The sequence below is a fragment of the Halomonas terrestris genome (assembly GCF_049166755.1).
In the GTDB taxonomy this organism is placed as follows: Bacteria; Pseudomonadota; Gammaproteobacteria; order Pseudomonadales; family Halomonadaceae; genus Halomonas.
Genome location: NZ_JBMHFZ010000025.1, coordinates 1 through 56,498, shown reverse-complemented (window position 1 = coordinate 56,498; position 56,498 = coordinate 1). Strand labels below are relative to the sequence as shown.

The following is a 56,498-nucleotide window of genomic DNA, read 5'->3' as shown; positions in this document are numbered from 1 at the left end:
TCTTTGCCGTGGAGCGTCCCGACGACCACCCGCTGAAACCGGAAGGCTATGTACCGCTGCACGGCTTCTGGCATTCGCGGGGCTACCGGCGCCACCCGGAGCTTGCCACCACCTTCCGCTGGAAGGACGTCGGCGAACCCGACGAGACCGACAAGCCGATGGTGTTCTGGCTCAAGTCGCTGGACTGACCCAGCTTTTGCCGCCACCCCGGCTTGGCCGTACAATGCGGGGTCATTGCGGCCGACTCGCGGCCCATCCCGTTTGACGAGACCGAGGAACCGCCGGACCCATGCGCGCCACCCAACTGTTGATCGCCACCCTCAAGGAAACGCCCGCCGACGCCGAGATCGTCAGCCACCAGCTGATGCTGCGCGCCGGCATGATCCGCCGCCTCACCTCCGGCCTCTACACCTGGCTGCCGATGGGCCTGAAGACCCTGCGCAAGGTGGAGCGCATCGTGCGCGAGGAGATGGACCGCGCCGGGGCCCAGGAAGTGCTGATGCCGGCGGTGCAGCCCGCCGAGCTGTGGCAGGAGTCCGGCCGCTGGGAGCAGTACGGGCCGGAGCTCCTGCGCCTCAAGGATCGCCACGACCGCGACTACTGCGTCGGCCCCACCCATGAGGAGGTGATCACCGACCTGATGCGCCGCGAGCTGTCGAGCTACAAGCAGCTTCCGGCCAACTTCTACCAGATCCAGACCAAGTTCCGCGACGAGATCCGTCCGCGTTTCGGGGTGATGCGCTCCCGCGAGTTCATCATGAAGGACGCCTACTCCTTCCACCTGGACCAGGCCTCCCTGCAGGAGACCTACCAGGCGATGTACGACGCCTACACCCGCATCTTCACCCGCCTCGGCCTGGACTTCCGCCCGGTGCTGGCCGACACCGGCGCCATCGGTGGTACCGATTCCCACGAGTTCCATGTGCTGGCCGACTCCGGCGAGGACGCCATCGTCTTCTCCACCGAGTCCGACTACGCCGCCAATATCGAGAAGGCCGAGGCGCTGCCCGCCCCGCTGGGCACCGTGCCCGAGCGCGCCGCGCCGAGCGAGGCGCTGCGCCTGGTCGACACCCCGAACGCCCGCACCATCGCCGCCCTGGTGGAGCAGCACGGCCTGCCCATCGAGAAGACCATCAAGACCCTGATGGTGCACGGCGCCGAGGGCGGCCTGATCGCCCTGCTGGTACGTGGCGACCATGAGCTCAACGAGATCAAGGCCGAGAACCTGCCCGAGATCGCCACGCCGCTGACCATGGCGAGCGAGGAGGAGATCCGCGCCGCGGTAGGGGCCGGCCCCGGTTCCCTGGGGCCGGTGAACCTCGACATGCCGATCGTCATCGACCGCAGCGTGGCACTGATGAGCGACTTCGGCGCCGGCGCCAATGTCGACGGCAAGCACTACTTCGGCATCAACTGGGAGCGCGACGTGGCGTTGCCGAAGGTCGCCGATATCCGCAACGTGGTGGAAGGCGATCCCTCGCCGGACGGCAAGGGCGTGCTCGCCATCAAGCGCGGCATCGAGGTGGGCCACGTCTTCCAGCTGGGACGCAAGTACAGCGAGGCGATGAACGCCACCGTGCTGGACGACAGCGGCCGCGCCGCGCATCCCTGGATGGGCTGCTATGGTATTGGTGTGACACGGGTCGTGGCCGCCGCCATCGAACAGAATCACGACGATGCCGGCATCATCTGGCCTGATGCCATCGCACCCTTCCATATCGCGCTCGTGCCGATGAACGCCCACAAGTCCCAGCGGGTGCGCGAGGAGTCCGAGCGGCTCTATCAGGCACTCACCGCCGCCGGCCTCGAGGTACTGCTCGACGACCGCGACCTGCGCCCCGGCGTCAAGTTCGCCGACCATGAGCTGATGGGGATTCCTCACCGCCTGGTGGTCGGGGACCGTGGCCTGGACAAGGGTGAACTCGAATACAAGGGACGCCGTGACAGTGACGCCACCATGGTACCGGCAGAGCAGATCCTCGACTTCCTGGGTGACCGCGTCGGCCGCTAGGCGACCGATGGCCACCGCCCTGCTGGCGGTGGCCGGCCTGCCATTCGCCCTCGCCGACGAGGGCGACTCCCTCCAGGAGGCCGCGCAGGCGTACCCGGCCGTGGAGCAGCGCCAGCTGGTGCAGGCCCTGCCGGAGATCCCGGCCTCCCTGCGCACCACCCTGGTGGCCTCGCTGGAGGATCCCCGCTCCCCGGCCGATATCTGGGCCGGGCGCCAGTGGCTGAACGACATGGAGCCACGCCTGGCGCGTTACGTGAAGGACCCGTCACGGCGCAGCGAGCTGTTGCGCCGCATCTACCACGAGGCACGCCTGGCCGGCCTGCCCCCGGAACTGGTCCTGGCGGTGATCCAGGTGGAGAGCGCCTTCCAGGCGGAAGCCGTCTCCTCCGCCGGTGCCGTGGGACTGATGCAGATCATGCCGTTCTGGATCCGCGAGCTCGGCCTGCCCGCCGACGACCTCAAGGACCCGTGGCGGAACCTGCGCTACGGCTGCACCATCCTTGCCCACTACCTGGCCGTGGAAGGCGGCGACCTGACCCGGGCGCTGGCGCGCTACAACGGCAGCCTGGGGAAGACCTGGTATCCCGAACGGGTGATGCGTGCCTGGCAGCGTCACTGGCGACAGCCGGGTGACGGTGGCGCGAGGGCCGCGGCGCAGCGCTGATATCGACAGAGGCGAACCCAAGGATGCCCGACGCCATGGACAAGGTAACGAGGCAGGACGACCCGGCTGCCAGCATCGCCCGGGCGCTGAGCCGCACCGAACGCGACTACCGTCGCCTGCGCGTGGGGCTTGCCGCCCTGCTGGTCCTGGCCGTGGCGGTGATGCTGGCCATCCTGCTGTGGGCGGCCCGCGAGCAGAACCTCCAGCATGCCCGCCACACCCAGGCGCAGATCGAGAACCAGCTCGAACAGATCCGTCGCCGGCTGGTCGGCCAGGTACTCGACTACGCGGTCTGGGACCTCAGCCACCTGGCCATTCACGCCGAGGATGGACCGGACCAGGAGTGGCTCGAACTGGAGATGGGGGCCAACCTGCACGACAACCTGGGCATCGACCTGGCCCTGCTGGTGACGGCCGACCAGCAGGTGCTCTACGAGGTCCATCGCGGCGAGCCGCGCCCGCTCGGGGCCGGCCACGACTCCCTGCTCGCCCCGGGGGCGGCCGCCACGGCATCCGGCTATGCCCTCTGGCAGGAACGACCGGTGCTGTTCGCCTCCGCCCCGGTGCTGCCGGAAAGCGACCAGCACGCCCGGGCTGCGCAGCCCCATCGGCTGCTGTTCGCCTTCGAGGTCGGCAACGGCCTCACCCGGATGCTGCGCGAGGCGACCAGCCTGCCCGACCTGCACCTGACCGACGCCCCCGGGCGACCCGGCCGCCTGCCGCTGCGCGCCCCTGACGGCGAACCCCTGGCCTGGCTCGAATGGACACCCTCCGCGCCCGGCAGCGTGATGCTGCGCCAGTCGCTCCCCTGGCTGCTGCTCACCCTGCTGGCGCTGGGCACCTTCTCGGCGCTGCTGTTCCGGCGCCTGCGCTCCCAGGCCAGGGCCAGCCTGGCCACCGTCGACGAGCTGCGCCGGACCCAGGCACGGCTGGCCGCCCAGCAGCGCGCCTGGCATGAACTGCGTGACCTGCACCTGCACGATGCCGACGAGGAGGAGTTCCTCATGGCCCTTCTCGAGCGCAGTTCGCAGTTGCTCGACATCTCCCGGGTCAGCCTCTGGCTGCTGGAGGACGGCAGCGACCACCTGGTCTGCCATGCCAGCCGGGTCCCGGACATCATCGATGACGGCCTGCGCGGCCCGGGGCTGGAGTCCTACCTGGCGCAGCTGCGCCAGGCGACGGTGCTGGTGGCCGATGATGCCCGCTCGGACCCGCGCCTTGCCGGCCTGCGGGACTACCTGCAGCAGCATCACATCGTCTCGATGCTCGACATCGGCCTGTTCGTGGCCGGGGAACTGCGCGGCGTGCTGTGCTGCGAATCCACCCGGCCGCGGCGCTGGCACACCGACGAGATCAATGCCCTGGCCAGCTTCTCCGGGCTGCTCTGCCAGTTCACCGAGTCGCTGCGGCGACGCGAAGTCGAGCAGACCCTGCATCGCCAGCTGCATTACGACGATGTCACGGGGCTGCCGACCCTGCGCGGACTCGAGGAGCATGTCGAGGCGTTGCGTCATCAGGGCGCCTTCCAGGTGGGCATCCTCCACGTGAAGGGCCTCAACCAGATCAACGACAGCCTGGGCCAGGCCTTCGGTGATGCCGCCCTGCACGAGGTCGGCGAGCGGCTGCGGCGGCGGCTGGGCACCCCGGAGCTGCAGGGGCTGACGGCACGCCTCCCCGCCAACCGGCTATGCCTGCTGCTGCCCGGCGAGGATCGCGAAAGCCTGAGTGCCTGCCTGATCGACCTGCTGGAGGAGCTCGAGGCCCACCCCTGGCTCAACGAGCGTTCCCCCGCCTCACTGCACTTCTCGCTGGGCCTGGCGGGCTATCCACAGGACTCACGGAACCTCGACCGCCTGCTGCAGCGGGCCGAACTGGCCCTCGAGCGGGCCCGCGGCGAGGCCAGCCACCGGCTGGCCTTCTACGATGACGCCCTCGGCGAGTGGCAACGCCGCCAGAGCCGACTCGAACGGGAGCTGCGCGATGCCCTCTCGCGAGGCGAGTTTCGCCTCCACTTCCAGCCCCAGTTCGACGGCGGCGGCCGCATGCACGGGGCCGAGGCCCTGCTGCGCTGGATGCACCCCGAGCGTGGACTGCTCGCCCCCGGAGACTTCATCGCCGAGGCCGAGCACAGCGGGCTGATCCAGCCGATCGGTGACTGGGTGCTCGAGCAGGTCATGGACCTGCTGGCCGGACCGTTGCGGGATACCGAGCTGGTGCTGGCGGTCAACGTCTCGGTGCAGCAACTGCGCGATGCGGGCTTCACCCCGCGGGTGGAGGCCCTGTTGCAGGCTCGGGGCCTGGCCCCGCAGCGGCTGGTCCTGGAGGTGGTGGAGTCATTGCTGGTCACCCCCGGCATCATGCCCCGCCTCGCGGCGCTGCGCGCCCTGGGGCTGTCCATCGCGCTGGACGATTTCGGCACCGGCTACTCCTCGCTGCGCTACCTGCAGGAGCTCGAGGTGGACGAGATCAAGCTCGACAAGGTCTTCCTCGACCCGCTCAAGTCACGGCCGGACGCGCCCCTGGCCCGTTCGATCATCGCCCTGGCGCGGGCCCTGGACCTGCGCCTAGTGGCCGAGGGAGTCGAGACCGCCGGGCAGGTCGACTTCCTGGGCCGCCAGGGGGTGACACTGATGCAGGGCTATCACCTGGCACGCCCCGAGCCGAGGGATGCCTTCCTGCGCAGGGTGGAGGGGCATCTCGGCGCCTGAAGCCGGTCTCGCGCTCGGCGGGCACCCACGAAAAAAAGCCGACCCAAGCGGGTCGGCGACTGGGGGGTCGAACCCCCCTCCCCTGACGACTCTGTGAGCGGCTGGCTCAGTGCTTCTTCTTGCGATGGTCGCGAATGATGAATGCGATCCAGCCACCCAGGAAGGCGATCATCATCGCGACGGTGACCAGGCCGAAGATTACGGCGTCATCCCAGTACATGGTGCTGTCCTCCCGTCTCGATGTGTTGAGAGGACTGTAGTCCGTCGGGAGCGGGGAGTTTCTGACCTGAATCAAGTTTGGCGCCGGGCGGGACGGCGGCGGGGGGATTCCATTGATCCAGGTCAGTTTTACAGGACCTTGCGATCCTCCACGGCACCGTGATCGGTACCCGGCGGCAGCGGGTGTCCCTTGGCCAGCTCGGCCCGGGTGGCGTCACGCACGCTCAGCACCTCGAGGCGATAGTGCAGGGTGTGACCGGCCAGGGGGTGGTTGCTGTCGATCAGCACGGTGTCGTCGCGGACCTCGACCACGGTGACGACCTGCGGACCATCGTCACCCGGGGTCTGGAAACGCATGCCCGGGGCCAGGTCATCCACCGGGAAGGCCGTGCGCACCACCTCGCGGACCAGTGCCTCGTTACGCAGGCCATAGGCCTCCACCGGCATCAGGGTGACGCTGAGTTCGGCCCCCGCTTCCTGACCGTCCAGGGCACGCTCCAGGCCGGCCACGATGTTGTGGTGCCCGTGGAGGTACTCCAGTGGCGTCTGCCGCGCACGGGAGTCATCGAGGACATTGCCGTCGGTATCACTGAGGACGTAGTGCAGGGTCACGACCCGCTGGGGGGCGATCGTCATGGGAGGTTCTCCTGTCGAAGGGGATGGCACGCGGTTCAGGTGCGGCGCAACCGGGAGACCGGCATCTCGAGGCGCTGCTGCTTGTGCAGCATGTCGAGCAGCACGATGGCGCGCTCGTCGCCCTTGTGACTGGCGAAGACAGCCTGGAGGTCCTTGAAGGGCCCCTCGGTGATCTCCACCACATCACCGGCGCGGAAGTAGAGGTTGACCGTGGCATCCTGGCGATCGGTGCCGTGCTGGCGCAGGGTCTCGACCAGGGCATCGTCCACCGCCAGCGGCATGTCGCCGAAGCCGACCAGCCTGAGCACGCCGCGGGTGGAACGGATCGGCCGCCAGTTGCTGACCAGGCGATCGAGGCGAATGAAGAGGTAATGGGGAAAGAGCGGTTCGATGATCCACTCGAGCTTGCCGCGACGACGCTTCTGTACCTCGAGCACCGGGTGGAAGACCTCGTAGCCCTGATTGCCGAGATGCGCCGCGGCACGGAAGGATTCACCGCCCTTGCACTGGATCACATACCAGCGGGGCACGGCGTCATCGCCCTGTTCCAGAATCGTGTCGTCTTCGCTCATGGGACTCCTGATCTGGTATCACTGCCGGGGCTCTGCAACAATCGATCCCCACGGGAAGCGGCCCGGCCGCCGATTCTCCATTCTAACATCGTTGGTGGCGAGCCGTGTGCTCCCCCTTCGTCCGAGGTTCGCAAGGAGTGCACCCCGTCATGCCCACCCCCACTGCCCGCCGCAGCTGGCGCGCCGCCCTGGCCATCTACCTGCGCGCCCCGGTCATCACCATGCTGTTCCTGGGCTTTTCCGCCGGTCTGCCATTCCTGCTGGTGTTCTCCACCCTGTCGGCCTGGCTGCGCAGCGATGGCGTCGAGGTGGCGGCCATCGGCTTCTTCTCCTGGATCGGCATCCTCTACTCGATCAAGTTCTTCTGGGCACCGGTGGTCGACCGCCTCGCCCTGCCGGGCCTGACGCGCATCTTCGGCCAGCGCCGCGGCTGGATGCTGCTCGCCCAGGCGATGATCGCCAGCGGGCTGATCGGGCTGGCCAGCCTCGACCCGGTGGGCAACCTGGGACTGGTCGCGACCCTCGCCCTGCTGGTGGCCTTCGGTTCGGCGACCCAGGACATCGCCATCGATGCCTTCCGCATCGAGTCGGCCCCCGAGGACATCCAGGCGGCCATGGCCTCGACCTACATCATCGGCTACCGGGGAGGGCTGCTGGCCGCCGGGGCCGGCGCCCTCTACGTGGCGGCGGCCCTGTCCTGGGAGGCCGCCTACCTGACCATGGCCGCCCTGGTGGGGGTCGGGGTGATCACCGTGCTGCTGCGCCCGGAGCCCCCGCGCCTGTCGCTCAACACCCAGCTGATCCATGAGCCCAAGGTGCGGGCCTTCCTGCGGGCCAGCCGCGGCAAGCCACGCCACCTGCGCCGCCTGGGGGCCTGGCTGATCGGGGCCGTGGTCTGCCCCTTCACCGACTTCATCGGCCGCCATCGGCTCAAGGCGCTGTGGCTGCTGGTGTTCATCGCGGTGTTCCGCATCAGCGACCTGGCCATGGCCTCCATGGCCAACCCGCTCTACATCGACCTGGGCTTCTCGCTGGCCACCATTGCCAATGTCACCAACGTCTTCGGCATCGCCATGAGCATCAGCGGCGGGATTCTCGGGGGCCTGCTGGTGGCGCGCTACGGCATCGGGCCGATCCTGGTGCTGGGGGCGGCGGCGGCGACCCTGACCAACCTGCTGTTCGCCGCCCTGGCGCTGGCCGGCCAGAGCCTGCCGATGCTGGTGATGGCGATCATCGGCGACAACCTGGCCAACGGCCTGGCCAGCGCGGTCTTCATCGCCTTCCTCTCCAGCCTGACGTCGCGGGCCTACACGGCGACCCAGTATGCGCTCTTCTCGTCGCTGATGACCCTGCCCGGAAAATTCCTCAGCGGCTTCGGAGGGATCGTGGTCGCCAGCGAGGGCTACGCCACCTTCTTCGTGGTGGCGACGGCGCTCGGCCTGCCGGCCATCGCCCTGGCGATCTGGATCAGCCGCGACCGCGAGCTGGTGCCGGCCCCCGTGACCCGCTCGGCCTGACTGCCGGGCCGGGGCGCCTCAGCCGGGCAGCTGCCCGCGCAGCCACTCCAGCGCACCGGGAGTGGCCCGCCACTGGTCGCGCATCAGGGTGCGGTACTGCCAGGCCTCGGCCCGGGAACCGGGCTCGGCGATGCCGTCGCCGCCGACGTTCACCGGCCGCGGGTTGTCGGCACACAGCATCGCCAGGGCGTGGGGGTTGTGACGCCGGGCCGCCGCCAGCGCCTCCAGGGCATCATCGCGGCGCTCCAGGCGGTAGAGTGCCAGCACGCGCCCCATCATCAGCCCCAGCAGCGGGGCAGGCTCCGCGGCCTGCTCGGCGACTGCCCGCTCGCTCAGCTCGAGGGCCTCGCGATCGCGCCCCTCGCGCAGCAACTGGTCGAGCACCAGCTCACGCAGCCCCAGGCCGTCCTGGTCGTCCAGCGCCAGCAGTCGCTCGGCGAGCTCGCGGGAACGCTGCCGCGCCCCGCGCTCCATGCCCACCACCAGCGCCAGCCCGGTACGCAGCAGCACGGCGTTGTCGGCATCGTCCCAGGCCAGGGTGCCGGTGCCCGCGGCCTGGACCTGCTCGAGCCAGCGCTCGAGGCGGTCGGCCAGCGGGGTGAAGAGGCTCGGCGCCATCCACGGCAGGCTGCCGAAGCGACTGGTCAGGGCCAGCGCGAGGGCCTGGACCACCCGGGGCGCATCCAGCCACTCCGGGTGGGAGCAGAGCTCGCCGAGCCAGTCCGCGGCATGGGGCCAGGGATCGTCGTCGAATCCCATGGGCGCATCGCCCACCACCTGCACCCGGAAGTGTTTCTGCCAGGCTGCGAACAGGGTGTCCTCCCGAGCACTGGTGTGGTACTCCAGGCGGCCTTCGTCGGCGAGCCGGACATCCAGGCATGGCGCCGTCGGCAACGCCTCGAGCAGCGCCTGCAGCGAGGCCAGCGGCCCGGCCAGGTCCTCCTCGGCATTGAGCAGCTGCTCGGCCAGGGTGGCCCCGGGATTGTCGGCCAGATCGGCCAGGAACTGCAGCTGGTCGGCGTCCAGGTCACCCTGGCGGGCCAGGCGGCGGAACCAGAAACGGGCCCGCTCGGAGGCCTCGCGCTCGTGGCCCTCGTGGAGCAGCAGCATGGCCTCGATGTAGGCCAGGGTCGGGGAGTCGGGCAGCGCCTGCTGGGCGCGCACGAAGGCGGCCCGGGCACTGTCCAGGTCGTCGTTGTCCAGGTGCATCAGGCAGAGTCGCTCCAGCGCCACGCCGCGCAGGAACAGCGGCCCGCGGTCGAGGACCTCATCGAGCAGCGCGGTGCGCTTGCGGTGGAAGCCGCGCTCCTGGTAGAGGTCGATGAGGATCTCGAAGGCCGGCTCGGCCTGTTCGGGCAGGCGGGACCAGTCGGCGCGCTCGAACAGCGATTCCAGTATCTGCTGGGCACGGCCACGCTGGCCACTCTCGGCGGCGATCAGCCCGGCCTCGAGCAGCGCCTGGGCCGGCGCCCGGCCACTCTCCAGCGCCGCCTTGAGGGTGTCGCCCTTCCAGTCGCGCAGCGAGAGCATCCACATCAGGTGCTCGGGCACATGCCCGGGCAGCGCCACGGCACCGCAACAGTGCTTGGTCTTGCGGCCGGAGTCGCACCAGCAGGGCTCGTTGCGGCCCGGACGTGCGAGCGGCTCGCAGGCGAAGTCGAGGCGTTCCAGCGGCGTCTGCGACCAGAGCTCCGGGGCCAGCGCCTGGGCCTGGGCCAGGTTGCCGCCCAGCAGGCCGACGCCCTCCTCCCGGGCCCAGGCCATCAGCGTCGGATAGCGTTCGTCCTCGCGAATGGTCACCAGGGCGCCCGAGGCAAAGCCCAGCAGTTGTTCCACCCATGCTGCCAGCATCGCAGTCTCCGCACCAGAAAACGGCACAGTCTAACAGTCCGGCGGCGTTCTGGGCAGGCACTCAGCGCTGCGCCCAGGCCAGCAGCGGCCGGGTGCGGGCGTGCATGTCGAGGCGTGCGCCGAGCCGTACCAGGTTCCAGTAGTGGCCGTTGAGGGTACGCGACAGCAGCAGGGTGTCCGCGGGTGGCTGCAGCCGGTCCATGGCCGCCCAGACCCTGGGGCTGAGGTCGCGCAGCCGGCGATGGACCCGGACATCGGAGAAGTCCTGCTCGCCCGGACGGAACAGGGGGGAGACCGCCTCGGCGGCCTCACGGTAGAGCGCCAGCGGCGCCCCCTGGCCCTGGCGTCCGCCCAGCGACAGCAGCGCCTCGTCCATGGCCATGGGGTCGCCCGCCAGCGTGGCCTCCAGCAGCCGCATCATCGCCTTGAGCCGCGCCTCCGGCACCGGGATTATCGCCCCCAGGTCGTAGATCACCAGGCGCCCCTGGTCGTCGGCGGCGAAATTGCCGGCGTGGGGGTCGGCGTGCAGCTCCCCGAAGGTGAACAGCTCCTCGGTGAGCCAGTCGGCCAGCGTCGTTGCCAGGCGCTGGCGCTCCTCGCCACCGGCCCCCTCCAGCTCGCGCAGCGGCGTGCCGGCCACGTAGCGCATGGCCAGCACCCTGGGCCCCGACAACCCGGGCAGCGGTTCGGGTATCACCAGGGTGTCGAGATGGGCATAGCGGGCCCGATAGCGGGCCAGCGCCTCGGCCTCGGCGTGATAGTCCAGCTCGCCGCGCAGGCTGGCGGCCAGCTCCTCGAACAGGGCATCGAGTCGGGTCTGGGACACCTTGAGCCAGCGTCCCAGCGCCATCAGCCGGCGCACCTGCACCAGGTCGCTCTCGAGCACCTCGGCGAGCCCCGGATACTGGACCTTCAGCACCAGCGTCTCGCCGTCGTGGGTCACCGCGCGGTGCACCTGGCCCATGGAGGCGCTGGCGAAGGGGCGCGCCTCGATCTCGCGGAAGCGGATGTCGAGGTCGCCATACTGCTCGACCAGGGTGCGACGAATGCTCTCCCAGGGCATCGGCTCGGCCTGGCGTTGCAGGCGCGCCAGCTCGTCGGCCAGGTCAGGGGGCAGCAGGTCGTCCCACTGGGCCATGATCTGGGCCAGCTTCATGGCCGGCCCCTTGAGCTCGGAGAGCCCTTCGAAGAGGGCCTCGCCCAGGGCCCGCCAGTCGGCCTGCCCCCCCAGGCGGGTGCGCAGCAGGGCGCCACCGGTTCGTGCTCCCAATCCCAGCAGGCGCCGGGTACGGCCGCGTTCGCGCATGACATGGCTCCAGAGAATATTCGATACAGGAATTGTACAGGAACTGATTCATGTTACATCTGGCGAGGGACATGGCAGACTGTAAGAATGTCCATATCATGAACCGGTGGAAACCAGGATGCGACTGATCATCGCCGAGAAACCCAGCCTGGCCAGGGCCATCGCCGAAGCCCTGCCCGGCCGCCCGGCCCGCGAGGACGGCGCCCTCGTCGTCGGCGACACCACGGTGACCTGGTGCCTGGGCCACCTGCTCGAACAGGCCCCGCCGGATGCCTATGACCCCGCCCTGAAGCAGTGGCGACTCGACCACCTGCCCATCCTGCCGGCAGAGTGGAAACTGATGCCTCGCCCCAGGGCCCGCGGCCAGCTGGCGGTGATCCGCCGGCTCCTCAAGTCCGCTCGCGAGGTGGTCCACGCCGGCGACCCCGACCGCGAGGGCCAGCTGCTGGTGCAGGAGGTGATCGAGCACCTGGGCTGGAGAGGCGAGGTGTCGCGGCTGCTGGTCAGCGACCTCAACCGCCCGGCGGTGCAGCGGGCACTCTCGCGGCTGGAGGACAACGCCCGCTACCAGCCACTCTATCGCGCCGCGGAGTCCCGGGCCCGGGCCGACTGGCTCTACGGCATCAACCTGACCCGCGCCTGGACCCTCACCGGCCGGCAGGCGGGTCACGACGGCGTGCTCTCGGTGGGCCGGGTGCAGACCCCGGTGCTGGGCCTGGTGGTGCGCCGCGACGCCGAGATCCGCGATTTCGCGCCCAGGCCCTTCTTCGTGCTGTGGGTGGACCTGGAGGTCGAGGGCGGCCAGCTGCGCGCCTGGTGGCAGCCCGGCGAGACGCACCCGCTGGACGACCAGGGGCGGCTGCTCGTCCGGGAGCCCGCCGCCGACCTGGCCGAGCGACTGCCCGGCGCCGGGGGCCGCCTGGTCCGCCTCGAGAGCCGCGACAAGCGTCAGGCGCCTCCCCTGCCCTACTCGCTCTCGGCGCTGCAGGTGGACGCCGCCCGACGCTTCGGGCTCTCCGCCAAGGCGGTGCTGGACATCTGCCAGCGCCTCTACGAGCGCCACAAGCTGATCACCTACCCGCGCTCGGACTGCCGCTACCTGCCCGAGGAGCATTTCGCCTCGGCACGGGCCACCCTGGAGGGCGCCTGCCGCCAGGACGACACCCTGCGTGACTGGCTGGCCGGGGCGGACTTCTCGCGGCGTTCCCGCGCCTGGAACGACAAGCAGGTCGGCGCCCACCACGCCCTGGCCCCCACCGGCAAGCCCGCCGACACCTCGCGCCTCGAGAAGGCCGAGGCCGACGTCTTCCGGCTGATCGCCCGCAACGTGCTGGCCCAGTTCTATCCGCCGCTCGCCACCCGCGAGGTCAAGGCGGAGTTCGCCGTCGCCGGCGAGGCCTTCCGGGCCCGCGGCCAGGAGATCCTCGCGCCGGGCTGGAAGCCGCTGTTCACCACCCGGGAGGAGGCCCCGCCGCTCCCGCCGCTCACCGAGGGCGAGCCCTGCCGGGTCCGCGAGGCCGGCGTGGAGGATCGCGAGACCCGCCCGCCGGAGCCCTTCACCGACGCCAGCCTGATCAAGGCGATGATGAACATCGGCCGCCATGTCGAGGACCCGGCGGTGCGCCGTACCCTGCGCGAGCACGACGGGCTGGGCACGGAGGCGACGCGAGCCGGCATCATCGAGACCCTGGTGGAGCGTGGCTACCTGGTGCGCCGGGCCAAGGCCCTGCGCGCCACACGGCTGGGCAGCGCGCTGATCGCCTCGCTGCCCGACGCCGTCGGCCGGCCCGAACGCACGGCCCTCTGGGAGCAGCGCCTGGCCGCCATCGCCGAGGCCGGCGACGACCCGGCGCCCTTCCTGGCCTCCCTGGTGGAGGACCTGCGCGGCCTGCTGACGTCCGCCGATGCCGGTGGCCTGCGTCAGGCGCTGGCCACCGCCCGCGGCGAGGAGCCGGCTGCCGCCGGACGCGCCCCGGCCCGACGGCGAGGCAATGCCTCCCGACGCCGCCGCGGGTCGGGCGCCAGCCGCTCGGGCCGCAGCAGGAGCAGCTCATGAGCGGACGGGACAGCCACTGGATCGTCGGCCCCGGCGCCCTGGGGCGGCTGATCGCCCTTCGCCTGGCGGCCCGGACGACGGGGGGCGTGGAGGTCACCCTGCTGGGGCGTCGCCGACTGCCGGCCACCCAGACCCTGGTGACCCCCGAGGGGGAGCGCCTGACCCGCACGCTGCGGGTCACCACGACCGACAACCCGCCGTCACGCGCCCCCGACGCGGTGCATCTCACCACCAAGGCCCATGCCGCCGAGGCGGCCCACGCGGCCCTCGCCGCTCGCCTGCCCCCGGGCACGCCCCTGGTACTGTGGCAGAACGGGTTCGACTGCCAGCCGCGGCTCACCGAACGCCACGCCGGCCCGGTGCTCTGTGCCACCACCACCGAGGGGGCCTTCGTGGCGGGCGAGGAGCGGGTCGTCCATGCCGGACACGGCCAGACCCTGGTCGGTGCCCTCGCCGGCGGGCACCGCGACCTGGCCGGCGGCCTCGCCCGACGGCTCGACGAGGCGGGGCTTCCCGCCCGGGCGGTGGACGACATCCGCGACCGGCTGTGGCAGAAGCTCGCCGTCAACGCCGCCATCAACCCCCTGGTGGCCCGTTTCCGCATCCGCAACGGCCAGCTGCGTGACCGCCCCTTCCGGCCCATGGTGGAAGCGGTGATCGCCGAGGTGGCGACGATCCTGGCCGCCGAGGGCGTCGCCCCGCCCCGGGGCGAGGGGCTCGACGGCTGGCGGACCCTGGTGTGGGCGGTCGTGGCCGGCACGGCGAACAACCGCGCCTCCATGCTGCAGGACGTGCTGGCCGGGCGCCCCACCGAGCGCGATGCCATCCTCGGCCCCTTGCTGGCGGCGGCGCGGCGCCACGACATCGCCGCCCCCCGCCTGGCCGGACTCGAGGCCGGCCTCGGCCCGGCCAGGCCCGCCGGGCGGCCCTGACCTTCTGCCTGGCGGGTGGGGGATTACCCTGCTAGCCTGTAACGATGTACGCAACGAGCAAGTGGACGCCAGCCGCCACGCCGCTCAGGGTCAGGGATCATGAAACCGGTCATCCCACTTGCCATCGCCTTGGCAACCAGTCTGACACTGCTTTCGTCACCGCTGCTCGCGGATGGCGAGCCCCCCTCCTTCGCCGGCAAGGCAACCGACCTAATGCATCTCGACAACGGGGTGGTGGTCGAAGGGCGAGACCTCGAGACGCCGGACGGCTATACCTCCGGGTTCCGCCTGACTGCCGGCTTCTCGCCCCTGCGGCTGCCCAGGCTCGACCTGGGGGCCGAGTTCACCTACCGCGAGAGCGACGAGGTCCCGGCTCGCCTCGGCAACCAGCCGCTGATCCTCAACACCACCAGCCTGGGTGGCAGCCTGGTGGCCGGCGTGCGCCTCGGGCAGCTGGGCCTCTACGCCAAGTCGGGCTTCGCCGAGTGGGAGGGCGATCCGGTGAGCCGTCCCGACCCCTACGCCTTGGCCACCGCCGGTACCGCCCGCGTCCAGGGCTTCGGCGCCCGCCTGCAGCTGAACCGCCTGGTCAGCCGGCTGGAGTTCGAGGAGATCGACGCCCCGAGCATGGCACACCTCAACCTGGTCACCGCCTCGTTCCACTACCCCTTCTGAGCGCATCGCCGCCCTGGCATCGCCCCGGCCAATGGCCGGGGCGAGGCGGACCTCAACCGGTGTTGCGCAGCCCGGCGGCAATGCCGGCCATGGTCACCATCAGCGCCCGCGAGAGGTCGGCACTGATGGCCCCGTCAGCGTCGCGGTTGCGCTGCAGCAGTTCGGCCTGCAGGCCGTGCAGGGGGTCGATGTAGGGATTGCGGACCTCGATGGCCTGGCGGATCAAGGGCGTGTTCTCCAGCAGCTCCTGCTGGTCGAGGACCTGGAGCAGCACCTCGTGCAGCCGGGAGAAACGCCCCCTCAGCTTCTCGCCCAGCGCCTTGAGCGCCGGCTCGTCGACCAGGCGGTTCTCGTAGTAGGCGGCGATGCTCACGTCGGCCTTGGCCAGCAGCATCTCCAGCATGTCCAGGTAGGTGCCGAAGAAGGGCCACTGGTCGCGCATCTCCCTGAGCACCTCCAGGCCGCCCTCCTCCTCCAGGCGTCGGGCGAAGGCCTCGCCACTGCCGAGCCAGGCCGGCAGCATCAGGCGCGTCTGGGTCCAGGCGAAGATCCAGGGGATCGCCCGCAAGGTCTCCACGCCACCATCCTGGCGGCGCTTGGTGGGGCGCGAGCCGAGCGGCAGCCGACCGAGCGCCCCTTCCGGGGTCACCGCCCGGAAGTAGGGCACGAAGTCGGGATCCTCGCGCACCACCCCCACGTAGGCCCCATGGGCGATCTCGGCCAGGCGATCCATCTCCTCGCGCCACTCGGGACGCGGCGCCGGTGGCGGCAGCAGGGTCGCCTCGAGCACCGCACAGGCGTAGATCTCCATGGAGCGCAGGGCGATATCCGGCTGGCCGAACTTGAAGCGGATCATCTCGCCCTGCTCGGTCACCCTCAGGCTGCCATTCACCGAGCCCGGCGGCTGGGAGAGGATGGCCGCATGGGCGGGGCCGCCGCCCCGCCCCACCGTGCCCCCCCGGCCATGGAACAGCGTCAGGTCGACGCCATGGCGCTCGCACACCTCGACGAGGGCCTCCTGGGCGCGGTACTGGGCCCAGGCGGCCGCGAGCTGGCCGGCGTCCTTGGCGGAGTCGGAGTAGCCGATCATCACTTCCTGGCCATCGCCGACCAGGGCACGGTAGCCGGGCAGCGCCAGCAGCCGGTCGATCACCTCGCCGGCATGGTTGAGGTCGTCGAGGGTCTCGAACAGCGGCGCGATGGGCAGGCGCACGTCGCCGCCCACCTCCTTCATCAGCAGCGCGACGGTGAGCACGTCCGACGGCTGGGCCGCCATGGAGATGATGTAGGTGCCCAGGGCCTCCGGCAGTTCGGCCGCCACCACCCGGAAGGTGTCGATCACCTCGCGGGACTCGGTGGAGCACTCCCAGCGACGCGGGATCAGCGGCCGCCGGGAGGCGAGCTCCTCGAGCAGGAACTCCTGGCGCTGCTGTTCGCTCCACTCCCGGTAGTGGCCGAGCCCCAGGCAGTCGGTGAGCTCCTCCATGACCTGGGCGTGACGGCTCGCCTCCTGGCGCAGGTCGAGCTTGGTCAGGGTGACGCCGAACACGGCGACCCGCCTCAGGGTATCGAGCAGCGCCCCGTTGGCGATGGTGTCCAGGCCCACGTCACACAGCGAGCGGTAGCAGGTCAGCAGCGGGGCATAGAGCTGGTCGCGGTTCTCGATGACCGGACCGCCCTCGTAGCTGCGCCCGTCGAGCTCCGCCTTGGCCCAGTCGCGCGTGGACTCGACGCGGGCCAGCAGCCGCTTGAGCAGCTCCCGGTACGGCTCGGCCACATCGCCCACCTCGGCCTTGAGCGCGCTGTTGGCCTTCCACATGGAGAGTTCGGCCTTGAGCTGATCCAGGTCACGCAGGTAGAGGTCGGCGGCCATCCAGCGACCCAGCAGCAGCACCTCCCGGGTGACCCGGGCGGTGACGTTGGGGTTGCCGTCGCGATCGCCGCCCATCCAGGAGGCAAAGCGAATCGGCGCGGCATCCAGCGGCAGCCGCTCGCCGGCGGTCTCCAGCAGCAGGTTGTCCAGGTCGCGATGGAAGTCGGGTACCGCCTGCCACAGGGAGTTCTCGATCACCGCGAACCCCCATTTCGCCTCGTCCACCGGGGTGGGCCGCTCGTGGCGGATCTCGTCGGTGTGCCAGGCCTGGCCGATCAGCTCCTCCAGCCGGCCCTGGGCACGCACGCCGCGCTCGGGGTAGTCGGTGGAGGACTCGATGGCGGTGAGGCAATCGTCGATGGCATCGTACTTCTGGATCAGGGTACGGCGGATGACCTCGGTGGGGTGGGCCGTGAGCACCAGCTCGACCCGCATGCCGGCGAGGTTCTCCACCAGCTTGCGGGGCGAGCTGCCGGACCGGCGGGCGCGCTCGAGCAGCTCGCTGAGCACCGGCTGGGAGCCGGGCTTGTAGTCCTCGACGCGACGGAAGCGCGCCCGATAATGCTGCTCGGCGATGTTGGCCAGGTTGAGGAACTGATTGAAGGCGCGGGTCACCGGCAGCAGGTCGCGGTCGGGCAGTCGGCGCAGGTACTCGATCAGTTCGCGGCGGCTCTGCTGGTCCCCCTGCCGTCCGCGCTTGGCGAAGCCGCGGATGGTCTCGATCTTGTCGACGAACCCCGAGCCGAGGTCATCGGCGATGGTGCGGCCCAGGCTGTCGCCCAGGATGCGGACATTGTCACGCAGCGATTCGTGCAGGTCGTGGCTCATGACCGGCGTCCTCCGGGATTGTCGTTGTCGGTAACGGGTTCTGGGTGTTCGGGATCGGCCTCCTGCCGCTTGGCGGCCAGCCAGTGGTGCTCCATGGCCTCGAGGCCCGCCTCGCGCAGGGGGATCCCCTCGGCGCCCAGGGCGGCCTCCACATGACGGAAGCGACGCTCGAACTTGGCATTGGTGGCGCGCAGGCACTGCTCCGGGTCCGCCTTGAGGGTGCGCGCCAGGTTGGTCACGGCGAATAGCAGGTCGCCGACCTCCTCGACGGCGTGGTCGCGGTTCCCCGCGACCAGGGCCTCCTCCACCTCGTCGAGCTCCTCGCGGATCTTGGCGATGACGCCGCGGGCATCGGGCCAGTCGAAGCCGACCCGTGCCGCACGCCTGGAGAGCTTGGCCGCCCGGGACAGCGCCGGCAGGGTGCGCGGCACGTCGTCGAGCACCGAGTGCGGCCGGTCGGCCTGTGCGGAGCGCTCGGCGCGCTCCTCCGCCTTCAGGGCCTCCCAGCGACTGTTCACCAGGCGCGTCTGGACCTGCTCGGCAGTGACGCCGGGCGGGCGACGGGAGGCCAGGGTGCCGTCGGGAAACACGTGGGGGTGACGGCCCAGCATCTTGTCGGTGAGCGTGTGCACCACGTCGTGGAAGTCGAATCGCCCCTCCTCGGCGCCGAACTGGCTGTAGTAGACCACCTGGAAGAGCAGGTCGCCGAGTTCGCCGGGCAGTTCGTCGAAGGCACGCCGCTCGATGGCGTCGGCCACCTCGTAGGCCTCCTCCAGGGTATGGGGCACGATGGAGTCCCAGTCCTGGGCCAGGTCCCAGGGGCAGCCCTGGTCGCGATCGCGCAGCACCGCCATCAATGTCAGCAGGTCGCCGAGGTCGTAACGGGCCACGCTCATGTCGACTTCCCCTTGCGCTTGCCTGGCCTGCCCCGCTGGCTGCTGCTGCGCAGCCGCCGTACCTCGATGACGTTGGGCAGCTGCTGGATACGCGAGAAGAGCCGCCCCAGGGTCTCCAGCCCGTCGACTTCGACGGTGATCACCATGCGGGCGATACCATCGTCGGTGTCGGTGAGGGTGTTGACCGAGAGCACGTTGACCTTGTCGTTGCTGAGCACCCCGGTCACGTCGCGCAGCAGGCCCGAACGGTCCCAGGCCTGGATCTCGATCTCCACCGGGTACTGGGTGCGGGCCCGTTCGCCCCACTCGACCTCGATGATGCGCTGCGGCTCGTCCATGCGCAGCTGCAGGATGTTGGGGCAGTCCTGGCGGTGCACGGTGACGCCGCGCCCCTGGGTGATGAAGCCGACGATGGCCTCGCCCGGCACGGGATGGCAGCAGTTGGCCATGCTGGTCTTGAGGTTGCCGACCCCGAGCACGGTGATGTCGGAACCACTCCCCTTGCCGCCGGCCTTGCGCGGCTTGGCCAGCAGGCGGTCCAGCTGCTCCTGGTCGTCGCTCTCGCCGAACAGCTGCTGGGCCTGGTGGAGCACCTGGCCGATGCGCAGGTCGCCGGCCCCCAGGGCCGCATACATGTCGTCCGGGCTGGTGTAGTTGACCTGGCGAGCCAGGGTCTCGAGGTCCATGCCCTCGATGTCGAGGCGCTTCATCTCGCGCTCGAAGAGCGCACGCCCCTCCTCGAGGTTCTGGTCGCGGGCCTGGTGCTTGAACCAGGCCTGGATCTTGGCCCGTGCCCGGGAGGTGCGTACATAGCCGAGGCTGGGATTCAGCCAGTCGCGGCTCGGCCCTCCCTTGCTGGCGGTGAGGATCTCCACCTGCTGGCCGGTCCTGAGCTTGTAGGTGAGCGGCACGATACGGCCGTTGACCTTGGCGCCACGGCAGCGATGGCCCACCTCGGTGTGCACCCGATAGGCGAAGTCGATGGGGGTGGCGACGCGCGGCAGGTCGATGACATGCCCGTCCGGCGTGAAGACGTAGATACGGTCCGGGGCCACGTCGCTGGAGAGCCCCTCGCGCAGGTCGCCGAAGTCGCCGACCTCCTCCTGCCACTCGAGCACCTGACGAAGCCAGGCGATCTTCTCCTCGTAGCTGGAGCTCTTCCCCTTGGTGTCATGCCCCTTGTAGCGCCAGTGGGCGCAGACGCCGAGTTCGGCCTCGTCGTGCATGGCGAAGGTGCGGATCTGGATCTCCAGCACCTTGTTCTCGGGCCCCATCACCGCGGTGTGCAGCGACTGGTAGCCGTTCTTCTTGGGATTGGCGATGTAGTCGTCGAACTCGTTGGGCACATGGTGCCAGCGCGAGTGCACCAGCCCCAGCACGGTGTAGCAGTCGGCCACCTCGGGCACCAGGATGCGTACCGCGCGGATGTCGTGGACCTGGGAGAAGTCGATGCGCTTGCGCTTCATCTTGCGCCAGATCGAGTAGATGTGCTTGGCCCGGCCGTCGACGTCGTAGCGCCTGATGCCCTGGGCCTGGAGCATCCCCTTGAGGGTCTCCACCACGTCATGGATGTAGCGGTCCCGGTCGAGGCGCTTCTCGGCCAGCTGCCGGGCGATCGCCTTGTAGTCGTCCTCGTGCAGGTAGCGGAAGGAGAGGTCCTCCAGCTCCCACTTGAGCTGGCCGATCCCCAGCCGGTGGGCCAGGGGGGCATAGATGTCGAACACCTCCCGGGCGACCCGCTGGCGCTTCTCCCGGGGGGCGTCCTTCACCTGGCGCAGGGCACAGGTGCGTTCGGCGATCTTGATCAGGGCGACCCGCACGTCGTCGATCATGGTGACCAGCATCTTGCGCAGGTTGTCCTGCTGGTCGTGCTGGCTCATGCCGTGGCTGGGCAGCTGGGAGGTGCTGATCGCCGCCATCTGCAGCACCCCGCCGATCAGCGAGGCGACCTCATCGCCCAGCCGCTTGCCGACCGACTCGAGCTCGATCAGCCCCTCGCGCACGGCGCGGTAGAGTACCGCCGCCTCGAGCGCGGCCTGGTCGAGCCGCAGCTCCCCGAGGATATCGGCCATCTCCAGGCCCATGCGGAAGCTGGAGCCGTCTGCCAGCCAGGTGCGGTGGGGACGGTCGGACTCCATCTCCAGCCGCTGGGCCAGCAGGCAGGCTTCGCGCATCTCCGCGGCATCGCGCAGCTTGACGTCCTCCTGCAGGCGCTCGACCCACTGGTCGACGTCGACCCGCCCGGTTGCACTCAGCGGCTGGTCTTCACGGACTTTAACCATCGGGTGTTGCTCCTAGCGGCTGCCGCTCTGTCCGCGGGTGCTCGAACAGCAGCATGGATTCCAGGTGTGAGGTATGGGCGAACATGTCGGCCACCGCGACGCGGGCCGGTCGATAACCGCCATGCACGAGCCATGCCGCATCCCGTGCCAGGGTCGCCGGGTCACAGGAAATGTAGAGGACACGCGGAACCGGCCGCTCGGCGAGGGCCCGGCAGGCGAGTTCGGCACCATCGCGGGGGGGGTCCAGCACCACCACCTCGGGCCGGCCCTCGGCCAGCAGCGCGGCGACGGCTCCGGCCCGTCCCAGGTCGGCCTGGCGGGCCTCCATCTCGAGCCCGTTGCGCTGCGCGTTCGCGGCCAGCCGCGCGACCATCGCGGGGTTGCCCTCCACCGCCGTGACGCTGGCCCCGCGGGAGGCCAGCGGCAGGCTGAAGTTGCCGACACCGGCGAAGAGGTCGAGCAGTGACCGGCCATCGATATCCCCCAGCCAGGCCTGGGCGGTCTCGATCATCCGCCGGTTGACCTCGGCATTGGCCTGGAGGAAATCGCCGGGGGCGAAGCCCAGCACGAGCTCGCCCTCGACGGCCGGCACGGTGCAGCTCAGCGCCGGTTCGGGGGTCAGCCACTCGAGCGTGGGGGCCTCGCGTCCCAGCAGCCGTGCCAGATGCAGCGCGTTGTCGGCGGCGAAGTCCCGCCAGCGCTCGGCATCGGCGGCGTGGTCCCGCAGCTGGCGAACCACCAGGGTCACGCCCTGGTCGCTCTCGAGCAGTTCCAGGTGCCCCACCTGGCGCGGCGCCTCCAGGGATGCCACCAGATCGTGCAGCGGCAGCAGTAGGCCACCGAGCGACGGCACCAGAACGGTGCAGGCGTCGATGTCCACCAGGCGGTGGCTGTGGCGGGCACGGAACCCGAGATGCACGTCACCCGCGGCATCGACCTTGACCCCCAGCCGGGCACGGCGACGATACCCCTCGCCGGCCCCGGCCAGCAGTTCCGGCTCTCCGGCCACCTCGACACCCTGGCGGCCCAGCAGGTCGAGCAGCACCGCCACCTTGTGGCGACGCTGGGCATCCAGGGCGAGGTGCTGGAAATCGCAACCGCCGCAGCGGCCGAAGTAATCGCAGGGCGGCGTGACCCGCTCGGGCGAGGGGGTGACGAGCTCACGCACATGCGCCTCGTCGAAACGCCTGCGGGCACGATGTACGGCCACCTCGACCCGTTCGCCGGCGAGCGCCCCCTCGACGAACAGGGTCTTGCCGTCCAGGGTATGCGCCACGCCCCGGCCGTCATGGGCCAGCCGTTCGATGGTCACCGGCTCGTCAGCATCCCCGGGAGACACCCCGGAGGAGGCCTGAGGCGCCTGACGCCCCTGCAGGCCGGACACGCCGGAGCGGACCCGCGAGGGACGCCGCTTGCCCAGTCCCGCCATTTCAGAGCTCCGGGGCGAACAGGCCGGTGGAGAGGTAGCGATCTCCCCGGTCGCAGACGATGAACACGATCACGGCATTCTCGACCTCGGCGGCGACGCGCAGTGCGCCGGCCAGGGCGCCCCCCGAGGAGACACCGGCGAAGATGCCCTCCTCGCGGGCCAGGCGGCGCATGTGCTCCTCGGCCTCGTGCTGGCCGATGTCGAGCACCCGGTCGACCCGGCTGGCATCGAAGATGCTCGGCAGATACGCTTCCGGCCAGCGCCGGATGCCGGCGATGCTGGCGCCGTCCTCCGGCTGCAGGCCGATGATCTGCACGTCGGGGTTGCGCTCCTTGAGGTACTTCGACACCCCCATGATGGTGCCGGTGGTCCCCATGGAGCTGACGAAGTGAGTGATGGTGCCGCCGGTCTGTTCCCAGATCTCCGGGCCGGTTCCACGATAGTGGGCCAGCGGGTTGTCCGGGTTGGCGAACTGGTTCAGCGGCTTGCCCTCCCCGCGGGAGACCATGGCCTCGGCGAGGTCGCGGGCCTCTTCCATGCCGCCCTCCTTGCTGACGGTGATCAGGCTGGCACCGAACGCCGCCATGGCCTGCTTGCGCTCCTCGGAAGCACTCTCGGGCATGATCAGCACCATCCGGTAGCCCTTGATGGCGGCGGCCATGGCCAGGGCGATGCCGGTGTTGCCGGAGGTCGCCTCGACCAGGGTGTCCCCGGGGCGGATCTCGCCGCGCGCCTCGGCCTGCTCGACCATGCTGAGCGCCGGGCGATCCTTCACCGAACCGGCCGGATTGTTGCCCTCGAGCTTGGCCAGCAGGGTGTTGTTGCGTCCGGCTCCGATACGCTTCAGGCGGACCAGCGGCGTATGGCCGACGACGTCCTCGATGGTAGGGAAATTCATGCAACCTTCCTTGTGGAAACGCCTTTTCGCTATTATATCCGCGCCGCGCCGGAGTGGACAGGCATCCTCGCCCGCTGTGTCATACTGTCCCGGAATCAATGCCGAAGAGCCCACCGATGACGCTCAGGAACCGACTGCTCGCCCTGCTGCTGGGACTGCCGCTGCTGCTGCTCACGCTCCTCGCCGGCATCCTCCTCCACATGGAGTCCGAGCACCACCGGCAGGCGCTGCAGGAGCGTCTCCTCACCGCCGTCGACCTGCTCGGCCCGGAGCTGAGCGCCGCCCTGGCCGAGGGTGATCGCGCCGCCCTGGAGACCCTGGCGGGACGCCTTCTCGAACTGGAGGAAGTCCGGGCGGTGGGCATTCGCGGGGCCGAGGGGGCGACCCGGCTCGAGCTCGGGCGGTTGCGGGAGGCGTCCCTGCCTGCGGAGGCGACCGACACCCGGCTGGATACCGACGGGCGACTGTGGCGACTGCAGGCCCCCCTGGCGGCCCACCCGGCGGCAGCGGCCTGGCTGGAAGTCGACATCGATGCCATCTCCCTGGTGCTGGATCACTACCGGCGCCTGGCCAGCGCCGGGGTGGGCCTGCTGGTGACCGGGCTGCTGCTGTGGTTGCTCGCCTTTACCACCGGCCGTCACCTCACCACCCCGGTACAGGCCGCCGACCGGGCCCTGGCGCGGCTAGCCCGGGACGACAGGCCCCCGCCCCTGAGCGTCTCGGGTCCACCGGAGCTGGCCGGGCTGGTCGAGCGGGTCAATGCCCTGTCCGAGCACCTCGACCGGGCGCGGGACGAGGCCAGGCTGCAGATCGAGCAGACCACCGCCGAGCTGCAGGAGTCGATGGAGACCATCGAGGTCCAGAACATCGAGCTCGACATGGCCCACCGCCGGGCCCTGGAGGCGAACCGCATCAAGTCGGAATTCCTCGCCAACATGAGCCACGAGATACGCACCCCGCTCAACGGCATCATCGGCTTCTGTCGCCTGCTGGGGCGTTCGCGACTCGAGCCGCGCCAGCGCGAGTGGCTCGACCATGTTCATCGCGCCTGCGACAACCTGCTGATGCTGGTCAACGACGTGCTCGACTTCTCCAAGATCGAGGCCGGCCGGCTGGAACTCGAGCATGTGGCCCTGGACATGGTGGCACTGGTGGACGATGTGCTCGCCCTGCAGGCCCCCCATGCCCATCAGAAGGACCTGCAGCTGCTGGGGCTGGTCTATGACGATGTCCCCGCCACCCTGACCGGCGACCCGCTGCGCATCCGCCAGGTGCTGACCAACCTGGTCAACAACGCCATCAAGTTCACCGAACGGGGCGAGGTGATCGTCAGGGTCATGGTGGAACAGGCCGAGCCGGGGCGGGTGACCCTGCGCATCAGCGTCAGCGACACCGGCATCGGCCTCTCCCCCGAGAGCTGCCAACGGCTGTTCCAGGCCTTCCGCCAGGCCAATCCCAGTCACTCCCGCGAGTTCGGTGGCACCGGCCTGGGCCTGACCATCTGTCGCCAGCTGGTCGAGCAGATGGGGGGCGAGATCGGTGTCGAGAGCGAACCCGGCGTGGGCTCGACCTTCGCCTTCACCCTGCCGCTGGAGGGCGACGAGGCGTGCGAGCGTCCCCCGGAACTCCTGCTGGCGGGACAAACCGTACTGCTGGACGAACCACACCCCGCCACCTGGCGGGCGCTGCGCCACTTGCTCGGTCGCTGGGGCGCGCGGGTGATCGATGGCAGGCAGGCGCCACCCGACGAGTGCTCGCCTGCCCTGCTGGTGGCGGGCATTCCCGACCAGGCCCTCGACGCCGCCGGGGTGGCGACCTGGCAAGGCCGGCTCGACGCCCTCGCCTGCCCTGCCCTGCTGCTGGTCAACACCAGTCCACTGGACCTGCCGATGCTGACGCTGTCCCACGGCGGGGAGATACTGAGCAAGCCGTTCTCCAGGGCCGCCCTGGTGGAGGCCGTGCAGCGCCAGCTGGGCGGGGAGCTGCCGTCCGGCCTGCCCGCCGTCACGGAGGAAGCCGGGACGACCACGCGGCGACTGCTGGCGGTGGATGACACCGAGTCCAACCGCCTGCTGCTGCGGGAGCTGATCCAGCGGCCGGGCCTCGTGGTGGACCTCGCCGCGAGTGGCGAGGAGGCCCTGGCCATGGCCCAGGAGCGCTGCTACGACCTGGTCCTGATGGACATCCGGATGCCGGGCATGGACGGGGTCGAGACCACCCGGGCGATGCGCCGGCTGCGAGGGGCCTGGAGCCACCTGCCCATCGTCGCGGTCACCGCCCATGTGCTGGAGGAGGAGCGCCGCCGCCTGCTCGCCGGCGGGCTCGACGATGTGCTGATCAAGCCGCTGGATGGCCACGCGCTGGCCGAGCTGCTGCAGCGCCACCTCGACCTGCCGGCGCTGCCGGCCGCGGAAACCGCCGGCACTCCCGTCGAGCCGTCCGGCGATGATGGCGAGCTGGCGGTGGTCGACCTGGCCCTGGGGACACGCCTGGCCGGGGGACGCGAGACACTGGCGAGGGAGCTGCTGGCCCGCCTGGCGGCCTCGCTGCCGGAGAGCGAGGCGGCGATCCGTGATGCCCTGGAGCGGGAGGACGACGAGGCGCTGCTGGATGCCATTCACGCCCTCAACGGCGCCTGCCGCTACTGTGGCGCACCACGCCTGGCCCTGCTCGCCGAGACCCTGGAGACGCGCCTTCGCTCACGCGGCCGCGAGGGTGTCACCCCGCTGCTCGATGACCTCTTCGCCGCCATGGCGGGGCTGCGCGACTGGCAGGCGACTCAGCCCTCGAGCACCACGAAGGCCACCGCCAGTTCCTCCTCGTCGGTCAACGACAGGTGAATGGCCCGCACCCCGGCGACCCCGGCCAGCTCGTGGGCCTTGCCGCCGAGCACCAGCGAGGGTCGCCCCAGGGCGTCGTTGACCACCTGGATCTCGGTCCAGCGCATGCCACGCCGCAGCCCGGTGCCCAACGCCTTGACGAAGGCCTCCTTGGCGGCGAAGCGCTTGGCCAGGAAGGCCGCCTGCTGGCCATGGCCGTGAAAACGCTCGAGCTCGGTCTCGCCCAGCAGGCGCAGGGCGAAGCGCATGCCGTGGCGTGCCATGGCATGCTCGAAGCGCGCCACCCGCGCGATATCGGTGCCGACTCCGATGATCATCGGCAACAGCCGCCAGCCTCGCCATGTCCGGCGTGGTCATGGTCGTCGATGGCCGCCAGCAGGCCGGCTTCCTGGCCAGCGATCACCAGGCGCTTCATCTCGGCCACCGCCTCCTTGAGGCCGACGAACAGGGCCCGGGCGATGATCGCATGGCCGATGTTGAGCTCGTGGAGACCGGGGAGCGCCGCGATGGCCTCGACATTGTGGTAGTTCAGGCCATGACCCGCGTTGACCGTGAGCCCCAGCTCCAGCGCCATCTCGACGGCGGCGGCGAGGCGGGCATGCTCATGGCGGGCCGCCTCGCCGGAGGCCTCGGCGTAGGCGCCGGTGTGCAGCTCGATCACCGGCGCCCCGGCCTCCGCCGCGGCCTCGAGCTGCTCGGGCACGGGGTCGATGAACAGCGACACCTCGCAGCCGGCCTCGGCCAGGCGCTGGCAGGCCGCGGCGACGGCCTCGAAGCCACCGACCACGTCCAGCCCGCCCTCGGTGGTCAGCTCCTCGCGCTTCTCCGGCACCAGGCAGACGTGGGCCGGGCGCACCGCCTCGGCCAGGCGAATCATCTCCTCGGTGACCGCCATCTCCAGGTTCATGCGGGTGTTGAGCACCTCGGCGAGCAGCCGGACGTCGCGCTCCTGGATATGGCGGCGATCCTCGCGCAGGTGCACGGTGATGCCGTCGGCGCCGGCTTCCTCGGCGAGCAGCGCGGCCTGGACGGGATCGGGGTAGCGGGTGCCCCGCGCCTGGCGCAGGGTGGCGATATGGTCGATGTTGACGCCGAGCAGGATACGGGGGGGGTGCATAGGGGTCTCCTCGAATAAGCCGTAAGCTGGAAGCCAAGCCCTGATGCTGCCACCCGCTCCACCAATGGCAAGGGCTTTTTCATGCTGCTTCAAGCTTACAGCTTATCGCTCCCGGCGAAGCCGGGTCTCGGCAAGCTGGCGCATCAGCTCCCGGGAGCGCAGCGGGCGCGTGCCGAGCAGCGGGGCCAGTGCCGCCCGGGTCACCGCCTTGGCCGGCCCGCCGAGCCCTGGCTCACCCCAGTCGCCGGCCTCCAGCAGGCGCAGGGTGCGGCCATCGATGCCCGGCTCTCCGGGAATGAAGGCGCGCGAGGCGGCATCGAAGCGGTAACGGCGCTGGGGGTCCAGGCTGCGGCCATCGGGTTCACTGAAGCGTGGCGCGGCGTCCAGGGCCTCGAGCAGGGCGACTTCCAGGCGGCGCAGCGCCGCGGCGCGCCCGTCCGGCCGCGGCAGCGCCTCGAGCAGCGCCGTGTAGAAGGCGAACACCTCGGCCCCCGGAAACTCCACCGGCAGGGTGCGGGTCAGCAGTTCGTTGGCGTAGAGGCCGCAGAGCAACCCCTCCCCGGCCAGCAGGGCCGCGGCGCCGTGGCCCTCCATCAGGCGCAGCCGCTTGAGCTCGCCGTTGCCGGTCCAGGTGACGAGCAGCGGCGCGAAGGGCTGCAGCCGTCCCCGCGACCGGCTGCCGGGACGCTGGACCCCCTGGGCCACGGCTCGCACCCGACCGTGCCCGAGGGTCAGCAGCTCGACCAGCGCGCTGGTCTCGCGATAGGGGCGCTTGTGCAGAAGGAATGCCGGCTCTGGCTGCATGGCCTTTCCGTGAGGTTCGATGCAGGAAGCGCCGAGGTTCCCCTATGGGGTCAGTCCCCGGCGGTGTCGATACCGCAGGCAAGATGCACCAGGGCAGTGATGGCGACCCGGCTGGGGTCCGACCCCATAGGCGCCGCCACCCCCGGGGGACACGTCGTACTCAGTCCAGGTTATAGCCCAGGCTCTTCAGTGCCCGCTCGTCGTCGGACCAGCCACGCTTCACCTTGACCCAGAGGTTGAGCATCACCTTGGCGCCCAGCGCCCGCTCCATGTCGAGGCGGGCCTCGCGGCCGATGCTCTTGATGCGCTCGCCGTTCTCGCCGATGAGGATCTTCTTCTGCCCCTGCCGCTCCACCAGGATCAAGGCGCTGATGTGCACCACCCGGCCCTCGTCGCGGAACTCCTCGATCTCCACGGTCATCTGGTAGGGCAACTCGTCACCGAGCTGGCGCATCACCTTCTCGCGTACCAGTTCGGCGGCCAGGAAGCGCTGGCTCTTGTCGGTGATCTGGTCCTCGGGGAAGTAGTGGAGGCTCTCCGGGAGGTGCCTGGCCACCTCGGCCTCCAGCTCCGGCACGTTGGTACCGTGCTTGGCGGAGATCGGCACGATGGCGGCGAAATCGCGCCGGGCACCGACCTCCTCCAGCCAGGGCAGCAGGCTGGTCTTGTCCTGCAGCCGGTCGACCTTGTTGACCGCCAGGATCACCGGCGCCTTCACGTGCTCGAGGCGCTGGAGCACCACCTGGTCCTCGTCGGACCAGCGGGTGCGGTCGATGATGAAGACCACGCAGTCGACGTCGCGCAGGGCCTGGGTCGCCGCCTGGTTCATGAAGCGGTTGATCGCCTTGTTGCGATCCTTCGCCATGATGTGGATGCCGGGCGTATCGACGTAGATGAACTGGGCCTCGCCCTCGGTCTTGATGCCCATCACCTGGTGGCGGGTGGTCTGGGGGCGCCGCGAGGTGATCGAGATCTTCTGGCCGAGGATCCGGTTCATCAGGGTCGACTTGCCGACGTTGGGCCGGCCGACGATGGCCACGAAGCCGCAGGTCCGGGTCATGGGCGCGCTCCCCTGGGTTCGAGCCGAACCAGGGCCTGTTCGGCGGCTTGCTGCTCGGCATGGCGGCGGCTGGGGCCGACCCCGGTGGTGTGCTCGTCGAGCATCTCGATATGGCACTCGACGGTGAAGGTCTGGGCATGGGCCTCGCCCTCCACCGAGACCACCTCGTAGCGCGGCAACGGCGACTGCCGCGACTGCAGGAACTCCTGCAGCCGGGTCTTGGGATCCTTCTGGGTGTCCTGCAGGCTGATGGCTTCGAGCCGTTCGGCATACCAGGAGAGGACCCGGGCCCGGGCGACATCCATGCCGGCGTCGAGGTAGATGGCGCCGATCACCGCCTCCACGGCATCGGCGAGGATCGACTCGCGGCGGTGGCCGCCGCTCTTCATCTCGCCGGAGCCCAGGCGGAGATACTCGCCGAAGCCCATTTCCCGGGCCAGCTCGGCCAGGGTCTGGCCCTTGACCAGCCTGGCGCGCAGGCGCGACAGCTGGCCTTCCCTGGCTTCGGGAAAGCGCTTGAAGAGCGCCTCGGCGATGACGAAGTTGACGATCGAATCGCCGAGAAACTCGAGGCGTTCGTTGTTCTGGCCGCCGAAGCTGCGGTGCGTCATGGCCAGCTCCATCAGGTCGGCGTCGCCGAAGGAGTGGCCGAGGCGTCGGCTGAGGGCGTTGAGGGAGTTGCTCACGAAGCTCCTGAATGATCGATGTCGGGGCTGAAGGGTTGTGGAAACGGGTCAGGGCCGCACGACCGTCGCGCTCGGACGACCGGGTCTAGTGGATGCGTCGCATGCTGGTGAAACTGGGTAGTCCCCCGTCCCAGTGCATCCACACGGCGAAGGCACGGCCGACGATGTTCTCCTCCGGCACGAAGCCCCAGTAGCGGCTGTCGTTGGAGTGATCCCGATTGTCGCCCATGGTGAAGTAGTGGCCCTCGGGAACCACCAGCTCGCGTACCTGTGGGCCCGGGTCTCGAGGATTATTGTAGATACGGTGGGCCAACTCGCCCAGGCGCTCCTCGAGCAGCAGTTCCCCCGGCGCCCCGGGCCCCGCCTCCGACAGCAGCCGCTTGGTCACCGGCTCGCCATTGACGAAGAGCTGCTTGCCCTCGTAGCGGATGCGGTCGCCGGGCAGGCCGACGACACGCTTGATGAAGTTGACAGAGGGCTCGCTGGGGAAGCGGAACACCATGACGTCCCCGCGCTCGGGCTCGTTGAACTCGACGATACGGGTATGCACCACCGGCAGCCGCAGGCCGTAGGTGAACTTGTTGACCAGGATGAAGTCGCCCACTTCCAGGGTCGGGCGCATCGACCCCGAGGGAATCTGGAAGGGCTCGACCACGAAGCTGCGCAGCACCAGCACCACCAGCAGCACCGGGAAGAAGGAGCGGGAATAGTCGACCGGCCAGGGCTCCTTGAGCGCCTTCTCGCGGGCATGTTCGTCGAGGCCCTCGGTAGTGCCCGCCTCGACGGTCACCAGCCGCTGGCGACGCGCGGGGCGCCACCAGACCAGATCCAGCAGCCAGATCAGGCCGGTGACGGCGACCGCCACCACCAGCAGAAGAGAGAAGTCCATGCGGTCATCCGTTCCTAGTCGTTAACCTTGAGCACGGCGAGGAAGGCATCCTGGGGAATCTCGACCCTGCCGACCTGTTTCATGCGTTTCTTGCCCGCCTTCTGCTTCTCGAGCAGCTTCTTCTTGCGGGTCACGTCGCCACCGTAGCACTTGGCGGTGACGTTCTTGCGCAGCGCCTTGACGGTGGAGCGCGCCACCACCTGGCCGCCGATGGCGGCCTGGATGGCCACGTCGAACATCTGGCGCGGAATCAGTTCCTTCATCTTCTCGACCAGGATCCGCCCGCGACCATGGGCATGGTCGCGGTGGATGATCACCGCCAGGGCATCGACCTTGTCGCCGTTGATCAGCACGTCCAGGCGGACCAGCTTGGCCGCCTGGAAGCGCTCGAAGTTGTACTCGAGCGAGGCATAGCCCTTGGAGATGGACTTCAGGCGGTCGAAGAAGTCCATCACCACCTCGCTCATCGGCAGCTCGTAGGTCAGCTGGATCTGGCTGCCCAGGAACTGCATGTCGAGCTGGGTGCCACGGCGCTGCTCGCACTCGGTGATGACATTGCCGACGAACTCCTGGGGCACCAGGATGCTGGCCCGCACGATGGGCTCGCGCATCTCCTCCACGTCGGCCATGTCGGGCAGCTTGGAGGGGTTGGCGACGTACATCTCCTCACCGTTCTTCATGGCCAGCTCGTAGACCACGGTGGGGGCGGTGGTGAGCAGGTCCAGGTCGTACTCGCGCTCGAGGCGCTCCTGGATGATCTCCATGTGCAGGGTGCCGAGGAAGCCGACACGAAAGCCGAAGCCCAGCGCATCGGAGTTCTCCGGCTCGTACTCCAGGGAGGCATCGTTGAGCGCCAGCTTCTCCAGGGCGTCGCGGAAGTCCTCGTAGTCGTCGGCACTGACCGGGAACATCCCGGCATAGACCTGCGGCTTGACCTTCTGGAAGCCGGGCAGACGCGGCACGTCGGGGGTCTTCGTGTGGGTGATGGTATCCCCCACCGGGGCGCCCTGGATCTCCTTGATCCCGGCGACGATGAACCCCACCTCGCCGGCGCGCAGCACGCCGGTCTCGCGGCGCAGCGGGGTGAAGATGCCCACCTCGTTGGCCTGCCAGTCCCGCCCGGTGGACTTGATGCGGATCTTCTCGCCCTTCTTCAGGGTGCCGTCGAAGATCCTCACCAGGGAGACCACCCCCAGGTAGTTGTCGAACCAGGAGTCGATGATCAATGCCTGCAGCGGCGCCTGCGGATCCCCCTTGGGCGGCGGGATGTCGCGTACCAGGCGCTCGAGCAGTGCATCGATGCCCAGGCCGCTCTTGGCCGAGACCTGGCAGGCATCGGTGGCGTCGAGGCCGATGATCTCCTCGATCTCGTGGGAGACCTTGTCGGGGTCGGCCTGGGGCAGGTCCATCTTGTTGAGCACCGGCAGCACCTCGAGGCCCTGCTCGATGGCGGTGTAGCAGTTGGCCACCGACTGGGCCTCGACGCCCTGACCCGCATCCACCACCAGCAGCGCGCCCTCACAGGCATACAGCGAGCGGGAGACCTCGTAGGAGAAGTCCACGTGCCCCGGGGTGTCGATGAAGTTGAGCTGGTAGGTGTTGCCGTCCCGGGCGTGGTAGTCGAGCGTTACCGACTGGGCCTTGATGGTGATGCCGCGCTCGCGCTCGAGGTCCATGGAGTCGAGCACCTGCTCCTTGAGCTCGCGCTCGCTCAGGCCGCCGCAGGTCTGGATCAGGCGGTCGGCCAGGGTCGATTTGCCGTGGTCGATATGCGCGATGATCGAGAAGTTGCGGATGTGCTTGAGCTTGTCGGAGGGGGTGTCTTGGGACATCGAGTCGCTTCTGTCTGGTTGGTGTCGGGCCACGTCCAGGCGTCGTGACGCCGGCATGCGGGCATGGGAATGGGCGCTATTGTAGCGGGATGCGCCGGGCAGTAACAGCAACCCGACGGACTGGCCGTCGGGTTGCAGTTTCCGGGGGAATCCGGCCGACGGGGTGTTCAGCCGTCGGCGAGGCGCAGGGCGACGAACAGCGAACGCCCGTCACGGTAGAGGCGCACCGGCACGGCGCGATCCGAGGGCAGTGCCGCCACCACCTCGACCAGCTGCTCGGGGCTCTGCACCGGCTGGTGGTCGAGACTGACCAGCACGTCTCCCGGACGGATCCCGGCGGCGGCGGCGGCACCGCTCGGGTCGAGCTCACGGACCCGCACACCGCCCTCGATGCCGAGGCGCTCGCGCTCCTCGGCATCGAGTTCGCCAACGGCCAGCCCCAGCCGGGCCTGGCGGTCGCTCTGCTCGGCACGGGTCACCTCACGGCCCTCGGCGTCGGGCCAGTCACCCACGGTCACCGTCTCGCGACGCTGCTCGCCGTCGCGCAGCAGCATCAGCTCGACCTCGCTGCCGGGGTTCGTACGGCCGATCAGGCGCGGCAGGGTGCTGGAGCGATCGACCTCGTCGCCGTCGACCTCGAGGATGATGTCGCCGGCCTGCAGGCCGCCACGAGCCGCCGGGCCCTGGGGATCGAGGTCGGCGATCAGTGCGCCGCTGGGACTGTCCATGCCGAAGGACTCGGCCAGGTCCCGGGAGACCGGCTGGATCATCACGCCGAGCCAGCCGCGGCTGACACGGCCGTCGTCACGCAGCTGGTCGGCCACCTCCATGGCCACGTTGATGGGAATGGCGAAGGAGAGCCCCATGAAACCGCCGCTGCGGGTGAAGATCTGGGAGTTGATCCCCACCACCTCGCCGTCGAGGTTGAACAGCGGCCCGCCGGAGTTGCCCGGGTTGATGGCCACGTCGGTCTGGATGAAGGGGACGTAGGCATCCCGCGGCAGGGTACGGTTGATGGCACTGATGATGCCGGCCGTCACCGAGGAGTCGAAACCGAACGGCGAGCCGATCGCGGCCACCCACTCCCCGACCCGCAGGGTGTCGGAGTCACCCAGGGACAGGGCCGGCAGGTCATCGGCGTCCACCCTGAGCAGGGCCACGTCGGTGCGTTCGTCGGCACCGATGAGCTCGGCCTGCAGCTCGCGACGATCGTTGAGCCGCACCAGGATCTCGTCGGCCTCCTGAACCACGTGGGCATTGGTCAGGATGTAGCCGTCCTCGCTGATGATGAAGCCGGAGCCCAGCGACTGGCGCTCCTCGGGGCGCCCCTGGCCGCCGCCGCCCGGGGGCTCAGGAAAGCGATCGCCGAAGAAGTGGCGGAAGATCTCGGGAATCTCCTGGCCACCGAACCCCTGGAAGGGATCACGCCCCTGCACCACGCGCGTGGTCGAGATGTTGACCACGCCCGGCGCGGCCTCTTCCACCAGTTCGGTGAAGTCCGGCAGCTCACGGGCGATGGCCGACTGCCAGGCCAGCAGGGTCGCGGCCAGCAGCATCCACAGGGAGAGAGGTCGAATCATGTGCTTCATGGAGTGCTCCTGTGAACGTCAAGAGGAAGTGTCGTGTGATCGGCGGTTGTGGCTCAGGCCAGCAGCCAGGGGCCACAGGGTTCGCCATGTCGACCAGAATGGCGGCACGGGGCCGCGAAACCAAGGCGCGGGCTCGCCTTCATGGCGCCTCCCCGGCCGCATCGGTGTCGGAAATCACCGGCGACACGGCGCCCGTCGCACTGCGCCACTCCAGGGTGTCGGCCACACGCAGCAGCACCCGGGGCGGCAGTTCGCCCATCGCCACCACCTGCATGGGGCGGCCACCCAGCTCGCGATGACGCACGGCGGCATGGGAGACACCGAGGCGATGCATCCCCGGCGCCAGCAGGTCGGCACCCTCGATGGGCTCGATGAACAGGCTGAGGGTGGAGAGGCCGTCGCTGTAGAGGCGGTGGGTGACCTCGTCCCCGTGCCGGGAACTGCGGGTATCCACCGGCTGGGGCACGAAGCCCTCGGGCAGCCAGCCCGGGTGCCAGGGATCGGTGGGCGCTTGCCGACGCCGGTCGAGGACCACATGGCCCTCATGGAGGCGCGGCGGGTCGATCTGGGTGAACTGAAAGGTCTCGACCACCCGGCCCGCCTCGTCCAGCAGGACCTGCTTGAGCGGCAGGGCCGTGGCCGTGTCGAGCCACAGGCGATGACCGAAGCGGAAGCTGTCGAGGGGCTCGATGTCCAGGCGCAGGGTCCGGCGGCTGGCGATTCGCTCCTCGCCGCCCAGCTGCAGTCGATAGAGGCCCTCGAGATGGGCGGCGATCCCGTCTGGGGACGCCGGCACCTCGCTGCCCTCCTCGGCCCAGCTCAGGCGACCGATGCGCCCCCTGCGCTCGAAGACGACCGGCGGGCCATCGAGGAAGCTGGCCACCTCGCGTTCGACGCCGTCCTCGACATGGTGGGAGAGGGCCAGGGTCCTGACACCGTCATACCCGATCCGCACGGCACGGGCCTGGAACTCGTAGCAGTGACTGGCCCAGAGGCTGCGCTCGAACCACTCCAGGGCGGTCTCCGGCGCGGCCTGGCCCGCCAGCTCGCGGCAGTCGAAGCGATCGCCGGGCCCGGTGTCGGCCGCGCGGGCCTGGGCGCCGACCGCCAGCGACAGGCCGGCCGCGACGAGCAGCGACACCACCAGGCGGCGGTGCACCAGCCTCTCGTGCATCAACCCCCCCCCGGCATCAGCGAGTGCCCAGCGATTCGCTGCCCGAGGCGCGCAGCAGCGGCATCCAGGCGTCACCGCTGCGATAGGCGGACCCCTCGGCATGGCGGTCCAGGTAGGACTGCAGCAGGCGCGCCTGCTCCTCGTCGGACCTCAGCGACTGGCGTGGGCTGGGCGCCATGAACATGGGTGACTCGGCGCCCGCACCGACGGTCATCAGGCCCCGGCCGTCGCCGGAGGGTCCCGTGGGGGCCTGGAACAGCGGCAGGTCGACCAGCGACGGCCGCGCCGAGCTGCCGGTGCCGCCCTCGCTCGTCGCCAGCGAGGCCGGTGCCGGCTGGCTGCCGGCAGCCAGGTCGGGTTCACCGCCGGTACCGCTGCCCTGGTAGAACTGTGCACCGGTGATCACCATCAACGAGACCGCCGCGGCGATGCCGGCGCTGCGAGCGAATGGAAGGGAGCGACGAGCGGCCGGCACCGCGGCCTCGGGCAGGGGCACCTGCTCGTCCCGGAGCCGCGCCATGACGCCGGCGGAAAGGTCGGTGGAGACATCGACACCCGGTTCGCGCCGCATCAGGCTGCGCATCAGATGGTAGCGTCGCCAGGCCTCGGCAGCGTCCGGAGAGTCGTCCAACGACTTCAATACCCGACGCAACTCGAGCTCATCACCTTCGTTGTCCATCAGGGCAGAAAGCGATTCCCGTGCGTTCTGACTCATTCTTCACACCCTCGCACTCGCAAGGCGCCCCGCCTTGCGTCCATTGACAGCCTGGAAGGTCGGCATTCGCGGTCACAGCCCGGGAGTGCCGACATGTTAGGACCCGCCGGTAGCGGGTCGGTCACTGCTTCTGACGCCGCAGGCGCCGGACAGTTCAGCAAATCGTCAAAAACCTTGATAATCCGCCTCATTCGGGCATCGGTTCACGGTTGCGCGAGGTGGTGACCAGGGGCTGGATATGCTGGTCCACCGCCTCTCGCGCCCGGAAGATCCGAGACCGCACCGTGCCCACCGGACACTGCATGATGTGGGCGATGTCCTCGTAGGAGAGTCCATCGAGCTCGCGCAGGGTGATGGCGGTGCGCAGGTCATCGGGCAGGTTCTCGATCGCCTCGAAAACCGCGGCCTCCAGCTGGTCCCGGGCGATCGCCGCCTCCGGGGACTCGATGTCGGCCAGGCGACCGCTGTGGTCGACGATCTCGGCATCCACGATGTCGAGATCACTGCCCGGCGGACGACGCCCCTTGGAGACCAGGTAGTTCTTGGCGGTGTTGATGGCGATCCGGTACATCCAGGTATAGAAGGCGCTCTCGGCGCGGAACTTGCCGAGCGCCCGGTAGGCCTTGATGAAGGCCTCCTGGGCGACGTCCTGGACCTCGGCATGGTCGTGCACGTAGCGCCCGATCAGCCCGATGATCTTGTGCTGGTACTTCCTCACCAGCAGGTCGAAGGCGCGGGTATCCCCCTTCTGGGCGCGCTCGACGAGCTGCTGGTCGGTCTCCCGGGTCCCCATTCACGCCCTCCCCGGCCGAAGTGTGCAAGAGAGGGTGCCGATGAGGCGCCACGGACGGACTGGTAAAGCATGCATAGTGTCAACCTGGAGCCCTGGGGCAGCTGGGAGTTGAAGGCCGGAGCCGAAGTGGCACAAGTGTTCCCGTTTCTCGCGCTTCCATCAAGCCGAATGCCGCGCCGGCGATGCCCGCGCTGGGACAGGCCGGACCGCCGACGGTTCCCTGGACGATTGATTTTTGCCATGCCCGCGGGCGATAGTAGAGACCACTATTATTCGCCATCAGCGCAGACACGACACAGGTAGCACAATGTCAGAGCAGCAGGTCAACAACCTCAACGTCCTCGCCCAGGACGTCCTGATCACCCCCGAGGCCCTGAAGAGGGAGATCCCCCTCACCGAGGCCGCCGAACGCACGGTGATCGAGGGTCGCGAGACGATCCAGCGCATCCTCGACGGTGACGACCCGCGCCTGCTGGTGGTGGTCGGCCCCTGCTCCATCCACGACGTCGACGCGGCCCTGGACTATGCACGCCGCCTGCGTCGGCTGGCCGATGAGGTGCAGGATAGCCTCTACATCGTGATGCGCGTCTACTTCGAGAAGCCACGCACCACCGTGGGCTGGAAGGGGCTGATCAACGACCCGCATCTCAACGACTCCTTCGAGATCGAGGAGGGCCTGCACATCGCCCGCCGCCTGCTGGTGGAGCTGGCCGAGATGGGCCTGCCGCTGGCCACCGAGGCCCTGGACCCGATCTCGCCCCAGTACCTCCAGGACTGCATCAGCTGGTCGGCCATCGGGGCCCGTACCACCGAGTCCCAGACCCATCGCGAGATGGCCTCGGGCCTCTCCTGCCCGGTGGGTTTCAAGAACGGCACCGACGGCAGCCTGGATGTCGCCGTCAACGCCCTGCAGTCGGTGGCGCACCCGCACAACTTCCTCGGCATCGACCAGGCCGGCCAGGTGGCGATCATCCGCACCCGCGGCAACGCCTATGGCCACGTGGTACTGCGCGGCGGCAACGGCAAGCCCAACTACGACAGTGTCAGCGTGGCACTGGCCGAGCAGGAGCTCAAGCAGGCCGGGGTCAAGCCCAACATCATGATCGACTGCTCCCACGCCAACTCCAACAAGGACCCGGCACTGCAGCCGCTGGTGCTGGAGAACGTCACCAACCAGATCCTCGAGGGCAACCGCTCGATCATCGGCCTGATGGTGGAATCCAACATCGGCTGGGGCAACCAGAAGATCCCCGAGAACCGCAGCCAGCTCCAGTACGGGGTCTCCATCACCGATGCCTGCATCGACTGGGACACCACCGTCGAGTCCTTCAAGAGGATGAACGACAAGCTGACCCCGGTACTGACTCGCCGCACGGCGGCCTGAGCAGGCACCGCACGGCAGTCGGACACGACAGGCCCGCCGAGCTTCGCCGGCGGGCCTGTCGCGTCCACGCTCAGGTATCCTGGCGGACGCCGTCGATCTCGCGCACGAAGGGCGGCAGCGCGTCCAGCAGCGCCCGGCCGTAACGACGGGTCAGCACCCGACGATCGAGCAGGGTGATGCGGCCGCTGTCGGCCTCCTTGCGGATCAGCCGGCCACAGGCCTGGACCAGCTTGATCGAGGCATCCGGCACGCTGATGCGCATGAAGGGGTTGCCGCCACGGCTCTCGATCCACTCGGCCAGGGTCGCCCCCACCGGGTCATCGGGGACGGAGAACGGCAACCGGGTGATCACCACATGGGTCAGGTAGTCGCCGGGCAGGTCGATCCCCTCGGCGAAGCTCGCCAGGCCGAAGATGATGCTGCCCTCGCCGGCATCGACCCGCGCCCGGTGACGGCTGATCAGCTCGCGCTTGGGAAGGCGGTCCTGGGCCAGCACCCGCTCGCGGCGTGGCGACGACAGCGCCTTCTCCACGCCGCGCAGCTGGGCCCGTGACGAGAACAGCATCAGCACCGCCTCGTGCTCGCCGAGCCCCTCCACGAAATCGACGATGGCCCGCTCGTGGCCTTCGCGGTCGGCCGGGTCGACCGCCTCGCGGGGCACGCTGAGCACCGCCCGGGAGTAGTCGAAGGGGCTCGGCAGGCGCTGGTAGCGGTAGCGGTTGGCGAGCCCCGCGCGCTCCTGCAGGCGCTCGAAGCGACCCAGGGCCGTCAGTGTCGCCGAGGTCACCACGGCACCGAAGCTGCTGCCCCAGAGGGTACGGGCCAGGGTGTGGGCGGCCGAGACCGGGCTCGCCGAGAAGGTCAGTTCCGGCTCCCCGCCGAAGCGCTCGAGGGTCAGCCAGCGTGCCCGGGGCGGCTCCCCGGGGTCGTCCTGCTCGCCGAAGGCCAGCCACAGGGCGTGGGCCTCCAGCGCACGACCGTGCAGCAGCGCCACCAGCGGCAGCCAGGCCTCGGCCTGCTCGCGGGGCAGCCCGGTGTGCTTGTCCGGATCGAGGCTCTCGCGCAGGATGTCGCTCATGCTCTCCAGGGTGCGCGAGAGCTCGGCGAAGATCACCACCAGGGCGGCGGCGAGTTCGCGCAGCGCCTCCGGTGCCCGCCCCATCTCGAAGCGGTGGTGGCGGCTCTCCTCGCCGTCGACGAGCCCCTGGGGACGCTCGGCCAGCTGGTGGCCCAGGGCGAAGGCCTCGCCGAGCCTCGGCTCCAGGGCGTCGATGGCCTGGGGCAGCCCGGCCAGCAACCGCGCCAGGGTCGGCTGCACCGCCAGGGCGGTGTTGAGCTCGGCAAGCGACTTCTTGAGGGTGCGCAGCCAGCGCAGCGCCCCGCCCACGGCGAAGCGGTGGGTGAAGTGCTGCAGCGCCTTGTCGGGCAGGTGGTGCCCCTCGTCGAACACGTAGATGCAGTCACCGGGAGCCGGCAACACCACCCCGCCACCGAGGGCGAGATCGGCCAGGACCAGGTCGTGGTTGGCGACGATGACGTCGGCACTGTCGAGATGCCGGCGAGAACGGAAGAAGGCGCAGGCCCCGAAGTGACCGCAGCGACGGTTGGTGCACTGGCGATGGTCGACCGTGAGACGCCGCCAGTGGCTGTCCTCGATGGCCTCGGGCCAGCTGTCGCGGTCGCCGGCCCAGCGGCCATTGCCGTAGGCCTCGCCCAGCGACTGCGCCAGGGCCTGGAAGGCGTCGCCGCCGCTGGCCAGCGACTGCTCGAAGAGCGACAGGGTGGGATTCTCCTCGCCACCGTCGAGGGCCTGGTCGAGGCGCGCCACGCAGATGTAGCGCCCTCGCCCCTTGGCCAGGGCGAAGTCGAAATCGAGGCCGCTGTGGGCCTTGAGGGCCGGCAGGTCCTGGTGGAGGACCTGCTCCTGCAGCGCCACCGTGGCGGTGGCGATCACCAGCCGCTTGCCGCGGGCCTTGGCCACCGGCAGCGCGGCCAGCAGGTAGGCCAGGGTCTTGCCGGTGCCGGTGCCGGCCTCGAGCACGCAGACGTGCTCGTCGCTGGTCCGCCGGCCGGCCTCGTCGCGCTCGATGCCCGCCAGGGTACGGGCGATCTCGGCGATCATCAGCCGCTGGCCGTAGCGCGGCGTGAGGTCGAGCCCCTCGAGCACGCGGCGGTAGGCGGCCTGGATCTCGCCCTTCAGGACCTCATCGAGCATGCTGGCGCGTCCATCGCATAGGAGCTGGCTCTGTCAGCCGCCGGGCATTCGCTGTCGGCATTTCTTTGCCACCTCGGTGTCGGGGCTGTCCCGGCGGCAGGCCTCCGCGAGGGCGCTGTGAACCCGTCCCTGGGCGCTACTTTTTCCTTCCCTGGAAAAAGGCCCTCGCTGCGACCGGACCCGGCACCCCTCGACGATGGCAAACCGCAATAGTCCCGAGCGTTTCAGGGGTATTCTTGCAGCTTAAAGCTTACCGCTCATCAAGCTTACCGCTCATCGCTGCCGTTAAAGCAGCCCTTCCGGCGGATGCTCGCAGGGCAGCTTGGCATTGATGAAGCGCTCGATCTCGGGCAACGAGAAGGCATCCTCCTCGCCCACGAAGCTGATCGACACCCCCTTGGCGCCGGCGCGACCGGTGCGGCCGATGCGGTGGACATAGTCCTCCGGGTCTTCCGGCAGGGTATAGTTGATCACGTGGCTGACATCCTCGATATGGATGCCGCGGCCGGCCACGTCGGTGGCCACCAGCACCTGGATCTCGCCCTCGCGGAACTGCTCGAGGGTTCGGATGCGCTGGTTCTGGGGCACGTCACCGGAGAGCATGGCGGCATTGATGCCGGCCTGCTTCAACAGTTCGTCGAGGCGGCGCACCAGGTCGCGGCGGTTGCCGAACACCATCACCCGGTCGAAGCTCTCCTGCTGCAGCAGCTTGACCAGCAGGCGCTGCTTGTCGTCGTCACTGACCAGGTAGACGCGCTGGTCGATGTCGGCGGCGTTCTCCACCGTGACCTCGATCTCCACATGGGTGGGCTCATGGGTCCACTGGCTCGCCAGGTTGAGGATGTCCTCGGTGAAGGTGGCCGAGAAGAGGAAGGTCTGGCGCTCCTCCTTCTTCGGCGTATGGCGGATGATGCGCTTGACGTCGGGAATGAAGCCCATGGAGAGCATGCGGTCGGCTTCATCGAGCACCAGCACCTCGACCTGGGTCAGGTCGACGTCGCGCTTCTGGTGGAAGTCGAGCAGGCGACCCGGGGTGGCCACCAGGATGTCGAGCTTCCTGCCCAGCCCCTCGCGCTGCTTCTGGTAGTCCATGCCACCGACGACGCTGGCCACGTTGAGATCGGTGAAGCGCGCCAGTGCCTTGGCGTCCTTCTCGATCTGCAGGGCCAGCTCCCGGGTCGGGGCCACGATCAGGGCACGCGGCGCCCCCGGCTTCTGGCCGTCGGGCGCCTCCTCCTCGAGGAAGTAGGCCAGTATCGAGATCAGGAAGGCAGCGGTCTTGCCGGTCCCGGTCTGTGCCTTGCCGACCACATCGCCCCCCAGCAGGGTATGGGTCAGGGCCTCGGCCTGAATCGGCGTGCAGTACTCGAAGCCCAGGGCGTGGATGGCGCGCATCAGCGGCAGCGGCAGGTCGAAGTCGTGGAAGCGCCACTTGCCCGCCACCGCCGGTACCTGGAACTGGCGCAGGTCCCAGCTCGACGACTGGCGACGCCGCGGCTTGCGACGACGGCGCTTGGGCTTGCGATCCTGGGCCGGTGATGTGATCTGTTCCGACTCGCTCATAGGCTTGCTGTCTAGTCCGTTTCAGTGGATAGGGTGCATGACACGATCCGGTATTGTACCAGCCTACGCCGCCGAGGGCCCGTTTCGCGCAAGGACGGTACAAGGATCGCTGTCGAAGCGCGAGGCACGGCTGGTAGAATGGACCGGCACACGCAAGGAGTCATGCGTCATGACACGCCGCAAGAAGACACGCTCGCTGGCCGACAAGGTGCAGATCCGCACCGGCAAGCGCAAGGATTTCAAGAAGTGGCGCCACGAGAATCCCGACCAGGTGACCTCGTCGACCCGCTATACCCAGAAGAAGCGCCAGCAGCGCAAGCTGCAGGCGGCCCGCAAGCTCGCCCGGCAGGAGGCCGGCGAGGCCATCACCATCCATCCCGATCGGGAGCAGGGTGAGGACGACGGACCGGAGAGCAGCGACTGATGCATCTCGTCTCCTTCAACATCAACGGTATCCGCGCACGCCTGCACCAGCTCGAGGCACTGGTCGACAAGCACCGACCGGCGGTGATCGGCCTGCAGGAGACCAAGGTCCAGGACAGCGAATTCCCCGTCGAGGCGGTGGAGTCCCTGGGCTACCGGGTCGACTTCCACGGCCAGAAGGGCCACTACGGCGTGGCGACGATGGTCGACACCGCCCAGTGCGGGGAGCCGGACGCGGTGCTCCATGGCTTCCCCGACGACGGCGAGGAGGCCCAGCGGCGCATGATCGGCGTGCGCCTGCGGTTGGCCGATGGCGAGCCGCTGACGGTGTGGAACGGCTACTTTCCCCAGGGCGAGAACGTCGAGCATCCGGTGAAGTTTCCCCACAAGCGGCAGTTCTATGCCCAGCTCAGGCGCCTGCTGGCCGATGACCACCGCCCCGACGAGCGTCTGGTGGTGATGGGCGACTTCAACATCTCGCCCCAGGACATCGACATCGGCATCGGCGAGGCCAACCGCAAGCGCTGGCTGCGCGACGGCAAGACCAGCTTCCAGCCTGAGGAGCGCGAATGGCTCGAGGGCATCAAGGCCTGGGGCCTGACCGACAGCTACCGGGTACGCCACCCCGGGGTCGACGACCGCTTCAGCTGGTTCGACTATCGCTCGCGGGGCTTCGAGCGCGACCCCAGGCGCGGCCTGCGCATCGACCATATCCTGGTCACTGCCCCGCTCGCCGAACGGGTGGTGGATGCCGGCATCGACTACGACCTGCGCGGCATGGAGAGGCCCTCCGACCACGCCCCGGTATGGACCGAGCTCGACCTCTGAGCCGCGCCACTCGAGGCGGCAGTGGCATGGCGATTGGCCCGGCCCGGGCGAGCCCCCTATAGTGGGTGTCCAGCCCGCCACCCCAGGGATCGCCACCATGCCGGACTCGCCCCGTCTCGAGCGCCTCGACGCCTTCCGCCTCTCGCCCCTTCCCGACATCCACTTCGGCCGCCAGGCCATCGACCGCCTGCCGGCGCTGGTCGCCCGGCACGGCAGGCGCATCCTGCTGGTCACCGGCAGGCGCTCCTTCGTCGACTCCCCCCGCTGGCCGGACCTCCAGTCGGCACTGGCCGAGCAGGGCATTGGCTGGCAGCACGTCAGTATCGGCGGAGAACCCTCGCCACAGCAGGTGGATGACATCGTGGCGGCGCATCGCGGCGCGGGTGTCGAGGTCGTGGTGGCGATCGGGGGCGGTAGCGCCCTGGATGCCGGCAAGGCCGTGGCCGGGCTGCTGCGCACCGGCACCTCGGTCATGGACCATCTCGAGGGGGTGGGCCGGGGCCAGCCCTACCCCGGGCCCGCGGTGCCGCTGATCGCCGTGCCCACCACGGCCGGCACCGGCAGCGAAGCCACCCGCAACGCCGTGCTCAGCGTGCAGGGGCCGGACGGCTTCAAGAAATCCTTCCGCGACGAGCGGCTGGTGCCCAGGGTCGCCCTGGTCGACCCGGACCTGCTGGCCGGCTGCCCCGGGGACCAGATCGCCGCGAACGGCATGGACGCCTTCACCCAGCTGCTGGAGTCCCATGTCTCCGTCAACGCCAGTCCGCCCACCGATGCGCTGGCCTGGTCCGGCATGCAGGCCTTCCGCCGGGGTTTCTGGACCGCCCTGGAAGCCGATCCCCGCCGAGCCGAGGAGGGCTATCCGGGGCTCGCCTACGCCTCGCTGATGTCCGGCATCACCCTGGCGCAGGCGGGCCTGGGATCGGTACACGGCCTCGCGTCGCCGCTGGGCGCCTTCTTTCCGATCCCCCACGGCGTGGTGTGCGGCACCCTGCTGGCCGAGGCCACCGCGCTGAACATCTCGGCACTGCGTGAACGCGCGGAAGCCCCCGAGGCCCTGGCGAAGTATGCTCGCGTCGGCCGCCTGCTCGACGTCTCGCCCGACCTGGACGACCACGATGCCTGCGACGCCCTGGTGGCGACCCTGCGCGACTGGACCCGCCGCCTGGCGATGCCGCGCCTGGGCGAGTTCGGCATGACCGACGGCGACCTGGCACGGGTGGTGGCCGGCGCGCGAGGAGGCAGCATGAAGACCAACCCTCTGGTACTCAGCGACGCGGAGCTGACGTCCCTGCTCGCTCGCCGGCTGTGATCGACCCTGCCCGACCGGGGACCCGACACAGGGTCACTGGCGCCGCGACGCCTCGATCCGACGCGACTCGCCCCAGGCCCGGGCGAGCTGCTCCAGCCGACGCCGATCCTCGCCGGCATCGCTCTCCTGCGCCACCCGCTTCCAGGCTGCCAGTGCCCGCTGGCGGTCCCGTGCCGCCTCCCAGGCCTGGGCCAGCAGCCGCCGATGCGCCGGGGTGTCGGGCAGCTCGCCACCCTCCAGCGCCTCGGCCAACCGCTCGGCGGCCCGCGCCGGGGTGCCCCCGGCCAGGTGCAGCCTGATCAACCGCAGCAGGTCCTCCTCCCCCGCCAGCACACCCCGGCGCCAGCCGGCCTCCCAGATGGCGGCGGCGCGCCCGGGCTCGCCGAGTCGCTGGGCCAGGGCCGCGGCCCGACGCCATGACGCCGCCGAATCGCCCTCCTCGAGATTCGCCTCGAGCAGGGCCAGGGCCTCACCCGTCCTGCCGGCCCGCTGGTAGACGATGCCGGCGAGCTCACGCCGCCCGGCCCCGGCGCTGTCGGCATCACGCAGGGCCAGCCCCACCCGCTCGGCGGCGGCATCCCAGCGCCCGAGTTCGGCCAGCCAGCGCACCAGGCGCCACTGCTCGTCGGAGTCGTCGCCATGCGGCGCCAGCCACTCGCCGAGCAACTCCACGGCGCGCTCGGTCTGCCCCGCCGCACGGCGCAGCGCGGCCTCGTCGTGCAGACGCGCCGCCCGCCAGTCGCCGGGGGCCGCCTGGATGCCTCGGGCCGCGTTCAGCAGGTCGGCCGCGGTTGCCGGCCGCTCCCGGCGCGCTTCCGCGCCGGCCGCCAATTGCAGGTAGAGAGCACGCGCCCAGCGGTCGGCAGCATTGCCACCCTCGAGCCGCATCGCCTGGGCCAGGGCGCGCTCGCTCACGGCGTCGAGTTCGCCCCGCTCGAGGCGCTGCTGCAGGGCCTCGAGGTCGGCGATGAATGCACCGGGCAGCGACGGTGCGGCCCCTGCCGGCGCGACATTCAGCAGCCAGGCGATGGCACACAGGAAAGCGAGTCGTTTTGCCCACATGACGCTTACCTCAACTGGCTCTCATCTCAACTGGAATTCCAGGCGCTGGCGGGCGCGCCGCAGCCCCTCGGCCGACTCGAAGCGCCAGCGGGCCACCGCCTGGCGGGCGGCATCGTCGAAGACATGGCGCGGGCGGGAGTCGGTGACGCGAATCGTCGAGGCGTCGACGCGCCCGTCGGGACGAATCACGAACTCGAGTTCGACATGCCCCTCCAGGCCACGACGCTGGGCCCGGGCCGGATACTCCGGCGGCACCCGACTGGTGGGCGCGATCCGGCCCACGTCCACCGGCGCCTGGTTCACGGGTTCAGCGCTCGCCTCGGCAGACGCCTCAGTCGCGGCCGACCGGGATTCGGGGGCGGGCTCCGGCGAGGGGGCGGGGTCGGGCTGCGGCTGGGGGTCGGGCGCCGGCAGCGTCTCGGTCAACTCCGGCAGGGACGTGTCGAGCTCCAGCGGCGCGAACGCCTCCGGCGGCAGTTCGGGCTCGGGAAGCGCGATGGGGCTCTCCATGGGAGGCGCAGGCTCCGGCCGGGGCGGCGGCGGTGCCGCCTCGGGCGGAGCGGCGGCTTCCGGAGATGGTTCGGTGACCTCTTCCTCCACCGGCTCGGGGGCTTCGATGGTGCTCAGGGGCATGGGCCTCTCGAGCACCTCGATTTCCTGCTCGGGCGGCGCGACCAGCAGCGCCAGCAGCCAGAACAGCAGCAACGCCAGGGAGATGCCGCCGAGCGCCGACAGCCCCCTGCGGATCATGAACCGCTCCGGGTCGCCGCGACGGCCACGTCTTCCACCCCGGCCTGGCGGATGCGGTCCATGACCTCGATCAGCAGGCCAGTGGTGGCGGCGCGGTCGGCCTGGATGACCACGCCGCCGCCCTCGCTGACCAGGCCGGCGACGCGCTCGCCCACGCGATGGGCATCCACCGCCTGGCCGTCGACCCACACCGCCCCCTCGGGGGTCAGCGCCACCATCACCTGGGCATCCGGCCGGGGTGTGGCGGCGCTCGACTCGGGGCGCTCGATCTCCACCCCGCTCTCCTTGATGAAGCTGGTGGTGACGATGAAGAAGATCAGCATGATGAAGACGACGTCCAGCATCGGGGTCAGGTTGACCTCGCTGGCCTCGCCACTGTCGGCGGTGAGCCGGCGTCTACGCATCGGTTTCCTCCACGGCCCGGGCCAGGCGGTCGTGCAGCCGCTGGTCCTCGCGCCGGATGATGTGCTCCAGGCGGCTGGTGAAGAGCAGCCCCACCACCGCCACGGCCATGCCGGTCAGGGTCGGCAGGGTCGCCCGCGCCACGCCGTCGGCCATGGCCCGGGCCTGGCTCGTCTCGCTCATGGCCAGGCCATCGAACACGGCGATCATCCCGGTCACGGTGCCGAGCAGCCCCAGCAGCGGGCAGAGGGCCACCAGCAGCTTGAGCCAGGGCAGCGGGCGACGCAGTCGGGCGATCAGCTCACGGGTCCAGACCTCGCGCAGGGTCCGCGCGCTCCAGGTCAGGTGATCATCACGCGACACCCAGCGGCGAATCAGGGCACGGCGGGCCCCCCGATAGGTGATGCGGAAGTACCAGACGCGCTCCAGCGCCAGGCTGAACAGCAGCATGGCCACCAGGGCGATCCCCACCAGGACCGCACCGCCCGCCTCGACCAGGCGCTGCAGGGGATCAAGCCAGAGCGGCATCACGGGCATCGCTCCCCACCACCGCCGGCATGCCGGCCGCACGATTCTCCAGATGTTCGGCCAGGGCGGCACTCGCCTGCCCCTCGACGACACCGGCCAGGTGACGGCTGCGTCCCGCCAGGGCGGTGTGGGCGAACAGCAGCGGCACGGCGGTGATCAGCCCCAGCACGGTGGTGACCAGCGCCTGGCTGATGCCGCCGGCCATCAGCTGCGGGTCGCCGGTGCCGAATACCGTGATCGCCTGGAAGGTCACGATCATGCCGGTCACCGTCCCCAGCAGGCCGAGCAGCGGCGCCACGGCGGCGAGCAGCTTGACCAGCGCCTGACCGCGTTCGAGCCGCGGCTGCTCGGCCAGCACCGCCTCGTCGAGCCGGGCCTCCAGGGCCTCCGGCGTCTGGCTGCCCTCGAGGGCACGGAAGCGACCCAGCACCCGCCCCAGCGGGTTGTCGCCACGCAACCGACTCAGGTCACGCCGTTGCCGCCGCACGGCCAGACTGACCCGCAGCAGGTAGCCGTACTGGGCCAGCGCCACCAGCAGGCCGAAGGCACCGAGCGCGACCACCACGTAGCCGACGGCACCTCCCTGGTGAAAGCGCTCGACGAGATCCGGACGCTGGGCCAGGGCCGCCACGACTCGACCGCCGGTCGGATCCAGGGCCAGCGATCGCGTCTCACCGGCGTGGAAGGCCGCGAGGCTCGTCGCCACCTCCCGCGGGGTGCGCTCGCCCACCGACAGCACCGCGTCGTCGGCACCGCGGCGCAGCAGCTCGCCCTCGGTGAAGGCGGCCAGATCGCCCAGGCGTACCACCCGGCGCGGCGCGACCTCGCCGTCGGTCCCGGCCACCGGGGCCTCGAGACGGACCACCCGGCCGGTCTCGGCGGTCAGCGCCATCAGGCTGTCGGCGAATCCCTCGAGGTGCTCGAGCTCGAGCACCTCGACGTCGTCGAGCCGCGGCGGCACGTCGGCACCGCCGACCGTGGTCCAGCTCCCGGCCAGGGCATCGCGCAGCTCGCCGGTGTGCCGGACCAACGCCGCCAGGATGCCCTCCAGGTCGCGCCCCTGCTCCTGCTGGCGCTCGTCGAGCTCGGTCTGCCACGCCTCCAGCTCGTCCTGCCGGGCCTCCAGCTCGCGGTGCCGCCGGCGGGCCGTATCCCGGGCCTCGCGCGCCTCGGCCAGCGCCGCCTCCAGGGCCTCGCCATCCTCGACCAGCGCGGCCAGCCGGGCCTGGTCCCGGGCCTCGGCGGCCTCACGCTCGACGCGCAGCGTGGTCAAGGCCTCGGTCTGGGCCAGGGCCGACGTCGTCAGGCACAGCGACACGGTGCACAGCAGTCCGCCGAGCCATTGGCGCATGCTCATGAGCGCTCCTCCTGATTCCCGGGCGAGGTCAACGGCTGTGATACCGGCAGCTCGAGCAGGGCCGGCGCCCGCTGGTCGCGGGCGATACGCAGCCCCTTGCGCACCTCGCTGCGTTCGTCATCGTCCAGGGGTCGCCAGCGATTCTCGTCGGCGAGCCAGACCCCGCCGCCGCGCCCGTCCGGCGTCAGGTAGTAGAGCCCGATCCGCCCGAGACGCAGGTAGTCCACCTCGCGCCGGGTCTCGTCCCGGGTCAGGTAGCCACGCCAGGCATCCAGCTCGCGGCCGTAGTCCAGCTCGGCGCGCCAGGCCGCCAGGAGCCGCTCCAGGCGCTCCACTTCCGGCAGCGCGGGATCGCCCAGGCTGGCGAGGCGCGCCCGGCGCTCCTCCACCAGGAACGGCAGGTCGTGCTCGATCCACCGCGCCAGGCGCGCCTCCAGCCCCTCGGTCAGCGACGGCAGCGCCTGGCGGGTACTCGTCAGGGAGTCCAGCGCCGCCTCACGCCGCGAGAGGCTCTCGGCCCGCTGCTCCACCCGGGGTTCGAGTTCGGCGTTACGCGCCGCGAGGCGCCGCGTCTCGGCCTCGAGCTCGCGAAGCTCCCGCAGTCGCTCGCGCGCCTCGTCATCGGCGGCGTCGATGCGTGCCTGCAGTTCGGCCTGGGCACGCTGCGCCCGGGTCGCCTCGTCCAGCAGCGTCTCCTCGGCTGCCACCGGACCGGCCACGAGCAGCCAGAGCAGTGCGCCGTACAGGAATGGATGTCGAAACGTCACCACGACCGGACTCCCTCGATGTTCATGAACCTCCCCGATTGGACGCATGAGTGGCCGGGAAGGCAAGCGGCCAAACCATGCCACCAATGAAAACAATTATCAATCATGCTGGAATCCCCCTCGGAAGACTCGCCTGGCGTGGCAAGGCTGGCAGTCAATATTACAAATGCTAATCTGTCTCATTGTGATTAATTTTCATGATGCTATCCTTGCCCCGCTTCGGCCCGATCCGATCCAGTCTTCCAGCAAGGGAGCCCATAATGAAGAAGCGCATCACGCTCGGTCTCGCCATGGTCACCGGCTCCGCCACCATGGCCCTCCAGGCCCAGGACGTACAGGACACCATGGTGGTCGTGGGGTCGCGCACCCCCACCCAGATCAGCCAGATTCCCGGTGCGGTGTGGGTGATCGAGAAGGAGGAGCTGCAGCAGCAGGTCGAGTCCGGCGCCGATCTCAAGGGCGCGCTGGGCAAGCTCGTGCCCGGCCTCGACATGGCCCCCCAGGGCCGCACCAACTATGGCCAGAACCTTCGCGGGCGCACCGTGCAGGTGCTGATCGACGGAGTGTCGATGAACAGCTCCCGGGGCCTGTCCCGCCAGTTCGACGCCATCGACCCCTTCAACATCGAGCGTGTCGAGGTGATCTCCGGCGCCAGCAGCCTCTACGGCGGCGGCGCCACCGGCGGCATCATCAACATCATCACCCGCAAGGGCCGGGCCGGCGGACCGGACTGGCGTACCGAGGCCGGCATCACCACCGGTTTCAATGACAGCGATGACCTCGACAAGCGCATCGCCCAGTCGGTCAGCGGCGGCAACGAGCGGGTGCAGGCCTATCTGGGCACCGCCTTCCAGGACAACGGGCGCCACTTCGACGCCGGTGGCGACGAGATCTTTCCGGATATCGCCCAGACCGACCTGCAGGACAACCGCAGCATCGACGTGCTGGGCAACCTGACCGTCAACCTGGCAGACGACCAGACCCTCGAACTCGGCGCCCAGCTCTACCGCTCCGGCTACGAGGGCGACCGTGGCGTCTACTTCCCGAACCTGGATGCCGACACGCCCGACCTGGAGGATGCCGAGATCCGCGACGGCTACCGCTCCGACCGCGACCCTGCCACCGACCGGCGGATGGTCAACCTGCAGTACCATCATGGTGACCTGCTGGGCCAGAACTTCTACCTGCAGGCCTTCCATCGCGAAGAGGAAGCCAGCTTCCAGGCCTTCCCCTACCCGGTCGCCGGTGGCTCCGAATTCCGCGCCTCCAAGCAGAACACCGACCTCAGCGGAATCAAGGCGCTGTTCGATGCCCGCTGGACCGATCGCATCGGCCTGACCTACGGCCTGGACTTCGACCGTGAACGCTTCGATGCCAGCCAGATGACCTTCGCCAAGACCGTGTCCGACGCGACCGGCGGCCTGGCCCAGGAGCAGGCCGACATCGCGCCCCGCTACCCCGGCTACCGGGTCGACAGCCTCGCCGCCTTCGCTCAGGCCGACTGGCAGGCGACCGACGCCTTCAAGCTCTCGGCTGGCGCCCGCCGCCAGCACTCCGATGTCGAGGTCGACGACTTCGACGGCATCCCCGGTGGCGAGAACGACTACGATGCCACCCTGCTCAACGCCAGCGCGCTCTACGACCACGGCAACGGCCACCAGAACTGGCTGCGCTACAGCCAGGGGTTCGAACTCCCCGACCCGGCCAAGTATTACGGTCGCCCCGGCATCAGCGTCGACGAGAACCCGCTGTCGGCCATCGAGACCGACCAGGTCGAACTCGGCTGGCGCTACCAGGGTGGCGACTGGGTGGCCCAGGCGGCGGCCTACTACGCCTGGTCCGACAAGACCCTGGCGATCAACAGCGGCGACCTCAGCGTCGACGTGATCGACGAGAAGAAGCGCGACTACGGCCTCGAGGGCGCCCTGACCCGCTACTTCGCGGGCGACATCGAGGCCGGCGGCACCCTGCACCTGGTGCGCTCCGAGCAGGAGAACGACGATGGCAACTGGGACAAACGCGATGCCCGCTCTGCCTCGCTCTCCTCGGCCACCGCCTTCGTCGGCTGGCGCGATCATGTCCACTCGGCGCGCCTGCAGGCCAACCACGTCATGGATCTGGAGGATGACGCCGATCGCGAGATCGATGGCTTCACCACCCTGGACCTGTCGCTCGGCCGGCAGACCGACGTCGGCAGGTTCAGCCTCGGTGTGCAGAATCTCCTGGACGAGCAGTACTCCACGGTATGGGGGCAACGTGCGGCGATGTTCTACTCGCCCTTCTACGGCCCGGAATACCTCTACGACTACCAGGGCCGCGGGCGCACCTACACCCTGACCTGGTCGATGGACTACTGACGCGCGCGAGGCCCTCGCCCCTGGATCGCCGGGCGTTATTGATAAGGATTATCATTCGCCTTATGCTGACGCCCTTGCCCCCATCCGCCGGAGATACTCCCGATGTTCGAGCTCAGAGGCGCCGCCTTCGAGATCGATGGCAAGGCACTGCTCGCCCCCACCGACCTGACCTTCGACGAGGGGCGGGTCCATGGCCTGATCGGTCACAACGGCTCAGGCAAGTCGACCCTGCTCAAGCTGCTGGCCCAGCAGCAGCCACCCAGCCGTGGCGAGGTGCACCTCGACGGACGCCCCCTGTCCGCCTGGGGCAACCGGGAATTCGCCCGCCAGGTGGCCTACCTGCCACAGCACCTGCCCGGTGCCGAGAACCTGCTGGGGCGCGAGCTGGTCGGTTTCGGCCGTTATCCCTGGCACGGCCTGCTGGGGCGGCATACCCGCGAGGACCGGGAGCGGATCGAGCACGCCATCGCCCTGACCCACACCGAGGCATTCGCCGACCGCCTGGTCGATACCCTTTCCGGTGGCGAGCGCCAGCGCATCTGGCTCGCCATGCTGCTGGCCCAGGGCAGCCGCTTCCTGCTGCTCGACGAGCCCCTGGCGGCACTCGACATCGCCCACCAGGTGGAAGTCCTGTCGCTGGTACGCCGGCTCTGCCGCGAACTGGGCCTGGGGATGATCATCGTGCTGCACGACGTCAACATGGCGGCACGCTACTGCGACCACCTCGTCGCCCTGCATGGCGGTCGCCTGCTGGCCCAGGGCTCACCGGCCGAGATGATGGACGACGACATCCTGGAAGCGATCTACGGGATTCCCATGCGGGTCATGTCCCATCCCGGTGGCCGACACCCCGTCGCCGTGGTGCATTGACCCCCGTCGCGTCGACTTCCCGACTGCCCTCGAGCCACCCGCGGAGCCCCTCTTGCCCACCCCCCTTGCCCTCTCCCGTCATCCCCTGCTGGCCGGCCTGCTCGGCCTGCTCCTGCTTCTGGCCCCCGCCCACGACTCGCAGGCCGATGCCCCCTCCGTCGCCACCCTCGACTGGACCATCGCCGAGACCCTGGTCGCCCTCGGCGCCATGCCCCGGGCCGTGGCCCAGGTCGATGCCTACCATGAATGGGTCGGCGAGCCGACACTGGCGCCCGATGTCGTCGACCTCGGCCTGCGCACGCAGCCCAACCTCGAGCTGCTGGCCAGCCTCTCGCCGGACCGGATCCTGATCTCGCCCATGTTCGCCAACCTGACCCCACGACTGTCACGCATCGCCCCGGTCGACACTCTCGAGCTCTACACCCCGGGCACCGACACCTGGCAGCAGATGCGCCGGCTCACCCGTCGGGTCGCACGCCGGGTCGGGCAGCAGGCCGCCGCTGAACGCCTGATCGAGACGACCGAGGAGCGGCTGGCGCAACTGCGGGAACGGCTGCCGCAGGGGCAGCCACCCCTGCTGATCGTGCAGTTCATGGATCACCGCCATGTACGGGTGTTCGGCGAGCACGGTCTCTACCAGGCCGTGCTCGATCGCCTGGGGCTGGCCAATGCCTGGCAGCGCCCCACCAACTACTGGGGCTTCTCGCTGGTGGGCATCGAGGCGCTGGTCGACATCGAGGCACGGCTGGTGGTCGTGGAGCCGCTGCCGGTGGGGGCCGGACAGCGCCTCGCCGGCAGTGGCCTGTGGCAGGCACTGCCGAGCGTCCGGGACGGCACCCGGATCACCCTGCCCCCGGTGTGGAGCTTCGGCGCCCTGCCCTCGGCGCGGCGCTTCGCCGAGGCACTGGTCACGGCCCTGGAGGGCGCTGATGGTGACTAGGTCCCTGCCATCGCCGGCCCCCGGCCGCCTCTGCCTGCTGCTCGCCGTGGCCCTGCTGGCGCTCGTGCTGGCCGCGCTTCAGTCCCAGGCGGGACTGGTCGAAGGGCTGGCGGCCCTGTTCCGCCCTTCCGGCCAGACCGCCTCCGGGTTGCTGCTTCACTACGGCTGGTGGCCACGCCTGAGCATCGCGCTGCTCGCGGGGGGCGGGCTGGCCCTGGCCGGAGTGCTGATGCAGCAGGTGCTGCGCAACCCGCTGGCGGCCCCCACCACCCTGGGGGTCGCCAGCGGCGCGAACCTGGCCTTGATGGCCGTCACCCTGATGGCGCCTGGCCTGCTGGTGCTCGGACGCGAATGGGTGGCACTGCTCGGCGGCGGCCTGACCATGGGCCTGGTGTTTCTGCTCGCCTGGCGCCGGGGCCTGGCACCCATGGTGGTGGTACTGGCCGGACTGGTGGTCAACCTGTATGCGGGCGCGCTGGCCATGGCCCTGCTGCTCTTCCACCAGGAAGCCTTGAAGGGACTGCTGATCTGGGGGGCCGGGTCGCTGTCGCAGAGTGGTTGGGACGGCGTCGCCTTCCTCTGGCCGAGGGTCGCGGTCGGCGCCCTGCTGGCCTGGCTGCTGCTGCGCCCGCTGGCGGTGCTCGACCTCGACGATGCCAGCGCCCGCAGCCTGGGCGTCTCGCTCAAGCACCTGCGCCTGGCCGGGCTGGGGCTGGGTGTCTTCATCACCGGCTGCGTGGTCAGCGTGGTCGGGGTGATCGGCTTCATCGGCCTGGCCGCACCCAACATCGTGCGCCTGGCGGGTGCCCGGCGCCTGGGCCAGCGCCTGCTCTGGTCGACGCTGCTCGGCGCCCTGCTGCTGGCCTCCACCGACCTGCTGCTGCAGCGCTTCTCCGGCGCCCTGCCGACGCTGATCCCCACCGGCGCCACCACCGCAGCACTCGGCGCCCCCCTGCTGCTGTGGCTGATCCCGCGTCTCAAGCTGACCGGCGACCAGCCACCCGGCAGGCCCCAGGCCATCGGCCATCGCCACCCCGCGCCCGGACGGCGGGCCGCGTGGCTGGCCATGCTGCTGTCGCTGGCTGCCCTGGTCGCCCTGCTGGTCGGCCAGACGGCGTCGGGCTGGCAATGGCTGTCGATCAGCGACTGGAGCCTGCTCGAGTGGCGATTGCCGCGCCTGCTGGCCGCCGCCGGCAGTGGCGTGATGCTGGCCGTCGCCGGCACCATCGTCCAGCGCCTCTCTGCCAACCCCATGGCCAGCCCCGAGGTCCTGGGGATCAGCGGCGGCAGCGCCATTGCCCTGATGGGTGCCATCTTCCTGCTCCCCTCCCCCGGCAACCTGGCGCTGGTCAGCGCCGGCACCCTGGGGGCGCTGTGTACCCTGGCGCTGCTGGTGATCCTGAACCGGCGCAGCGGCTTTCTCCCCGAGCGCCTGCTGCTGACCGGAGTGGCGGTCACCGCCCTGTTCGATGCCGTGCGCGGCATCGTGCTCAGCGGCGGCGACCCCCGCGGCCAGCAGGTCATCGCCTGGCTGTCCGGCTCCACCTACTATGTCGACCTGAACAGTGCCGTCATCGTTGCCGGCCTGGCCGTGGCACTCGCCCTGGCGGCACAGCCCTTCGCTCGCTGGCTGGATATCCTGCCGCTGGGAGCCGCCACCGCCCGCGCCCTGGGCATGAGACTCGATCGTGCACGCCTGGCCCTGCTGCTGCTGGTGGCCCTGCTCACCGCCTGTGCCACCCTGGTGGTGGGCCCCCTCTCCTTCATCGGGCTCCTCGCGCCGCACATGGCGAGACTGCTGGGCTTCAGCCGGGCACGCATGCACCTGCCGGGTGCCGCCCTGGTCGGTGCGCTGCTGATGGTGCTGGCCGACTGGCTCGGGCGTCAGTGGCTCTTCCCGCAGGAGATCCCCGCCGGCCTGGTCGCCTCCCTGCTGGGCGGCGCCTACTTCATGTGGGGACTGAGGCGGTTGTAGGGTGGCGAGGCCGGAAACAGGACGCCGCGACCCGTTCGGCCGCGGCGTGAAATGGCGGGCCGGCGTCGACCTCAGCCGGTGGCGGCCTGGTAGCGCCGCTCGACTTCGTCCCAGTCGATCACGTTGAAGAAGGCGGCGACATAGTCCGGCCGCTTGTTCTGGTACTTGAGATAGTAGGCATGCTCCCAGACATCCAGGCCCAGGACCGGGGTGTTGCCATACGAGAGCGGGCTGTCCTGGTTCAGGGTGTTCTCGACCACCAGCTTGCCGTCGGGTGTCACGTTCAGCCAGGCCCAGCCACTGCCGAAACGGCCCAGAGCCGCCTTGGTGAGGGCCTCCTGAAAGGCATCGTAGCCCCCCAGCTCGCTGTCGATGGCCGCGGCGACCCGACCCTGCGGCCTGCCGCCGCCGTTGGGTGACATCATCCGCCAGAACATCGTGTGGTTGGAGTGACCACCGCCATTGTTGATGACTGCCTGGCGCTTCTCCTCGGGCACCCTGTCCAGAGAGGCGAGCAGCTCGTCGACCGGCACCTCCTCCAGTCCGGTTCCTTCCAGGGCCGCATTGAGGTTGTTGACGTAGGTCTGGTGATGTCGGCCATGGTGGATCTCCATGGTCATCGCGTCGATGTGCGGCTCCAGCGCGTCATGGCTATAGGGCAGATCAGGTAGTGTATGCGGCATGATGACTCCTCCATGAATGGCATGAACGGGGCAAAGGCCCCAACCATCTCCAAGGATGGCAAAGCCCTGCACATAACGCTAATAATTCCCGTTATCTCTTGTATAGCAAACGGCTATCGACATCCTGCCACCCCGACGAAAAAGGGCCGACACCCGATGGAGTCGGCCCTTTCTCGTCGACACTGGAGCGCGGATCGGCGCTGGCTTTCCAGCGCCGGCAGCGCCTCGAA

47 protein-coding genes (1 of these 47 running past the window's edge) are annotated in these 56,498 nt (G+C 69.8%); 17 read left to right on the top strand and 30 right to left on the bottom strand.

Features of this window, described 5'->3' with window-relative positions; translation table 11 throughout:
• From ACOMD9_RS18775 to ACOMD9_RS18760, 4 genes are all read left to right on the top strand, one after another.
• Positions 1-188 carry the end of a GNAT family N-acetyltransferase gene (locus tag ACOMD9_RS18775; protein ID WP_421417512.1) on the top strand. 406 nt of this gene lie to the left of the window's left edge, so the window shows 188 of its 594 coding nt (coding positions 407-594); its start codon lies beyond the left edge, outside the window; the stop codon is at positions 186-188.
• Positions 189-289: 101 nt separating this feature from the next.
• Positions 290-2,011 carry a proline--tRNA ligase gene (locus ACOMD9_RS18770; protein ID WP_421417511.1) on the top strand — a complete coding sequence of 574 codons (1,722 nt, stop codon included), beginning with the start codon at positions 290-292 and terminating at the stop codon, positions 2,009-2,011.
• Between the two features lie 7 nt (positions 2,012-2,018).
• Positions 2,019-2,675: a transglycosylase SLT domain-containing protein gene (locus tag ACOMD9_RS18765; RefSeq protein WP_421417510.1), complete on the top strand. Its 657-nt coding sequence runs from the start codon at positions 2,019-2,021 to the stop codon at positions 2,673-2,675.
• Positions 2,676-2,710: 35 nt separating this feature from the next.
• Positions 2,711-5,383: a bifunctional diguanylate cyclase/phosphodiesterase gene (locus ACOMD9_RS18760; protein ID WP_421417509.1), complete on the top strand. Its 2,673-nt coding sequence runs from the start codon at positions 2,711-2,713 to the stop codon at positions 5,381-5,383.
• Between the two features lie 106 nt (positions 5,384-5,489).
• Here ACOMD9_RS18760 and ccoM read toward each other — a convergent pair whose 3' ends face one another.
• The 3 genes from ccoM to rfaH all read right to left on the bottom strand — a co-directional run bounded on the left by ccoM (position 5,490) and on the right by rfaH (position 6,810).
• Positions 5,490-5,603, bottom strand: coding sequence for a cytochrome c oxidase subunit CcoM (ccoM, locus tag ACOMD9_RS18755; protein WP_421417508.1), 114 nt, complete (start codon positions 5,601-5,603; stop codon positions 5,490-5,492).
• A gap of 128 nt (positions 5,604-5,731) precedes the next feature.
• Positions 5,732-6,238 (bottom strand): FKBP-type peptidyl-prolyl cis-trans isomerase, encoded by a 507-nt coding sequence (locus tag ACOMD9_RS18750; RefSeq protein ID WP_421417507.1) that lies wholly within the window; start codon positions 6,236-6,238, stop codon positions 5,732-5,734.
• A gap of 35 nt (positions 6,239-6,273) precedes the next feature.
• A complete protein-coding gene (gene rfaH / locus ACOMD9_RS18745; RefSeq protein WP_421417506.1) occupies positions 6,274-6,810 on the bottom strand; it encodes a transcription/translation regulatory transformer protein RfaH in 537 nt (178 codons plus the stop codon).
• Positions 6,811-6,959: 149 nt separating this feature from the next.
• Here rfaH and ACOMD9_RS18740 point away from each other — a divergent pair, with 149 nt between their 5' ends.
• Positions 6,960-8,327, top strand: a complete 1,368-nt coding sequence (locus tag ACOMD9_RS18740) for an AmpG family muropeptide MFS transporter (protein ID WP_421417505.1) — start codon at positions 6,960-6,962, stop codon at positions 8,325-8,327.
• 18 nt (positions 8,328-8,345) lie between these two features.
• Here ACOMD9_RS18740 and ACOMD9_RS18735 read toward each other — a convergent pair whose 3' ends face one another.
• Both ACOMD9_RS18735 and ACOMD9_RS18730 read right to left on the bottom strand, forming a co-directional pair.
• Positions 8,346-10,178 carry an SEC-C metal-binding domain-containing protein gene (locus ACOMD9_RS18735; RefSeq protein ID WP_421417504.1) on the bottom strand — a complete coding sequence of 611 codons (1,833 nt, stop codon included), beginning with the start codon at positions 10,176-10,178 and terminating at the stop codon, positions 8,346-8,348.
• A 61-nt stretch (positions 10,179-10,239) separates the two neighbouring features.
• On the bottom strand, positions 10,240-11,484 hold the full coding sequence (locus tag ACOMD9_RS18730; RefSeq protein ID WP_421417503.1) for an ABC1 kinase family protein: 1,245 nt from the start codon (positions 11,482-11,484) through the stop codon (positions 10,240-10,242).
• Positions 11,485-11,602: 118 nt separating this feature from the next.
• On the opposite strand from ACOMD9_RS18730, the gene ACOMD9_RS18725 reads away from it, so the two are divergent.
• The 3 genes from ACOMD9_RS18725 (at position 11,603) to ACOMD9_RS18715 (ending at position 15,147) form a co-directional block, all read left to right on the top strand.
• Positions 11,603-13,540 (top strand): DNA topoisomerase III, encoded by a 1,938-nt coding sequence (locus ACOMD9_RS18725; RefSeq protein ID WP_421417502.1) that lies wholly within the window; start codon positions 11,603-11,605, stop codon positions 13,538-13,540.
• Entirely contained in the window at positions 13,537-14,472 is a 936-nt protein-coding gene (locus ACOMD9_RS18720; RefSeq protein WP_421417501.1) for a ketopantoate reductase family protein, read from the top strand. The genes ACOMD9_RS18725 and ACOMD9_RS18720 overlap by 4 nt, the downstream gene beginning before the upstream one ends.
• A gap of 99 nt (positions 14,473-14,571) precedes the next feature.
• Entirely contained in the window at positions 14,572-15,147 is a 576-nt protein-coding gene (locus ACOMD9_RS18715) for a hypothetical protein (RefSeq protein ID WP_421417500.1), read from the top strand.
• A 52-nt stretch (positions 15,148-15,199) separates the two neighbouring features.
• Here the strand turns inward: ACOMD9_RS18715 and ppc are convergent, their stop codons facing one another.
• Genes ppc through cysM form a run of 5 tightly spaced genes read right to left on the bottom strand, consistent with a single transcriptional unit; the run spans position 15,200 to position 23,353 of the window.
• Entirely contained in the window at positions 15,200-17,848 is a 2,649-nt protein-coding gene (gene ppc, locus ACOMD9_RS18710; protein ID WP_421417499.1) for a phosphoenolpyruvate carboxylase, read from the bottom strand.
• Complete coding sequence (gene mazG / locus ACOMD9_RS18705; protein ID WP_421417498.1) at positions 17,845-18,744, bottom strand: nucleoside triphosphate pyrophosphohydrolase; 900 nt, start codon at positions 18,742-18,744, stop codon at positions 17,845-17,847. Before mazG ends, ppc begins: the two co-directional genes overlap by 4 nt.
• A complete protein-coding gene (gene relA, locus ACOMD9_RS18700; protein ID WP_421417497.1) occupies positions 18,741-21,026 on the bottom strand; it encodes a GTP diphosphokinase in 2,286 nt (761 codons plus the stop codon). Before relA ends, mazG begins: the two co-directional genes overlap by 4 nt.
• The gene (locus ACOMD9_RS18695; RefSeq protein ID WP_421417496.1) at positions 21,019-22,455 is read right to left on the bottom strand and encodes a TRAM domain-containing protein; all 1,437 of its coding nucleotides are present in this window, start codon (positions 22,453-22,455) and stop codon (positions 21,019-21,021) included. Before ACOMD9_RS18695 ends, relA begins: the two co-directional genes overlap by 8 nt.
• A gap of 1 nt (position 22,456) precedes the next feature.
• The gene (gene cysM / locus ACOMD9_RS18690) at positions 22,457-23,353 is read right to left on the bottom strand and encodes a cysteine synthase CysM (protein WP_421417495.1); all 897 of its coding nucleotides are present in this window, start codon (positions 23,351-23,353) and stop codon (positions 22,457-22,459) included.
• Between the two features lie 116 nt (positions 23,354-23,469).
• Between cysM and ACOMD9_RS18685 the strand changes: the two genes are divergently transcribed.
• Positions 23,470-26,193, top strand: coding sequence for an ATP-binding protein (locus tag ACOMD9_RS18685; RefSeq protein WP_421417494.1), 2,724 nt, complete (start codon positions 23,470-23,472; stop codon positions 26,191-26,193).
• Here ACOMD9_RS18685 and acpS read toward each other — a convergent pair.
• From acpS to rpoE, 11 genes are all read right to left on the bottom strand, one after another.
• Positions 26,133-26,510 (bottom strand): holo-ACP synthase, encoded by a 378-nt coding sequence (gene acpS, locus ACOMD9_RS18680; protein WP_421417493.1) that lies wholly within the window; start codon positions 26,508-26,510, stop codon positions 26,133-26,135. The two genes, ACOMD9_RS18685 and acpS, sit on opposite strands and share 61 nt — an antisense overlap.
• Complete coding sequence (pdxJ, locus tag ACOMD9_RS18675; protein ID WP_421417492.1) at positions 26,507-27,310, bottom strand: pyridoxine 5'-phosphate synthase; 804 nt, start codon at positions 27,308-27,310, stop codon at positions 26,507-26,509. The genes acpS and pdxJ overlap by 4 nt, the downstream gene beginning before the upstream one ends.
• A gap of 102 nt (positions 27,311-27,412) precedes the next feature.
• A complete protein-coding gene (recO, locus tag ACOMD9_RS18670; RefSeq protein WP_421417491.1) occupies positions 27,413-28,114 on the bottom strand; it encodes a DNA repair protein RecO in 702 nt (233 codons plus the stop codon).
• Positions 28,115-28,274: 160 nt separating this feature from the next.
• On the bottom strand, positions 28,275-29,174 hold the full coding sequence (era, locus tag ACOMD9_RS18665; protein WP_421417490.1) for a GTPase Era: 900 nt from the start codon (positions 29,172-29,174) through the stop codon (positions 28,275-28,277).
• Entirely contained in the window at positions 29,171-29,860 is a 690-nt protein-coding gene (gene rnc, locus ACOMD9_RS18660; RefSeq protein WP_421417489.1) for a ribonuclease III, read from the bottom strand. The genes era and rnc overlap by 4 nt, the downstream gene beginning before the upstream one ends.
• An 85-nt stretch (positions 29,861-29,945) precedes the next feature.
• Positions 29,946-30,749, bottom strand: coding sequence for a signal peptidase I (gene lepB, locus ACOMD9_RS18655; protein WP_421417488.1), 804 nt, complete (start codon positions 30,747-30,749; stop codon positions 29,946-29,948).
• 14 nt (positions 30,750-30,763) lie between these two features.
• On the bottom strand, positions 30,764-32,581 hold the full coding sequence (gene lepA / locus ACOMD9_RS18650; protein WP_421417487.1) for a translation elongation factor 4: 1,818 nt from the start codon (positions 32,579-32,581) through the stop codon (positions 30,764-30,766).
• Positions 32,582-32,748: 167 nt separating this feature from the next.
• Positions 32,749-34,170, bottom strand: a complete 1,422-nt coding sequence (locus ACOMD9_RS18645) for a DegQ family serine endoprotease (protein WP_421417486.1) — start codon at positions 34,168-34,170, stop codon at positions 32,749-32,751.
• Positions 34,171-34,309: 139 nt separating this feature from the next.
• Positions 34,310-35,344 (bottom strand): MucB/RseB C-terminal domain-containing protein, encoded by a 1,035-nt coding sequence (locus ACOMD9_RS18640; RefSeq protein ID WP_421417485.1) that lies wholly within the window; start codon positions 35,342-35,344, stop codon positions 34,310-34,312.
• Positions 35,345-35,360: 16 nt separating this feature from the next.
• A complete protein-coding gene (locus tag ACOMD9_RS18635) occupies positions 35,361-36,059 on the bottom strand; it encodes a sigma-E factor negative regulatory protein (RefSeq protein WP_421417484.1) in 699 nt (232 codons plus the stop codon).
• 187 nt (positions 36,060-36,246) lie between these two features.
• Positions 36,247-36,852, bottom strand: coding sequence for an RNA polymerase sigma factor RpoE (gene rpoE, locus ACOMD9_RS18630; protein WP_421417483.1), 606 nt, complete (start codon positions 36,850-36,852; stop codon positions 36,247-36,249).
• Between the two features lie 307 nt (positions 36,853-37,159).
• Here rpoE and ACOMD9_RS18625 point away from each other — a divergent pair, with 307 nt between their 5' ends.
• Complete coding sequence (locus ACOMD9_RS18625) at positions 37,160-38,236, top strand: 3-deoxy-7-phosphoheptulonate synthase (RefSeq protein ID WP_421417482.1); 1,077 nt, start codon at positions 37,160-37,162, stop codon at positions 38,234-38,236.
• A 70-nt stretch (positions 38,237-38,306) separates the two neighbouring features.
• On the opposite strand, the gene dinG is transcribed toward ACOMD9_RS18625, so the two are convergent.
• Positions 38,307-40,451, bottom strand: coding sequence for an ATP-dependent DNA helicase DinG (dinG, locus tag ACOMD9_RS18620; protein ID WP_421417481.1), 2,145 nt, complete (start codon positions 40,449-40,451; stop codon positions 38,307-38,309).
• Between the two features lie 285 nt (positions 40,452-40,736).
• Positions 40,737-42,014 (bottom strand): ATP-dependent RNA helicase RhlB, encoded by a 1,278-nt coding sequence (gene rhlB / locus ACOMD9_RS18615; RefSeq protein WP_421417480.1) that lies wholly within the window; start codon positions 42,012-42,014, stop codon positions 40,737-40,739.
• Positions 42,015-42,183: 169 nt separating this feature from the next.
• Between rhlB and ACOMD9_RS18610 the strand changes: the two genes are divergently transcribed.
• From ACOMD9_RS18610 to ACOMD9_RS18600, 3 genes are all read left to right on the top strand, one after another.
• Complete coding sequence (locus tag ACOMD9_RS18610) at positions 42,184-42,438, top strand: hypothetical protein (RefSeq protein ID WP_421417479.1); 255 nt, start codon at positions 42,184-42,186, stop codon at positions 42,436-42,438.
• The gene (xthA, locus tag ACOMD9_RS18605; protein ID WP_421417478.1) at positions 42,438-43,265 is read left to right on the top strand and encodes an exodeoxyribonuclease III; all 828 of its coding nucleotides are present in this window, start codon (positions 42,438-42,440) and stop codon (positions 43,263-43,265) included. Before ACOMD9_RS18610 ends, xthA begins: the two co-directional genes overlap by 1 nt.
• A 97-nt stretch (positions 43,266-43,362) precedes the next feature.
• Complete coding sequence (locus ACOMD9_RS18600) at positions 43,363-44,577, top strand: iron-containing alcohol dehydrogenase (RefSeq protein WP_421417477.1); 1,215 nt, start codon at positions 43,363-43,365, stop codon at positions 44,575-44,577.
• Positions 44,578-44,610: 33 nt separating this feature from the next.
• Here the strand turns inward: ACOMD9_RS18600 and ACOMD9_RS18595 are convergent, their stop codons facing one another.
• Genes ACOMD9_RS18595 through ACOMD9_RS18570 form a run of 6 tightly spaced genes read right to left on the bottom strand, consistent with a single transcriptional unit; the run spans position 44,611 to position 49,446 of the window.
• Complete coding sequence (locus ACOMD9_RS18595) at positions 44,611-45,639, bottom strand: tetratricopeptide repeat protein (protein ID WP_421417476.1); 1,029 nt, start codon at positions 45,637-45,639, stop codon at positions 44,611-44,613.
• A 21-nt stretch (positions 45,640-45,660) separates the two neighbouring features.
• Complete coding sequence (locus ACOMD9_RS18590; protein ID WP_421417475.1) at positions 45,661-46,389, bottom strand: energy transducer TonB; 729 nt, start codon at positions 46,387-46,389, stop codon at positions 45,661-45,663.
• On the bottom strand, positions 46,386-46,793 hold the full coding sequence (locus ACOMD9_RS18585) for an ExbD/TolR family protein (protein ID WP_421417474.1): 408 nt from the start codon (positions 46,791-46,793) through the stop codon (positions 46,386-46,388). Before ACOMD9_RS18585 ends, ACOMD9_RS18590 begins: the two co-directional genes overlap by 4 nt.
• Positions 46,786-47,328 (bottom strand): MotA/TolQ/ExbB proton channel family protein, encoded by a 543-nt coding sequence (locus tag ACOMD9_RS18580; protein ID WP_421417473.1) that lies wholly within the window; start codon positions 47,326-47,328, stop codon positions 46,786-46,788. The genes ACOMD9_RS18585 and ACOMD9_RS18580 overlap by 8 nt, the downstream gene beginning before the upstream one ends.
• The gene (locus tag ACOMD9_RS18575) at positions 47,303-48,676 is read right to left on the bottom strand and encodes a MotA/TolQ/ExbB proton channel family protein (protein ID WP_421417472.1); all 1,374 of its coding nucleotides are present in this window, start codon (positions 48,674-48,676) and stop codon (positions 47,303-47,305) included. Before ACOMD9_RS18575 ends, ACOMD9_RS18580 begins: the two co-directional genes overlap by 26 nt.
• The gene (locus ACOMD9_RS18570) at positions 48,673-49,446 is read right to left on the bottom strand and encodes a DUF3450 domain-containing protein (protein WP_421417471.1); all 774 of its coding nucleotides are present in this window, start codon (positions 49,444-49,446) and stop codon (positions 48,673-48,675) included. The genes ACOMD9_RS18575 and ACOMD9_RS18570 overlap by 4 nt, the downstream gene beginning before the upstream one ends.
• A 257-nt stretch (positions 49,447-49,703) precedes the next feature.
• On the opposite strand from ACOMD9_RS18570, the gene ACOMD9_RS18565 reads away from it, so the two are divergent.
• The 4 genes from ACOMD9_RS18565 to fhuB all read left to right on the top strand — a co-directional run bounded on the left by ACOMD9_RS18565 (position 49,704) and on the right by fhuB (position 55,585).
• Positions 49,704-51,800: a TonB-dependent receptor gene (locus ACOMD9_RS18565; protein ID WP_421417470.1), complete on the top strand. Its 2,097-nt coding sequence runs from the start codon at positions 49,704-49,706 to the stop codon at positions 51,798-51,800.
• 102 nt (positions 51,801-51,902) lie between these two features.
• Entirely contained in the window at positions 51,903-52,670 is a 768-nt protein-coding gene (locus ACOMD9_RS18560; RefSeq protein ID WP_421417469.1) for an ATP-binding cassette domain-containing protein, read from the top strand.
• 52 nt (positions 52,671-52,722) lie between these two features.
• The gene (locus ACOMD9_RS18555) at positions 52,723-53,610 is read left to right on the top strand and encodes an ABC transporter substrate-binding protein (protein WP_421417468.1); all 888 of its coding nucleotides are present in this window, start codon (positions 52,723-52,725) and stop codon (positions 53,608-53,610) included.
• On the top strand, positions 53,600-55,585 hold the full coding sequence (gene fhuB / locus ACOMD9_RS18550) for a Fe(3+)-hydroxamate ABC transporter permease FhuB (RefSeq protein ID WP_421417467.1): 1,986 nt from the start codon (positions 53,600-53,602) through the stop codon (positions 55,583-55,585). The genes ACOMD9_RS18555 and fhuB overlap by 11 nt, the downstream gene beginning before the upstream one ends.
• Before the next feature lie 71 nt (positions 55,586-55,656).
• On the opposite strand, the gene ACOMD9_RS18545 is transcribed toward fhuB, so the two are convergent.
• The gene (locus tag ACOMD9_RS18545) at positions 55,657-56,268 is read right to left on the bottom strand and encodes a superoxide dismutase (protein WP_421417466.1); all 612 of its coding nucleotides are present in this window, start codon (positions 56,266-56,268) and stop codon (positions 55,657-55,659) included.
• Positions 56,269-56,498: the final 230 nt, after the last annotated feature.

What these genes read in the sequence shown, in the direction of transcription:
- ACOMD9_RS18770 (WP_421417511.1), top strand. Translation starts at nt 290, where the DNA reads ATGCGCGCCACCCAACTGTTGATCGCCACCCTCAAGGAAACGCCCGCC.
- ACOMD9_RS18765 (WP_421417510.1), top strand. Translation starts at nt 2,019, where the DNA reads ATGGCCACCGCCCTGCTGGCGGTGGCCGGCCTGCCATTCGCCCTCGCC.
- ACOMD9_RS18760 (WP_421417509.1), top strand. Translation starts at nt 2,711, where the DNA reads ATGGACAAGGTAACGAGGCAGGACGACCCGGCTGCCAGCATCGCCCGG.
- ccoM (WP_421417508.1), bottom strand. Translation starts at nt 5,603, where the DNA reads ATGTACTGGGATGACGCCGTAATCTTCGGCCTGGTCACCGTCGCGATG.
- ACOMD9_RS18750 (WP_421417507.1), bottom strand. Translation starts at nt 6,238, where the DNA reads ATGACGATCGCCCCCCAGCGGGTCGTGACCCTGCACTACGTCCTCAGT.
- rfaH (WP_421417506.1), bottom strand. Translation starts at nt 6,810, where the DNA reads ATGAGCGAAGACGACACGATTCTGGAACAGGGCGATGACGCCGTGCCC.
- ACOMD9_RS18740 (WP_421417505.1), top strand. Translation starts at nt 6,960, where the DNA reads ATGCCCACCCCCACTGCCCGCCGCAGCTGGCGCGCCGCCCTGGCCATC.
- ACOMD9_RS18735 (WP_421417504.1), bottom strand. Translation starts at nt 10,178, where the DNA reads ATGCTGGCAGCATGGGTGGAACAACTGCTGGGCTTTGCCTCGGGCGCC.
- ACOMD9_RS18730 (WP_421417503.1), bottom strand. Translation starts at nt 11,484, where the DNA reads ATGCGCGAACGCGGCCGTACCCGGCGCCTGCTGGGATTGGGAGCACGA.
- ACOMD9_RS18725 (WP_421417502.1), top strand. Translation starts at nt 11,603, where the DNA reads ATGCGACTGATCATCGCCGAGAAACCCAGCCTGGCCAGGGCCATCGCC.
- ACOMD9_RS18720 (WP_421417501.1), top strand. Translation starts at nt 13,537, where the DNA reads ATGAGCGGACGGGACAGCCACTGGATCGTCGGCCCCGGCGCCCTGGGG.
- ACOMD9_RS18715 (WP_421417500.1), top strand. Translation starts at nt 14,572, where the DNA reads ATGAAACCGGTCATCCCACTTGCCATCGCCTTGGCAACCAGTCTGACA.
- ppc (WP_421417499.1), bottom strand. Translation starts at nt 17,848, where the DNA reads ATGAGCCACGACCTGCACGAATCGCTGCGTGACAATGTCCGCATCCTG.
- mazG (WP_421417498.1), bottom strand. Translation starts at nt 18,744, where the DNA reads ATGAGCGTGGCCCGTTACGACCTCGGCGACCTGCTGACATTGATGGCG.
- relA (WP_421417497.1), bottom strand. Translation starts at nt 21,026, where the DNA reads ATGGTTAAAGTCCGTGAAGACCAGCCGCTGAGTGCAACCGGGCGGGTC.
- ACOMD9_RS18695 (WP_421417496.1), bottom strand. Translation starts at nt 22,455, where the DNA reads ATGGCGGGACTGGGCAAGCGGCGTCCCTCGCGGGTCCGCTCCGGCGTG.
- cysM (WP_421417495.1), bottom strand. Translation starts at nt 23,353, where the DNA reads ATGAATTTCCCTACCATCGAGGACGTCGTCGGCCATACGCCGCTGGTC.
- ACOMD9_RS18685 (WP_421417494.1), top strand. Translation starts at nt 23,470, where the DNA reads ATGACGCTCAGGAACCGACTGCTCGCCCTGCTGCTGGGACTGCCGCTG.
- acpS (WP_421417493.1), bottom strand. Translation starts at nt 26,510, where the DNA reads ATGATCATCGGAGTCGGCACCGATATCGCGCGGGTGGCGCGCTTCGAG.
- pdxJ (WP_421417492.1), bottom strand. Translation starts at nt 27,310, where the DNA reads ATGCACCCCCCCCGTATCCTGCTCGGCGTCAACATCGACCATATCGCC.
- recO (WP_421417491.1), bottom strand. Translation starts at nt 28,114, where the DNA reads ATGCAGCCAGAGCCGGCATTCCTTCTGCACAAGCGCCCCTATCGCGAG.
- era (WP_421417490.1), bottom strand. Translation starts at nt 29,174, where the DNA reads ATGACCCGGACCTGCGGCTTCGTGGCCATCGTCGGCCGGCCCAACGTC.
- lepB (WP_421417488.1), bottom strand. Translation starts at nt 30,749, where the DNA reads ATGGACTTCTCTCTTCTGCTGGTGGTGGCGGTCGCCGTCACCGGCCTG.
- lepA (WP_421417487.1), bottom strand. Translation starts at nt 32,581, where the DNA reads ATGTCCCAAGACACCCCCTCCGACAAGCTCAAGCACATCCGCAACTTC.
- ACOMD9_RS18645 (WP_421417486.1), bottom strand. Translation starts at nt 34,170, where the DNA reads ATGAAGCACATGATTCGACCTCTCTCCCTGTGGATGCTGCTGGCCGCG.
- ACOMD9_RS18640 (WP_421417485.1), bottom strand. Translation starts at nt 35,344, where the DNA reads ATGCACGAGAGGCTGGTGCACCGCCGCCTGGTGGTGTCGCTGCTCGTC.
- ACOMD9_RS18635 (WP_421417484.1), bottom strand. Translation starts at nt 36,059, where the DNA reads ATGAGTCAGAACGCACGGGAATCGCTTTCTGCCCTGATGGACAACGAA.
- rpoE (WP_421417483.1), bottom strand. Translation starts at nt 36,852, where the DNA reads ATGGGGACCCGGGAGACCGACCAGCAGCTCGTCGAGCGCGCCCAGAAG.
- ACOMD9_RS18625 (WP_421417482.1), top strand. Translation starts at nt 37,160, where the DNA reads ATGTCAGAGCAGCAGGTCAACAACCTCAACGTCCTCGCCCAGGACGTC.
- dinG (WP_421417481.1), bottom strand. Translation starts at nt 40,451, where the DNA reads ATGCTCGATGAGGTCCTGAAGGGCGAGATCCAGGCCGCCTACCGCCGC.
- rhlB (WP_421417480.1), bottom strand. Translation starts at nt 42,014, where the DNA reads ATGAGCGAGTCGGAACAGATCACATCACCGGCCCAGGATCGCAAGCCC.
- ACOMD9_RS18610 (WP_421417479.1), top strand. Translation starts at nt 42,184, where the DNA reads ATGACACGCCGCAAGAAGACACGCTCGCTGGCCGACAAGGTGCAGATC.
- xthA (WP_421417478.1), top strand. Translation starts at nt 42,438, where the DNA reads ATGCATCTCGTCTCCTTCAACATCAACGGTATCCGCGCACGCCTGCAC.
- ACOMD9_RS18600 (WP_421417477.1), top strand. Translation starts at nt 43,363, where the DNA reads ATGCCGGACTCGCCCCGTCTCGAGCGCCTCGACGCCTTCCGCCTCTCG.
- ACOMD9_RS18595 (WP_421417476.1), bottom strand. Translation starts at nt 45,639, where the DNA reads ATGTGGGCAAAACGACTCGCTTTCCTGTGTGCCATCGCCTGGCTGCTG.
- ACOMD9_RS18590 (WP_421417475.1), bottom strand. Translation starts at nt 46,389, where the DNA reads ATGATCCGCAGGGGGCTGTCGGCGCTCGGCGGCATCTCCCTGGCGTTG.
- ACOMD9_RS18585 (WP_421417474.1), bottom strand. Translation starts at nt 46,793, where the DNA reads ATGCGTAGACGCCGGCTCACCGCCGACAGTGGCGAGGCCAGCGAGGTC.
- ACOMD9_RS18580 (WP_421417473.1), bottom strand. Translation starts at nt 47,328, where the DNA reads ATGCCCGTGATGCCGCTCTGGCTTGATCCCCTGCAGCGCCTGGTCGAG.
- ACOMD9_RS18575 (WP_421417472.1), bottom strand. Translation starts at nt 48,676, where the DNA reads ATGAGCATGCGCCAATGGCTCGGCGGACTGCTGTGCACCGTGTCGCTG.
- ACOMD9_RS18565 (WP_421417470.1), top strand. Translation starts at nt 49,704, where the DNA reads ATGAAGAAGCGCATCACGCTCGGTCTCGCCATGGTCACCGGCTCCGCC.
- ACOMD9_RS18560 (WP_421417469.1), top strand. Translation starts at nt 51,903, where the DNA reads ATGTTCGAGCTCAGAGGCGCCGCCTTCGAGATCGATGGCAAGGCACTG.
- fhuB (WP_421417467.1), top strand. Translation starts at nt 53,600, where the DNA reads ATGGTGACTAGGTCCCTGCCATCGCCGGCCCCCGGCCGCCTCTGCCTG.
- ACOMD9_RS18545 (WP_421417466.1), bottom strand. Translation starts at nt 56,268, where the DNA reads ATGCCGCATACACTACCTGATCTGCCCTATAGCCATGACGCGCTGGAG.